The organism is Achromobacter mucicolens (genome assembly GCF_902859725.1).
GTDB lineage: Bacteria > Pseudomonadota > Gammaproteobacteria > Burkholderiales > Burkholderiaceae_B > Achromobacter > Achromobacter mucicolens.
Genome location: NZ_CADIJP010000031.1, coordinates 1 through 42,448, shown reverse-complemented (window position 1 = coordinate 42,448; position 42,448 = coordinate 1). Strand labels below are relative to the sequence as shown.

Sequence of the window (42,448 nt, the reverse complement as noted above, 5' to 3'; positions counted from 1 at the left end):
CTGGCTGCTGGCGCGGCGCGCCGGCCGGGGCGTGCCGCGCCGCACGCTCAAGCTGCCCACCCTGGCGCGGCGGCTCGATGCCCTGCCACTGTCGCTGCTGCCCCAGGCGCAAGGACGCCGCAACTGGCTGGACGACATTGGCTGCCACACGCTGGCGCACCTGCGCGCCCTGCCGCGCGCGGGCCTGCAGCGGCGCAGCGCGCCCGATCTGCTGCAAGCGCTGGACGCCGCCTACGGCCAGACGCCCGAACTCTACCGCTGGCTCGAACCTCCCAACCAGTTTTCGCGGCGGATCGAGCTCATGGACTATATGGAACACACCGACGCCGTGCTGGCGGTGGCGGGACGCCTGGCCGAGCAGTTGGGCGGCTGGCTGACCGCCCGGCAACTGGCCGTGCGGCGCGTGGTGCTCAGCATGGATCACGAACGCGGCCGCCACGCCCGCCCGCCGACCGAACTGGAGGTCGCGCTGGCCCAGCCCATCTGGCAGGCCTCGCAGCTCCTGCATCTGCTGCGCGAAAAACTGAACCACTTCACGCTGGAGGCCCCCGTCATCGCGGTGACGCTGCACGCGCCCGACACTGTCGAGCAGCCCGCCGCCAGCACCACCCTGTTCCCCGAGCCGGGCGGCACCGCCGCCGACCACGCGCGGCTCCTGGACCTGCTGGTGGCGCGGCTGGGCCGCGACCGGGTGCGTCATGCCCGGCCCACCCCCGATCACCGCCCCGAAGCCGCCAACGCATGGACCGACGCGCTGGCCGCGCCAGAGCGTCCCGCCCCCCTGCCGCCGCTGCTCGACCGGCCGTTCTGGCTGCTGGAAATCCCGCAGCCCCTGAAGCTGTCCGGCCATCGCCCCCACTACGGCGGCCAGGCGCTGCGGCTGATGCGCGGTCCCGAACGCATCGAAAGCGGGTGGTGGGACCCAGCCCTGACCGTGCGCGATTACTTCGTTGCCGAAGACGCGGCCGGCGCACGCTACTGGATCTACCGCGAGCGCGACGCCGAGGACGCGCGCTGGTTCCTGCACGGGCTGTACGCCTGACATGCGCATGGACGACGACGCCCCCGATCCGCTGGACCAGGCTGAGGCCCTGGCCCAGTTGCCCGGCTATGCCGAGCTGCAATGCCAGTCCAATTTTTCCTTCCTGCAAGGCGCCTCGCACCCCGAGGAACTGACCGCCCGCGCGGCCGAACTGGGCTATGCCGCGCTCGCCCTGACCGACGAATGCTCGCTGGCCGGCGTGGTGCGCGCCCATACCGAAGCCAAGACCCTCAAGCTGCCGCTCATCATCGGCGCCACGTTCCAGCTGCGCGCCGCGCCCGACGCCGCGCCGCTGGGCCTGACCCTGCTGGCGCAGACCCGCGAGGGCTACGGCAACCTGTCCGAATTCATCACGCTGGGCCGCACCCGGGCGCCCAAGGGCGAATACCGGCTGGCGCCGCAAGACATTTCCGATCCGCCCGCCGGGTACGCGCATCTGCGCAACCTGCCGGAATGCCTGGCCATCCTGACGCCCGCCTACGGCACCGACGCCGACCGCATGGCCGACCAGGCGCGCTGGCTGGCGCGCATCTTTCCGGGGCGGGCGTGGGTGGGGCTGACCTTGCTGCACCAGTCGCGCGACGACCTGCACCGCGCCGCCGTCGAGCACGCGGCCCAGGCCTCGCAACTGCCGATCGTGGCGGTCGGCCAGGTGCAGATGCATGTCCGTTCGCGCAAGCCGCTGCACGACACGCTGACCGGCATCCGCACCCGCCAGCAGGTGTCGCAATGCGGCTACGCGCTGTCCGGCAATGCCGAACAACACCTGCGCAGCCGCATGCGCCTGGCCAGTCTGTACCCGCCCGACGCGCTGGCGCAGACCCTGGCCGTGGCGCGCCGCTGCACGTTTTCATTGGACGAGCTGCATTACGAGTACCCCGACGAGATCGTGCCGCCCGGCCACACGCCGGCCAGCTACCTGCGCCAGGAAGCGCTGGCCGGCGCCGCCCGGCGTTTTCCGCGGGGCGTTCCCGACGGCATCACGGCGCAGATCGACAAGGAACTGGAACTCATCTCGGACCTGAACTACGAGGCCTATTTCCTGACCGTCTACGACATCGTGCAGTTCGCCCGCAACGCCGGCATCCTGTGCCAGGGCCGGGGCTCGGCCGCCAACTCCGCCGTGTGCTATTGCCTGGGCATCACCGCCGTGGACCCGCAGCGCGGCAACAACCTGTTCGAACGCTTCATCAGCAAGGAACGCAACGAACCACCCGACATCGACGTCGACTTCGAACACCAGCGCCGCGAAGAAGTCATCCAGTACATCTACGACAAATACGGTCGTGAACGCGCCGCCCTGACCGCGGTGGTCATCTCGTACCGGCCGCGCAGCGTGCTGCGCGACACGGGGCGTGCGCTGGGCGTGGACCCGGGCGTCATCGACGCCGTGGCCCGCGCCCACCAGTGGTGGGACGGCAAGAAGGAAATGCTGCGCACGCTGGGAGCCTGCGGCCTGGACCCCGAATCCCAGGTGGCGCGCCAGTGGGCGTCGCTGGCGCAGACCATGATGGGCTTTCCGCGCCATCTGTCGCAGCATCCCGGCGGTTTCGTAATTTCACGCGGCAAGCTCTCGCGCCTGGTTCCTATTGAAAACGCCGCCATGCAAGACCGCAGCGTCGTGCAATGGGACAAGGACGACCTGGATGCCCTGAAGCTGCTGAAGGTTGACGTGCTGGCGCTGGGCATGCTGTCGGCGTTGCGCCGCACACTCGAACTGGCCAGCCAGCGCCGCGACCAGCCGCTGGCCTTGCAGGACATCCCGGAAGGCGACGAGCCGACCTACGACATGATCTGCGATGCCGACACCATCGGCGTCTTCCAGATCGAATCGCGCGCGCAGATGACCATGCTGCCGCGCCTGCGGCCGCGCGAATACTACGACCTGGTGGTGCAGGTGGCCATCGTGCGCCCGGGCCCGATCCAGGGCGGCATGGTCCATCCCTACCTGCGGCGCCGCCAGGGCAAGGAAGACGAAACCTACCCCAGCGAAAAAGTGCGCGGTGTGCTCAGCCGCACCATGGGGGTGCCCATCTTCCAGGAACAGGTCATGCAGATCGCCGTCGTGGCCGCCGGTTTCTCGCCGGGCGAAGCCGACCAGTTGCGCCGGTCGATGGCGGCCTGGCGGCGCAAGGGCGGCGTGGACAAGTTCCGCGTCAAGCTGGTGGGCGGGCTGCTGGCGCACGGCTACACGCTGGACTTCGCCGAAGCCTTGTTCCGTCAGGTGGAAGGGTTTGGCGAATACGGTTTTCCGGAAAGCCATGCGGCCAGTTTCGCGCTGCTGGCATATGCCAGTTCCTGGCTCAAGCGTCACGAACCCGAGGCCTTCCTGGCCGCCCTGCTCAATTCCCAGCCCATGGGGTTCTATGCGCCCGCGCAGCTGGTGCAGGACGCGCGCCGCCACGGCGTGTGCGTGCTGCCGGCAGACGTCACCGTGAGCGGCTGGGATTCCGTGCTGGAAATGCTGCCCGGCGGCCATCCTGGCGCCCGGCGGCGCGCGCATCACCACGCGCCACCCGCCGCCGAGCCCCGACCCGCCGTGCGGCTGGGTCTCAGCCTGCTGCAGGGCATGCGCGAGGACACTGCCCGCCGCATCGAAGCGGCGCGGGCCGACGCCCCCTTTGCCACCACCGCCGACCTGGCCCGCCGCGCCGGGCTCAACCGCCACGACCTGAATGCGCTGGCCGCGGGCGACGCGCTGCGTACCCTGGCCGGTCACCGGCGCCAGGCCAGCTGGGAGGCCGCCGCCAGCGTGCAAAGCCGCGACCTGCTGCGCGACGCCGAGATCGTGGACGCGCAGGCCCCGCAACTGTCCGCCCCGTCGGAAAGCCAGACCGTGGCCGCCGACTACCGCAGCGTGGGCCTGACGCTGCACAGCCATCCCGTGTCGCTGCTGCGCCCGCAACTGGCCGCCCGCAATTTCCAGCCCGCCTCGGTGTTGAACGGCTATCCCAACAAACGCGTCGCCCGCGCCTGCGGCATCGTCACCGTGCGCCAGCGCCCCCAGACCTCCAAGGGCGTCATCTTCGTGACCCTCGAAGACGAGACCGGCCCGGTCAACGTGGTGGTCCGCCCCGACCTCATCGAACGCCAGCGCCGCGAACTGCTGGGCGCCACCCTGCTAGGGGTCTTTGGCGCCTGGCAAAGCGTGGACGGCGTGCGCCACCTGATCGCGCAGCGGCTGGTGGATATGTCCGACCTGCTTGGCGGACTGGCGGCGCAGAGCCGCGATTTCCATTGAAGCTTCGCCGCCAGCCGCCTCCAAAGGTGTCTGACACCCTTGAAACACCCGTCAAGCCTGAAGAACGTCCATACGGGTGTCAGACACCGCGTGCGCCGCCCGCCGCCTGCCGCTGTTGCCCGGTTGCACATGGGCCGCCGCGCCTTGAGCACAGCGCCTCGCCGCTGGTCTATCATGGCTTTTTGTCCGCTCGTTGTAAGGAGTCCTACATGATCCGCAAGCTGATCCCCTTCCTGCTGGTTGCCAGCCTGGCTGCGTGCGCCAATACTGGCGGTTCCCGCACATCCAGCGCGCCGGCATCCAGCTCCTCGAGCGCGTCCTCTTCCTCGAGCACCGGCGCTGGCGCTTCCTACGGTTCATCCTCGTCCATGCCTGGCAGCACCAGCGGCAAGAGCTGCGACGCGGGCGCGCTGCAATCGCTGATCGGCCAGAAAGCCACGCCCTCGGTCATGGAAGACATGCGCACGCGCAGCGGCAGCGCCACCGCGCGCATGCTGCGCCCGGGCCAGGTGGTCACCATGGAATACAACAACACCCGCCTGAACCTCATCGTGGACGACAAGGACGTGATGACGGCAATCCGCTGCGGTTGACGGCGCCAGCCGGCCCGCGTCCGGTCGCCTCAGCGGCAGGACCGGGCGCCGCACCAAGACAAGCGCAAGGCCAGCGGCTGCCCCGGTCGCTGGCCTTGTCAATCAATCCCCGGCCAGATCCCGATCGCGGCCAACCCGCCCTTTTTCACTCGCCCTTTTCACCCACCCCGAGCGGCCGCGCCGCCGGCGGCACATGCGGCAGGAACGCCCCCGCCACCTCGAAGGCGCATTCCTCGCGCGCAATGTCGATCACCCGGGACACGACCGGGTTGACGATGTTCTTTTTGTGCACCGCGTAGTAGTTGATGGTCGGCAAGTCCGGCTGCACATTCAGCTGGCACAGCGCCCCGCGCGCCACCAGCGGCGCAAAGTAGGCGCCCGGCAGATAGCTGATCCCCAATCCCAGCATCGTCAGCTGGGCCATCATGCCCAGGCTGTTGCACGTCAGCACCCGCTTGACCGGCATTCCCTGCTCGGCGAACCACGCGTCATACAGATGCGATAGCGCGGAATTGGTGGGCTGCGAAATGACGGGATACGGCGCCAGGTCCTGTGGCGTCAGCGCGGTGGCAACATCGATATCCAGCGCCGGGCTGGCCATCCACACATTGGTGACCGCGCCCAGGTGCGTGCAATCGTACTGGTAGCCCCAGAACGGACCTGGCATGATCGCCAGGTCCAGTTCGTCCTGCTCCAGCCGCTCGTAAAGCGTAATGCCGCCGTCGATCTCGGGCATCAGCTGCACGCGCGGGTAGCGCTGGCTGATCTGCTTGATCAGCCCGGCCAGCCAGGTCATGCCGACCAGTTCCGTTACGCCCAGCCGCACCACGCCTTCAAAGCTGGCCGGATCGGCCATGTTCTGGACGATCCGGCTGTTCAGCTCCAGCATCTGGCTCGCCAGCTCGAAGAGCTTGCGGCCCTGCGGGGTCATCAGGAGTTTCTTGGCACGCCGCTCGAACAGGGGCGCGCCCGCAAAGGCCTCGAGTTCGCCCACCCGTTTGGCCACGGCCGATTGGGTGGTGTGCAGCTTGCGCGACGACGCGCTGAAGCTGCCCAGTTCGGAACTCCAATAAAAGGCCTCCAGCTGTTTGAGGGTGTACATCGCCGCGGTCGAAGAAAAGCGCATGGAAACCCCCAACATTACCACCGTGGCCGCACGGCCCGGATCATCCCCGCGGATGCAGGATGTCTGCCAGGAAGCGCTGCGCGCGCGGATGCGCCGGCGCGCTGAAGAAGCGCTCGGGCGTGTCCATCTCCAGGATCTCGCCCGCGTCCATGAACACCACGCGGTCGCAGACGTCGCGCGCAAAGCCCATTTCATGCGTCACGCACACCATTGTCATGCCGTCCTTGGCCAGCCCCTTCATCACCTGCAGCACCTCGCCCACCATCTCCGGGTCGAGCGCGCTGGTCGGCTCATCGAACAGCATGACCGGCGGCTGCAGGGCCAGCGCGCGCGCAATCGCCACCCGCTGCTGCTGGCCGCCCGACAGCGATCCGGGATAGGCGTCGATCTTGTGCGCCAGCCCCACGCGGTCGAGCAGGCTGCGCGCCAGCTCCACGGCCTGCTTGCGCGGCTGCTTGCGGATGTTCACCGGCGCGAAGATCACGTTCTCCAGCACGCTCATGTGCGGAAACAGGTTGAACTGCTGGAACACGAAGCCGATCTTCTGGCGCAGGGCGTTCAGGTTCGCGCCCTTCTGGTAGATGTCCTGGCCATCGATCAGGATGCGGCCCTTCTCGATGGGTTCCAGCCGGTTGATCGTGCGGATCATGGTGGACTTGCCCGACCCGGACGGGCCGCAGACCACCAGCACTTCGCCGCGCGCCACCGACAGGTCCACGTCCTTGAGCACATGATGCTCGCCGTACCACTTGTTCACTTTTTCGAGATTGATCATGTTTTGTTCCTTTAAGCCATGGCCCGCGAGCGGCGGATGCGCAGGTCCAGCCAGCTCAAGCCGCGGCTCAGGCTGAAGCACACCAAGAAGTAGATGATGGCCAGAATGCCGAACACCTGCAGCGGCTGCGTCAGCACGAGGTTGTTGACCTGGTTGGCGGCAAAAGTCAGTTCATTGACGCTGATGACGTAGCCCAGCGACGTTTCCTTGATGGTGGACACGAACTGGCTGGTCATGCTGGGCAGCACGTTGAACAGCGCCTGCGGCAGCACCACCTTGCGCATCGTCGTCCAGTAGCCCACGCCCAGCGAGCGCGAGGCTTCGATCTGCCCGCGCGGCACCGCCTCGATGCCCGACCGGATCACCTCGGACAGGTAGGCGCTTTCATAGACCACCAGCGCAAAGATCAGCGTCCAGAAGCCGCTGACCACCTGCCCAGTGATCTTGGGCACGACGAAGTAAGCCCAGAAGATCAGCATGAGCAGCGGCATGCCGCGCACCACATTGACCAGGGCCTTGCTGGCCGTGCGCAGCCAGCCGTAGGGACTGACGCGCGCCAGCGCGATCAAGAGCGCCAGCGGCAGGGACATCGCCAAGCCCAGCGCGGCCAGGATCAGGGTGAGCGCCAGTCCACCCAGCGGACCGTTGGGGTATTGGCCCACGAGCAGCGTGGGCCAGTATTGCATCAGCAGATCAAGCACCGTGGCCTCCGCGGTTCAGACGATAACGGGCGTAGATGCGCGATCCGAAGGCCATGATCAAGAACGATCCCAGCAGGTACATGATCGTCGCCGCGCCGAAGGTGGCGAAGGTGCGGTAGGTCTCGTTTTCGATTTCCCGCGCCTGGTAGGTCAGCTCCATCACGCCGATCGCCATGGCCACGCTGGTGTTCTTGAACAGCAGCAGCGCGCGCCCGACCAGCGGTGGAATGGAGATGCGCAGCGCCTGCGGCACGATCACGAAGCGCATGCATTGCAGATAACTGGCGCCCAGCGCGCGGGCGGCCTCGAACTGGGTGCCCGGAATGGCGCGCAGGCCGCTGCGGATGTCTTCGGCGATATAGGCGGCCGACCCCAGCGCCAGCGCGATCGCCGCCAGCGACATTTCGGCGTTGTGCGCGTACAGCCACATGCGGAATCCTTCGGGCAGCAATTCGGGCATGCCGAAATACCAGAACAGCACCTGCACCAGCAGGGGCACGTTGCGGTGGTATTCCACATAGGCGTCGACCAGCCAGCGGCACGGCGCCAGATTGGTGGCGCGCACCACCACCAGCGTCACCGCGATGGTGAACGCCATGACCCATGCAACCAGGAACAGCTGTACGGTGACCGCCATGCCGCTGAGCAGCAGCTGGTATTGGGAAGCGTCTAGAAAGCTCATAAACCTGTCAATCTCCTGCGATCGGGCGCGCGGCGCCAAGCATCACGGCTTCGCGCGCGCCGCCTTGCGGGACGCGCCGAAGCCGTGACGGGAGTGGCGAGGCAAACGCCCGGGTCCGTGCCTCAGCCGGCGATCGGGCCGATCTTGAAGCTGCGTTCCAGCTTGTACGGCGTCTCGGGGCCAAACCACTTGTTGAACAGCTTGGCCGCCGCACCGGAAGCTTCCGCCTCGTCCAGCGCCTGGTTCACCGTTTCCAGGAAACGCGGCTCGGACTTGCGCACGCCCAGGCCCCAGGGCTCATCGAACACCGCCTTGGGGATGACGCTGACCGGGGCGGTCGGCGGGCTTTGCAGCACCAGGCGCACCAGGACCAGTTCGGAGGCGAACTGCGCGTCCACCTTCTTCTGCTGCAGGGCAAGGTAAGTGGCCGAGCTGTCGCCGTAGCCAATCACCTGCGACTTGTCCAGAATGCGCTTGATCTCGCGCTCGGAGCTGGACCCCTTGGTCGCACCGACGCGGCGGCCGTTCAGGGCCTCGATCGAATCCAGGCCCGAATCCTTGCGCACCATCAGCTTTTGCGGGCTGACGTAGTACGAGTGGCTGAAGGCGATCTGCTGGGCGCGGTCGGGCGAATAGCCCAGGTTGGCCGCCAGGATGTCCACGCGCCCTTCGTTCAGCTCGGGCACGCGCGCCGCCACCGACAGCAGCTTGTAGTTGACCTTGACGCCCAGCTTGTCGGCGACCAGCTTGCAAACGTCCACGTCATAGCCCACCAGCTGGCGCGTCGCGGCGTCCTGGAAGCTGAAGGGTTGCGACGTGCCCAACGTGCCGCAGACCAGCTCGCCGCGCGCCTTGATGTCGTCAAGCTGGTCTGCGTGGGCGATTCCGCCCGCGGCCAGCGTAGCCATGCCCAGGCAGGCGGCAAAGAAAGTGTGACGCTTCATGGTTCATTCCCCTTGATTGGTTGTTTGGTGAACAGACTGAATAGGACGTTGAATCGCTGTCTAAGGTATCGAGTGCCGGGCATCAGGCCAGCTTTGCGCACGCCTCGCGGATAGCCGAGCAACCCTGCCGGATATCGTCCAGCGAGGCCGCGAACGACAGCCGGAACGTGCCCGGCGCGCCGTAGGCGTGACCGTCGATGACCGCCACGCCCGCTTCGCGCAGCAGGTAGTGCGTCAGGTCGGTATCGCTGGCGATCACGTCGCCGGCCGGCGTCTTCTTGCCCAAGAGGCCCGAGCAGTCCGGAAAGACATAGAACGCGCCCTGCGGCACCACGATGTCCAGGCCCGGCGTGCCGGACAATTCGGCGATCGCCAGGTCGCGGCGCTCGCGAAATACCTTGGCAAACTCCACGACGCAGTCCTGCGGACCCGTCAACGCTTGCAGCGCGGCCGCCTGGCTGACCGACGAGGCGCCCGACGTGCTTTGCGATTGCAGGATCGCCATCGCCTTGATGAGCTCATCGGGACCGGCGCCGTAGCCGATGCGCCAGCCCGTCATGGCGTAGGCCTTGGACACGCCGTTGACCACGAGGGTGCGTTCGGCCAGTTCCGGCGCCACCTGCAGCGGATGCACCGTGGGCTCGCCGGTAAAGTTCAGGCGCGCGTAGATGTCGTCGGTCATCAGCCAGACGTGCGGATGACGCGCAAGGACCTCGGTCAGGCCGCGCAGTTCTTCCGCGGTGTAGACCGATCCGGTCGGGTTGCTGGGCGCGTTCATCATCAGCCACTTGGTGCGCGGTGTAATGGCGCGTTCCAGGGCGTCGGGCGTGACCTTGTAGTCGCTGGCGGGCGACGTTTCCACCGTCACCGGCACGCCGCCGTTGACCAGCACCATGTCCGGATAGGACACCCAGAACGGCGCGGGAATCAGCACTTCGTCGCCATCGTTCAGCGTGGCGGCCAGGCCGTTGAAGATCACCTGCTTGGCGCCGGTGCTGACGATGACACGCGAAGCCGGGTACGTCACGCCGGTCGCTTCCAGCAGGTGCGCGGCCGCGGCCTTGCGCAGGGCGAGCGTGCCCTGGGCCGGCGGATACTTGGTTTCGCCGCGGTTCATGGCGGCCGTCGCGGCCTGCCGGATGTGTTCGGGCGTCGAGAAATCGGGCTCACCGATGGTCAGGTCGATGATGCGGCGGCCCTGTTCGCGCAGTTCGGCGATGATGGCGCGCGCGGCGACGCTGGGCGAAAGCTTGATGCGCTTGATGCGGTCGGCGACGATGCTCATTTGGCCGCTCCCATCTTTTCGGCCAGGGTCTTTTCCAGCCACGGCTTGGTGTACGTGCCGGCGCGCAGCTTTTCCTTGGCCACGGCTTCGTCGGCTTCCTTCTTGAGCGCCAGCGCCAGCACGGCGCTGGCATGCTCGGCCGGAATCACCACCACGCCATCGGCGTCGCCCACGACCACGTCGCCGGGGTTGACCACCTGGCCGCCCACCGACACGGGCACGTTGATCTCGCCCGGGCCGTCCTTGTAAGGCCCCTTGTGCGACACTTCGCGAGCAAAGCAGCCGAATTCGCCCTGCGCGAACACGTCGGCATCGCGCACGGCGCCGTCGATCACGAATCCTTCGATCCCGCGCGACTGCGCGTCCATCATCATCAGTTCGCCCACCAGCGCGTTGCTGGTGTCGCCCGCGCCGTCCACGACGATCACGTCGCCCGCCCCGCCCAGCGAAATCGCCTTGTGGATCATCAGGTTGTCGCCCGGACGGGTCTTGACGGTCAGCGCCACGCCGACCGTGCGGCGCGCGCCGTTATGCAGCGGACGCAGGCCCGACACGCCGTACAGCCGGTTCATGCAGTCGCTGATCTGGGCCGAGCCGATGGTGGCAAAGCCGGCCAGCACGTCGGCGGCGACGGCCGGCGCGGTACGGGAAAGAATGCGATATCCGATGGGATTCATAAGGAAAGTCAGTGTGAATGCAAGGAGCGTTGAAGCGAACCTGCATTACAAAGCCGCGCAAGCCTTTCCTCAAAACGATATAAATTCCCAGCGATCCACGAATATTTTTCGTGGATTACGCCGTTTAAGGGTTATCCCTTATTCCTGCATCCGCGCTCAGTCGTCGCCGGCGCCCGACGCGCTGCGCGCCTCGGACAGCGCCACCGTCAGGTGCATGACCTTCTTCTTGAGCTGGTCGCGCTCGTCCGTCAGCTTGGCCAGCAACTGGCGCAGGCGAGCGATCTCGGCCGGCATGTCGGCGATGTTCTCGATGGGCTCCTCTGGAGGCGCCTCGCGGGGCGGCGGCGCCTTGGCCTGCCGCACTTCGCGGGCGGCCTGCTGCAATTCCTTGCGGCCGCCGGCAACCGCGGCAGCCTGCCGTTCGGCCGGCAGCGACGCCACGGCCGCCGCGGCATTGATGGAGATGGCGCCTTCCTTGACTGCGCGCACCAGTTCCGGCGCAGCGGACTTCTGGATCTTTTCGATCTGGCCCAGCGTATTGCTGCTGATGCGGGCGGCGCGCGCCAACGCCTGGCGGCTGGGCACGGCCGGTTTCCAGTCGGGATTGGCATGGCCGCGCATCGGCGCGGCAGAGGTCCCGGGCGCGTCTTCATCCCAAGGCGGGGAGTCGTCGGGCGGCGATCCTTCGGAAGGCGATCCCTCGGAGGCAGCGCCTTCAGTCGCCGCCCCGTCCTCAGGCCCGGTGCGCGCCAGCAGGATCTCCTTCTTGCGCAGCGCCAGCACCCCCCGCTGGAAGTCCGACACGCTGCGCCGGCCCAGATGGTTCTCGATCATCCACAGATGCACGTCCTCGATGGACTTGAAGTGCGGATGCTGGATGGTCTTGAAGGGAATGTCGTGCTTGACGCAGATGGCGTAGCGGTTGTGGCCGTCGACCAGCAGATCGCCCCACAGCACGAGGGCGTCGCGGCACCCTTCGGCCAGCAGGCTGCGTTCCAGCGCGGCGTGTTCGTCCTCGGTCAGCGGGTCTATATAGGCGCGCAGGCCTTCGTCTACTCTGATTTCCATGGTGTCCAAATAAAGTCGGGCCGCGCGCTACGCCAGCCCCTGTCCGCGCAGCACGTCCTGGATCGCCGCCAGCCGCGAGACCGGATCGGTCAGCGCCAGCAGGGTCGCCTTGTCGTCCGGCGGCAAGGGCAAGAGTTCGCACCAGCGGTTCGCCACCCAGCCGCAGTCGTCCAGCCGGAACGGCGGCGCAAGCGGCATTCGTTCGGCGGGCACGCCGTCCCGCTGCCACTGCGCCACCAGCCGGCCCAGCGCATCGGCGCTGGCCTGCATGGCTGCCGGCACGGGCGTGGGCGGATCGTCGGGGATGGGCTCGGCCTCGCCCATCCAAAGGCCGTATTTTGCCACCTCGCTGGACCGCAGCCGAAAGCGTTCCCCGCCGCGGCACCGGATTTCCAGCAGGGCCGGCATGGGCGCCTCCCAGCGTTCGACCCGGGCCATCGTGCCGACCGGCGACAGCGTCTCCTCGCCTTCCGGGGAACGGACCTCGCTACCGGCCAGCAGGCCCACGATGCCGAATTCGGTGTTCTCGGCGATGCTGCGGCGGATCATGTCCAGGTAGCGCACCTCGAAGATGCGCAGTTGCACCACGCCGTCGGGAAACAGCGCGTTGGACAATGGAAACAAGGGAATCAGCGACATGGCCGCCTCCTGTTCATGTCACGTGGAACGCTTCGTCCACCGGCACCTGCAGCGCCGTCGCCAGCGCGTTGGTCTGCGACGCCATCGCGATCACCCCCAGCAGTCCCGCATGCTGGCCGTCGGTCATGCCCTTGGCGCGGGCCGAGGCCGTGTGGGAATGGACACAATACGAGCACCCATTGGCCGTGGACACCGCGATGTAAATCAGCTCGCGCACCAGCGGCGAGAGCTCGCCCTCGGCCATCATTACCGTCTTGAGCTGCTCCCAGACGCTGCGCATCCGCGGCGGATCGTTGGCCAGCGCACGCCAGAAATTGTTGACGAAGTCCGATTTGCGCGTGGCGCGGATGTCTTCCAACACCGCCCAGGCCTCGGGACTTCTACGGATTTCGTCATCGCTCAGCAGCCTTACCGTGCTCATTGCACCGCTCCATAGTGAAAAAATCTTGACGCCACCGCCCTTTCGCGGCGGCCCTGTTTCGATCCGTCAGGGGCCGGGGCCGGCCAATCAGGTATTGCGGCCATCGTAGGGAATGCGGGTCAGCGCATTCAAATCCACATTTTCCAGGCAGCGCACGTTGACCGCCGCGGTCTCCTTGCCTTCGGCGCCCACGCCGAAACCGAACGGCGCGCAACCGCAATTGGCGCAGAAATGGTGCGAAATCACGTGTTTGTTGAAGGTGTACGTGGACAGCGTCTGCGTCGAGGACGTGATGCGCAGCGCGGCGCGCGGCACGAACCACAGCAGATAGCCCTTGCGGCTGCAGTGCGAGCAATTGCATTCCAGCACCTGGGACACATCGCCATCGACTTCATAGGCGATCTGTCCGCAGTGGCAGCTTCCTTGTTGCATGGATTGTCTCCCGGCCGTTATCGGATCAGACTCCCATCATAGGCCTGTGCTGCCCGCCTTGCCCATGCGGACCCGCCGCACTTCACCCCGCCCGGAGCCATCATGCCCCAGTTATCCGCCTACCTCAGTTTCGACGGCAATTGCGCCGAAGCCATGCGCTTTTACGAGCGCGTGCTGGGAGGCCGCCTTGACGCCCTGGTCCGTTATGCCGATGCCCCCGCCGATGCCGTCATGCCGATCCTGTCCGACGAAGACGCCGGGCGTGTCATGTACGCCCGCCTGACGCTGGATGAGCAGACCTTGCTGGGCAGCGACGCCACCGCCGGACACCCCTACCCCGGCAACCGGGGGGTGGCGCTGGCGCTGGTGTATCCCACCGTGTCGGACGCGCACCGGGTGTTCGACCTCCTGGCCGAAGGCGGCAGCGTCACGATGCCGCTGCAAAAGACGTTTTGGGCAGAAGCCTACGGCGCGCTGGTCGACCGGTATGGCACGCGCTGGATGGTGAGCGGGGGCCGCATGACCCACTGATGGCCCGGACGGCTGTGCCCGGCGCCGGGTTCAACCGCCCGGCCGGTGCGCCGCCAGCACGTCGTGCAGCGACTGCGCCGCGCGCTGCAGCACCGGCACGGCGCGCAGCAGATCGTCCAGCATCACGCGCGCCGTGGGCGCATGGCAGGCCACTGCCGCGACCACACGGTCTTCGCCGTCGCGCACCGGGACCGCCACCGCGCTCATGCCGCGCACGAATTCCTCGTTGTCGATGCCGATGCCGCGCACGGCCAGCCGCTCCAGCTCGGCCTCAAGCCGGGCCGGGTCGGTCAGCGTGCGCGGCGTGTTGCGCGTGAGCGGCAGGCGGGCCAGCACGCGGCTGCGCTCCAGACGGTTCATCGAGGCCAGGAACAGCTTGCCGCTCGCCGTGCAGTGCATGGGCACGTGGCTGCCCACCGCAAAAAAGAGCCGCAACGGCTCATTGGTCTCGACGCGCTCCATGTAGACGACCCGGTCGCCGTCGGGCGCGGTCAGGTTGCAGGTTTCGCCCAGCGTGCCCACCAGCTGGGTCAGCACGGCGCGGCACGCGCGGGTGAAGGCGCAGGCGCGCAGCGTGGCCAGCGCCAGCGAGGTGGCTTGCGGCCCCGGCACGAAACCGTTTTCGGTGGGCGTGGCGGCCACGAAGCCGGCGCGCTGCATGGCCGCCAAGAGGCGCATCAACGTGGTCTTGGGCATGTCGAGCCGCTGCGCAAGCTGCGCCAGCGTGGGCGGATGCTGCGCCCGCGCCAGATGATCCAGCACCAGCAGCGCCCGCAACGAACGGGCGGCCTCCTGCTGTCCGCCCGCGTCATCGGACCGGCCATCGGCCGGCTCCTGCGATGCTGCACTGCGATTTTGAAACCGAAGCCGCATGTTCTGTTCCATTTCTCCGCCCCAGCGCGTGTTGTGCTTTGTTCTGTGCGCGCGCTTCCTAGAATCGCCTCAGATGCCGGCCTGGTCCGCATTGCGGAGTCTGCACCGGCCGGTCATGCCGAACAAATATAAGGGAGACCGCGCGGAAATGTCCGATACCGTCGATTACATCGTGGTGGGCGCCGGCTCGGCCGGATGCGTGATGGCCAACCGGTTGAGCGCGGACGGCGCGCATTCGGTCTGCCTGCTGGAGGCTGGTCCGAAGGACACCTATCCCTGGATCCATATTCCCATCGGCTACGGCAAGACGATGTTCCACAAGGTGGTGAACTGGGGCTACTACACCGACCCGGATCCCAACATGCTGGACCGGCGCATCTACTGGCCGCGCGGCCGCACGCTGGGCGGCTCCAGTTCCATCAATGGCCTGATCTACATCCGCGGCCAGCGCGACGACTACGACGCCTGGGCCGAAGCCGGCAACCCGGGCTGGGGCTGGGACGACTGCCTGCCCTGGTTCCGCAAGCTGGAAAACAACGATCTGGGCCCAGGCCCCACCCGCGGCACCGATGGTCCGCTGAACGCCACCTCCATCAAGACGCCGCATCCGCTGGTGGAAGCGCTGATCGACGCCGCGGGCAAGCTGGGCGTGCCGCGCGTCCGTGACTTCAATTCGGGCGACCAGGAAGGCGTGGGCTACTACCAGCTCACCACCCGCAACGGGCGGCGCTGCTCCACGGCCGTGGCCTACCTGCGGCCCGCGCAGGACCGCCCCAACCTGCGCATCGAAACCGATGCGCACGCGATGGCCGTGCTGTTCGAAGGCAGCCGCGCCTGCGGCGTGCGTTACCGCCGCGATGGCCAGGTCCGAACGCTGCGCGCCCGGCGCGAAGTGGTGCTATGCGCCGGCGCGCTGCAATCGCCACAGTTGCTTCAGCTATCCGGAATCGGCCCTGCCAACCTGCTGCGCGAGTTCGGCATCGGCATCGTGCGAGACCTGCCCGGCGTGGGCGAAAACCTGCAGGACCATCTGCAGATCCGCCTGATCTACGAGACCACGCGCCCGATCACCACCAACGACCAGTTGCGCACGCTGCACGGCCGCCTGCGCATGGGACTGCAATGGCTGCTGCTGCGCAGCGGTCCGCTGGCCGTGGGCATCAACCAGGGAGGCCTGTTCTGCCGGGTCGATCCGGCCAGCCGCACGCCCGACACCCAGTTCCATTTCGCCACGCTGTCGGCCGACATGGCGGGCGGCAAGGTCCATCCGTTCTCGGGTTGCACCTATTCGGTGTGCCAACTGCGGCCAAGCTCGCGCGGCCGCGTTCGGCTGCGCAGCACGGACCCGTTCGAGGCGCCGTCCATGCTGCCGAACTACCTGTCGACGGAGCTGGACCGCCGCATGGCCGTGGCCGCCGTCCGGTACGCGCGCCGGGTCGCCGCGACCGAGCCGCTGGCCGGCCTGATGAAACGCGAATTCCGCCCCGGCCCGGACGTGCAGACGGACGACGAGATCCTGCACTTCTGCCGCGAGTACGGCGCCACCATCTTCCACCCTTCGGGCACCGCGAAGATGGGCCCGCGCAGCGACCCGCTGGCCGTGGTCGACGAGCGCCTGCGCGTGCACGGCGTGTCGGCGCTGCGCGTGGTGGATTGCTCGATCATGCCCACGCTGGTCTCGGGCAACACCAACGCGCCGGTCGTGATGCTGGCCGAGCGCGCGGCGGATTTCATGCTGCAGGACGTGCGGCAGGCGCGCGCGCAGACCGTTCGCACGCCCGCCCGGATGGAGATGACGGACCCCGGTTAGGAAACGCATATCGCAGACAGACCCGGCCGCGGCAACGCAGATTGTCCGGCCGACCCACCAAAGGAGACTGGACATGGCCAAGCAAAACGAAGCGGCGGTGCGCAAAGTCGTCACCGCCTCGCTGATCGGCGCCACCATCGAGTGGTACGACTTTTTCCTGTATGGCGTCGTCGCCGGCATCGTATTCAACAAGCTGTACTTTCCCACCGGCGATCCGCTGGTCTCGACCATGCTCGCCTACACGACGTTCGCCGTCGGCTTCGTGACCCGGCCGCTGGGCGGGCTGATCTTCGGTCACTTCGGCGATCGCATCGGCCGAAAGAGCATGCTGGTGATGACGCTGATGATCATGGGCATCGCCACCTTCCTGATCGGCCTGGTGCCCACGTACGAGATGATCGGCATCTGGGCGCCCATCCTGCTGCTGCTCTTGCGTGTGTTCCAGGGCATCGGGCTGGGCGGCGAATGGGGCGGCGCGGTGCTCATGGCCTATGAATATGCCCCGCCCGACAAGAAAGGCTTCTACGCGTCGCTGCCGCAGATCGGGCTGGCCATCGGGCTGTGCCTGGCCTCGGGCACGGTGGCGCTGCTGTCCGTGCTGCTGACCGACGAGCAGTTCATGGCGTGGGGCTGGCGCGTCGCCTTCCTGGCGTCCGCCGCGATGGTGGCCGTGGGCATGTACATCCGGCTCAACATCAAGGAGACGCCGGAGTTCACGGCGGTCAAGGCGCAAAACGCCGAAAGCCGCATCCCGTTCATGGACATGATGCGCCGCTATCCAGGCAACGTCGTCAAGGGGATGGGCGCGCGCTACATCGACGGTGTGTTCTTTAACGTCTTTGGCGTGTTCTCGATCTCGTTCCTGACGCAATCGGTGCAGATCACCCGGACCGAGGCGCTGATCGGGGTGATGGCGGCTGCGCTGGTGATGTGCTTCTTCATCCCGTTCTTCGGCCGGCTGTCCGACCGCATCGGCCGTACCCGCGTGTACTTCTGGGGTTCGCTCATCACCGCCGCGGCGTCGTTCCCCGGCTTCTGGATGATGATCAACAGCGGCGGCAACGTGATGCTGATCTGGCTGGCCATCATCATTCCGTTCGGGATCCTGTACGCCGCCGTGTACGGTCCGGAGGCCGCGCTGTTCTGCGAACTTTTCGATGCCAAGGTGCGCTACACCGGCATCTCGTTCGTCTACCAGTTCTCGGGCATCTTCGCGTCCGGCATCACGCCGATCATCGCCACCGCATTGCTCAAGACGGGCGGCGGGCAGCCGTGGCTGATCTGCCTGTACGTGATGTTTGCGGGCGTGGTGTCGGCCTTCTGCGCGTGGCTGATCGGGCGCGGCAGGCAGCCTGCGGAAGTGGACGACGCAAGCCAGCCGTCCATGCCGCGGGCTGGGCTGCGCAAGGCGTAGGCGGCAGGCGGGCCGTGCGCAGCGGATCCGCACGGGTCACAACCGAGGGTCCGTCCGGCGCCCCCCTGCGCCGTTCAGTCCAGTGCCGCCTGAGGCGGCTGCTGGGCCGGCCACCCGCCGCCCAGCGCCTTGAACAAGGTCGCCAGCGCCACCTGGCGCTGCGCGCTGACGTCGATGTAGGCGATCTGGTCCGTGTAAGCGCTGCGCTGCGCATCCAGATAGCGTAGATGGCTGTCCACGCCGCCGCGGTAGCGCGCCTCGGACAGCTGCAGGGCCACCTGGCTGGACTGCGCCAGCGCAAGCCGGGACGCCTCTTCACGCCGCAGTGTCTCGGTGGCCACCAGCGCGTCCGACACCTCGCGGAACGCCGTCTGGATCGTGCGTTCGTACTGGGCCACGGCGATGTCCTTGCGCACGGTGGCCAGATCCAGATTGGCCATGTTGCGCCCCCCGGCAAAGATCGGCAGCGTGATCTGCGGGGTGAATGACCAGGCGCGCTGGCCGGATTTGAACAGGCCCGACAGGTCCGCGCTGGAACTGCCGAACAGGCCGGTCAGCGAAATGCTGGGAAAGAACGCGGCCCGCGCCGCGCCGATGCTGGCGTTGCGCGCCTGCAGCGCGTGTTCGGCGGCCAGGATGTCCGGCCGGTTTTCCAGCAGCGCGGATGGCGCGCCCGCCGCGATCTCCTGCACCAGCATCGGGGCATCGGCCGTGCGCGCCGGCAGATACGGCGACAGGTCGCTGATGCCCACCAGCAGACCGAGCGCGTTGCCGGCCTGGCGGACCTCGCGATCCGTGCGCTCGAGTTCGGCGCGTGACTGCTCGGTCAGGCCCAGCGCTTCCTGATAGTCGAGCGCGGTGGCCGCGCCCGCCTGCCTGCGCTTGGCGGTCAGCTCCAGCGACGCCTCGCGGCTGGCCAACGTCTGGCGCGTCACATCCAGACGCCGCTGCGCGCTATCGCGCGCCACATACGCCTGGATCACCTCGGCCACCAGGCTGATCTGCGCGCTGCGCGCGGTCGCCTCGGTCGCCAAGTACTCCTGCAAGGCAGCATCCGACAGGCTGCGCACGCGGCCGAACAGGTCCAGTTCGAAGGCGGTCAAGCCCAGGCCGGCCTGATAGCTGCTTTGCACCGACGATGCGCCCGTGCTGCTCAAGTCCGCCGGCACACGCTGGCGCGTGCCCGTGCCCTGCGCGTCGATGCCGGGCAGCCGGTCCGCGCGGGTGATCTGGTACTGCGCCCGGGCCGCCTCGATGTCGAGCAGCGTCTGGCGCAGGTCGCGGTTGTTGGCCAGCGCCAGTTCCACCAGCTTGCGCAAGGCATCGTCGGTGATGAAGGACTGCCAGTTCAGCGTCGCCGCCGCCGACTCGCCGGGGCTGGACGTCGCCAGGCTCCAGTGGTCGCCCACGGGCGATGCCGGACGTTCATAGACGGGCGCGAGCGAACAACCCGCCAGCGCCGCGGTCAGCAGCAATGCGGACAGCCGCAAGGGAAACAAGGTCTGCCTCATGGCGTTACTCCTGCACGGTGCGCGGCGCGGCGTTGGCGGCGGGCGAGGACTTGCCCCGCTTGCGCTGCACCAGCGACAGCACCCACACAAAGAAGATGGGAACGAAGATCACGCCCAGCAGCGTGGCGGTCAGCATGCCGCCGATCACGCCCACGCCCAGCGCGCGCTGGCTGGCCGCGCCCGCGCCGGAGGCCAACGCCAGCGGCACCACGCCCAGGATGAACGCCAGCGACGTCATCACGATGGGACGGAAGCGCAGCTTGGCGGCCTGGATGGCGGCGTCGGCAAGGCTGTGGCCCTGTTCGCGCAGGCTCTTGGCAAACTCCACGATCAGGATGGCGTTCTTGGCCGCCAGGCCGATGATGGTGATGAGGCCGACCTTGAAGTACACGTCGTTCGGCATACCCAGCACCGTCACCGCCAGCACCGACCCCAGCGCGCCGATCGGCACGATCAGCATCACGGACGCCGGAATCGACCAGCTTTCATACAGCGCGACCATCAGCAGGAACACCACCAGGAAGGCCAGCGCGAACAGCATCGGCGCCTGCGAGCCGGCAAACTTCTCCTGATATGACAGGCCGGTCCACTCGTAGCCGATGCCCTCCGGCAAGCCGGCCACGATGCGCTCGATCTCGGCCATGGCCTGGCCGGTGCTGCTGCCGGGCATGGCGTCGCCCGCAATCTTGAACGCCGGATAGCCGTTGTAGCGGGAGATCTGCACAGGGCCGTTCTCCCAGTCCGTCTTCACGAACGCGCTGAGCGGAACCATGCCGCCGGTCTTGTTCGGCACGTTCAGCTTCAGGATGCTCTCGGGCGTCATGCGGTCGCGCACGTCGGCCTGCACCACCACGCGCTGCAGGCGGCCGGCGTTGGCAAAGTCGTTGACGGTGGCCGACCCATACGCCGAAGAAATCGCCGTGCTGATCACGTCAAAGCCCACGCCCAGCGCCTCGGCCTTTTCCCGGTCGATGTCCAGCCGCAGCTGCGGCGCGTCGGCCAGGCCTTCCATCATGGCGTAGGCGATCACGGGCGAACTGTTGGCCTGCGCCAGCAGCTGGTCGCGCGCTTCGGTCAGCGCCGCCCGGCCGACGCCGCCGCGGTCCTGCAGCCGCAGCGCGAAGCCGCCCGAGTTGCCCAATCCGTCGATGGGAGGCGGGTTGACGGCCATGACGGCGCCGTCGTCGATCACCGCGAAACGCGCGTTCACGCTGTCGGCCACGTCGGTCGCCGATTGGCCCTTGCCCCGCTCGGACCAGTCCTTAAGCGTCGGGAACGCGATGCCCGCGTTCTGGCCGGTGCCCGAGAAGCTGAACCCCATGACGGTGAAGGCATCGCCCATGGCGTCCAGCGACAGCAGGTGCTGCTCGACGTCGGCCACCACCTTATCGGTGCGCACATGCGTCGCGCCCGGCGGCAGTTGCACGTCGACGATGACGTAGCCCTGGTCTTCAGGCGGCACGAAGGATTCCGGCACGCGCATGTACAGCACGGCCAGCACGGCCACGATGGCCACGTAGATCACCATGTAGCGGCCGGTGCGGCGCACCAGGCGGGAATTGAGCGCCTCGAAGCGTCCCGTCAGGCGGTTGAATGCGCGGTTGAACCCGCCGAAAAAGCCCTTCTTTTCGTCGTGGTGGCCCTTCGGAATGGGCTTGAGGAACGTGGCGCACAGGGCCGGCGTGAAAGTCAGCGCCAAAAAGCCCGAGAACAGGATCGACACCGCCAGCGACAGCGAAAACTGCTGGTAGATGACGCCCACCGAACCGCTCATGAACGCCAGCGGCAGGAACACGGCGGACAGCACCAGCGTGATGCCGACGATGGCGCCGGACACCTGCTCCATCGCCTTCACGGTGGCCTCGCGCGGCGACAGGCCTTCCTCGGCCATGATGCGCTCGACGTTTTCAACCACCACGATGGCGTCATCCACCAGGATGCCGATGGCCAGCACCATGCCGAACATGGTCATCATGTTCACCGAGAAGCCCAGCACCGACATCACCGCGAATGTGCCCAGCAGGCACACCGGCACCACGATGGTCGGAATCAGCGTGTAGCGGAAGTTCTGCAGGAACAGGTACATCACCAGGAAAACCAGCACCATCGCTTCCAGCAGCGTGTGCACCACCTTGGTGATGGCCACGCTGACGAACTTGGACGTGTCGAAGGGCACCGAGTACGCAATGTCTTCCGGGAACGAGGCCGACAGTTCCTTAAGGCGGGCATTCACGGCCTTGACGGTGTCGATGGCGTTGGCGCCCGGCGCAAGCTGCACCGCCGCGCCGACCGCCTTCTTGCCGTTCAGGCGCGTTTCGAAGTCATAGCTCTGGCGGCCGACTTCCAGGCGCGCCACGTCGGCCAGGCGCACGGACGAACCATCCGGATTGGCGCGCAGGACGATGCGCCCGAATTCCTCGGGGTTGTCCAGCGTGCCCTTGACGGCCAGCGTCGCGGTCAGCTCCTGCTCGGGCGCGCCGGGACGGCTGCCGAAGCTGCCGGCCGGCACCTGCACGTTCTGCGCGGCAATGGCCGCGTTGACGTCCGCCACGGACAGGCCAAGACCCAGCAGCTTTTGCGGGTCGATCCAGACGCGCATCGCGGCTTCGGCGCCGAAGAACTGCACCTTGCCCACGCCATTGACGCGGCGGATCTCGTTGTTGATGTGGCGCGCGGCGTAGTCGGACAGCCCGACCACATCCTTGTGCGCATCGTCGCCCTTGTAGGTCAGGGCGTAGATCATCAGGAAGTTCGAACTGGCCTGCTCAACCTGCAGACCTTGTTGCGTCACAGCGGTGGGCAGGCGCGCTTCGGCCTTCTTGATCCGGTTCTGCACGTCGACCTGCGCCAGGTCGGGATCGGTGCCCGGCTGGAACGTGACGGTGATTTCCGCGCTGCCGCTGGAACTGCTGGACGACTCGTAGTACAGCATGTTCTTCGCGCCGTTCAGCTCTTCCTCGATGACGCTGGTCACGGAATCGACCAGCACCGTCGCGGAGGCGCCCGGATAGGTGGCGGCAATGGTCACCTGCGGCGGCGCGACCACCGGAAACTGCGACACCGGCAGCGACGGAATCGCCAGCAGCCCCGCGAGCGAGATGAAGATGGCCACCACCCAGGCGAAATTGGGGCGGCCAATGAAAAACTTGGACATGGTCTAACCTCGGATTTGCGCGCGATGCATGGGGGCCGCTTATTGCTTGGCGGCAGCCGCGGCATCGCCGGCGGCGGCCACCTTGGGCTCGTTCACGGGCGTCACGCTGACTTTCTGGCCAGGCACGGCGGCGCTGACGCCGCCCACGATCACCCGGTCGCCAGCGGCCAGGCCCTCGGTGATGTGCCAATCGCCGCCGCGCATGGTGCCGGTCTGCACGGCGCGGGTCTCGACAACGTCATCCGCCCCCACCACCAGCACCTGCGGCTTGCCATCGGTGCTGCGGGTGACGGCGCGTTGCGGGACCAGGATCGCATCCGGATCCACGCCCTGATGCGTGCGCACCCGCACGTACATGCCGGGCAACAGCAGCACGTCCGGATTGGCGAATTCACCACGCAGGGCCACCTGACCGGTGCTGCGGTCCACGGCGATGTCCGAGAACAAGAGGCGCCCTTCGCGCTGCTTGTCGGTGCCATCGATCGTGATGGAGATGCGGGCGCCCTCGCCTTCGCCCAGGCTGCCATCCTGCATGGCCGCGCGCATGCGCAGCATGTCGGCGACCGGCTGATTGAAGTCCACATAGACCGGATCGAGCTGCTGGATCGTCGCCATCACGGTGGCTTCGTTCTGGCCCACGAGCGCGCCTTCGGTCACCTGCGCACGCCCGATGCGGCCCGAGATGGGCGCCTTGACCGTGGCGTAGTCCAGGTTCAGTTGCGCGGTCTCGACGTCGGCCTGGGCCGACCGGCGGGCGGCCAGCGCGCTCTTGAGCGTAGTGTTGGCCGTGTCGAAATCCTGCTGGCTGACGGCTTCGATCTTGACCAGCGGCGTGTAGCGCTTGACGACGGCCTGGGCATCGGCCACGGCGGCCTGGGCCTTGGCCAGCTCGCCCTGCGCGCGCGACAAGGCGGCCTTGAACGGCGCGGGGTCGATGCGGAACAGCACGTCGCCCGCCTTGACGTCGGCGCCTTCGACGAAATCGCGGCTCAGCACGATGCCGGCCACGCGGGCGCGGACTTCGGCCACGCGCATGGGCTCGACGCGCCCGGGCAGTTCGCTTGTCAACGTGTAGCGCTGCGGCTGAACGGCGAGCACCTGCACGGGACGCGGCCCAGCCGCCTGCGGCTCACCGCCATCAGAGCCGCCGCAACCGGCCAAGAGGATTGCCGTCGACAACACCGCCAGGGGCAACTGCCATGCTTTATTCCACTTCATTCACTACCCCCGCGCAGCGCGTCTTGAATTCAAAGAGACGCCGATGCTACCTTAAAGACCGATTTGAATCAATATTGATTCATTTGCTGCTTTGTAGCTTGATATTGAGGCCAAACAAGTCCTTACTTGAAAAATTCGCCAAAGTTTGTACAAAGTGAATCGACCGTGATCCAATACCGGCCCAGGGATATCCAAAATGGGGAGGAGGCAATGTCTGAAGAGGCAGGCCACGAGCGGCTGCTTGTCGCATTGGCGCTTGCGATGGTGGACCAGCCGCGCGCCACGCTGCAGGAACTGGCCAAGGCGGTGGGCGTCAGCAAGGCGACCTTGTACCGGTTCTGTAAGACGCGAGACCAACTGGTGCTGCGCCTGATGACGCATTGCGCGCAGGTCATGAAGCAGGCGCTGGCGGACTCGCACCTGGACACCGCCCCGCCCCGCGCGGCGCTGCGCAACCTGATCGAACAGCACCTGGCGCACAAGGAACTGACGGCGTTTCTGATCTACAACTGGAAGCCGGACACCGAGCTTGAACCCGACATCATGAACAGCTGGTCGGGCTACCAGGAAACGCTGGACGCCTTCTTTCTGCGCGGACAGCGCGAAGGCGCCTTCCGCGTGGACATGACCGCCGCCGCGCTGAGCGAACTATTGATCGCGATCATCACCAGCATGGTGGATGCCGAGCGCCGCGGCCGGATTGCCCGCATGGGCATCGCGCAGGTGGCCGAGCAGATGATGCTGCACGGCATCTCGGCCGAGCCGGCCCCAGGCCGCTGAACGGGGCGTCCGGATCATTGCACCCGTGCGCGCACGGGTGCAATGGGCACGATCCCCCTTCCGCGCCCGCTCAGGCCGCCGTCACCGGGCGGCCGTAAAACGGATAGTTCGGATCGTTGTAGCCTTGCGCGGAGGCGTGACCGGGCACCACCCATTCATTCACGACCGTTTCGTCTTCAGGCGTGATCGTCACGTCCAGCGCCGCGTAGTAATCGTCCATTTGCGCCAGCGTGCGCGGACCGGCGATGACGGCGGTGATGACAGGATTGGCCAGCACCCACGCGGTCGCGAAGTGGCCCGGCTGAACCCCGCGCGCGGCGCTATGCTGCACAAGCTTCTGCGCGATCTGCAGCGATTCTTCGCGGAATTCCGTGGCCAGGATGCGGCGGTCGCCGCGTCCGGCGCGCGTATCCGGCGCCGGCGCCTGGCCCGGCAGGTACTTGCCGGTCAGCACGCCGCGCGCGATCGGGCTGTATGGCACGACGCCCAGGCCGTAATGCTTGCACGCCGGCAGGATCTCGACCTCTGGGCCGCGGTTCAGCATGTTGTAGTACGGCTGGCACACCACCGGTTGCGGCACGCCCAGCTTTTCGCACAGGCGCATCACCTCGGCGATGCGCCATCCGCGGAAATTCGACAGGCCGAAGCTGCGCAGCTTGCCCGCGCGGATCAGGTCGCCCAGCGCCCACAACGCCTCTTCCAGGTTTTCTTCGTGGTAGTCGCGGTGCAGGTACAGGATGTCCATGAAATCCGTATCCATGCGCGACAGGCTCTGCTCCACCCCGCGGATCAGCCACTGGCGAGAGTAATGCGCCAGGTTCGGTCCCTTGCCGACCGGATTGCCGATCTTGCTGGCCAGCACCCAGTCGTGGCGCTGGCCCTTGAGCAGCTTGCCCACCACTTCTTCCGACCGGCCCTCGTTGTAGACGTCCGCGGTGTCGATGAAATTGACGCCATGATCGCGCGCCGACGCAACGATGCGCGCGGCCTCGTCATCGGGCGTCTGCTCTCCGAACATCATGGTGCCCAGGCAGAGCGGCGATACCCGGAGATTGCTGGTTCCCAGTCGGCGGTAATTCATGGCGTGGTTCCTTGATCGGATGAAAAGATGCGGCGTGGCCGCGCGGCAACGCTCGGCCGAACGCGATATCTTGCCCGAAAAAACCTGGCATGCCGCAAAACCGCGGCTGGGATGAGGGTGTCAGGCACCCCGGCGGCGCCGTGCCAGCATGACGGTCAGCTCGCAGAGGCCGGTGTCTGACACCCAGGCCGCACCGTCCCGAACATACAACGGCCTGCACGGGTGTCAGACACCGGCCTCGTTTCGCAGATGTCAGTCGCCCGCATCCACCGCCGCCAATATCTTCCCGAACAGCGCGTCGGCATGGGCCGAATTCAGCCAGCGCACGATCACGACCATCTTGCGCTCTGGCTCCACCCATGTGAACGAGCTACCCGCGCCCACCCCGAAGAAGCTGGACGACGGCACGCTGGGAAAGACCTTGCCTTCGTGGTTCAGCCAGATCAAATACCCGTAGTACGGCGCGATGTCGCAGGGGGTGCGCATGGCCTGCAGCCATTCGCGCGACAGGATCTGGCGGCCGTTCGCCTGACCGTCGTTCAACAGCATCTGGCCGATCAGCGCCTGATCGTTGGCGCTGATGGACATGCCGCCGCCCCAGTGCGAACCGCCCGGCACCGACGGCATGCGCTGGCCGTCGATCTCGACCCAGGCGTTGTCGTAGCCGACCCACTGCCAGTTCTCGCTGCAGCCGATGGGCCGCGTGACGGCCTCGCGGAACACCTCCGGCAGCGGTTTGCGGAACAGATGCAGCAGCGCATAAGACAACTGATTGATGCGCACGTCGTTGTATTCCCAATACGTGCCGGGTTCCTGCAACGGACGCGCATCGCCCTTCTTGCCGTCCGGCGGCACGCCGAAGGTGACGGCGCGGTAGCGGTCCGCCTGATCCGACACGCCAAAGCGTTCGCCTTCCCATTCGCTGGTCTGCTGCAACAGGTGGCGCCAGGTGATGGACGCGTTGCGGCCTTCGTCAAAGCCGATGCCCGGCACGCGCTTGCCCACGGGCTCGTCCACATCCGGCAGCAGGCCGCGGTCATGCGCAACGCCCGCCAAAATGGCCAAGTACAGCTTGGCGACGCTGAACGTCAGGTCGGCCCGGTCAGGCTCGCCCCACGAGGCCACTGTCTTGCCGTCCACCACCACCACGCCGGACACCGGCCCGCGATCGTGGATGGGACCCAGCAGACGGTTCCACGGCGGCGGGTCGTTCAGGTGCACGCCAAAATTGCCTTTGACGCTGCGATCCCAGGTCGATTCGTGATCGTTGGCGAACTGGATCGCCTGCTGCATGAGCGTATTCATCGGTTCCCTCGTTGTTGTGTGTTTATCCCGCCACGCGTTCGGGCGCGCGGGTCAGATATTCCATGGCCGCCTGCAATCCGCCGGAGCGGTGCGGGACGCCGGCCGCGGCCAGCCCCATCTCCACGCCCGCCAGCGTGCCGCATAGCGTCAGATCATTGAAATGGCCCAGATGGCCGATGCGGAAGATACGGTCGGAAAGCTTGCCCAGCCCCTGCCCCAGCGACATATCGAAGCGGTCCAGAATGACCTTGCGCAGCGCGTCGGCGCTGTGGCCGTCGGGCATCAGCACCGCGGTCAACGCCGGGCTGTGCGCGGCCGGGTCCAGGCTCAGCAGCTCCAACCCCCAACCGGCCACCGCCAGCCGCGTGGCGCGGGCATGGCGTTCATGGCGCGCGAACACCTGCGGCAGGCCTTCGGCCGCCAGCATGGCCAGCGCTTCATGAAGGCCATACAGCAGATTGGTCGACGGGGTGTACGGGAAATAGCCCTTTGCATTGGGCCCCAGCATTTCGCGCCAATCCCAATAGGAACGCGGCAGGCGCGCGGTCTCGGCCGCAGCCAGCGCGCGCGGACCCACCGCGTTGAACGACAGGCCCGGCGGCAGCATCAGTCCCTTCTGCGATCCGGCCACCGTGACGTCCACGCCCCATCCGTCGTGGCGGTAGTCGATGGAGCCCAGCGAGGAAATCGTGTCGACCATCAGCAGCGCCGGGTGCCCGGCCTGATCGATGGCGGCGCGCACCGCGGCGATGTCGCTGGTGACGCCGGTTGAGGTCTCGTTGTGCACCACGCACACCGCCTTGATGCGGTGCTGGGCATCGTCGGCCAGCCGCGCGCCGATCACGCCGGCATCGACGGGGCGACGCCAGTCGCCTTCGATGCAATCAACATCCAGCCCCAACCGCCCGGCAAGCTTGCGCCACAGGCTGGCAAAGTGGCCGGTCTCGACCATCAGCACGCGGTCGCCCGGCGACAGCGTGTTGACCAGCGCCGCTTCCCAGGCCCCGGTGCCCGAAGCCGGAAAGATCACGACGGGCGACTCGGTCTGGAAGACCTGCTTGATGCCCGTCAGCAACGCTTTGCCAAGCTCGCCGAATTCCGGTCCCCGATGATCGATGGTGGCCTGGTCGATGGCGCGCAGGACGCGGTCGGGGACGTTGGTCGGTCCGGGAATCTGCAGGAAATGCCGGCCGGACGGGTGGGAGTTCAGCGTGAGCATGCGGGGCCCCAATATGGACGGTTTGTATACCAGTACGGCCTGCGCGCATCCTGATGCGACACGCGCCGGCCTGGCGGACTTGCGGCTTGCGCCACTCTATCCCATTGTTTTTACGTCGATAACCTAGGGTATACACCCATCAAAACCGCAGCAAAGACAGGTTTATAGTCTGCGAAAACAAGGGGAATTTTTGTATACCAATGAGCAGCGATCCTAGCTTCTTGCCGGATCACGCCGGGGCCGTGGCCTCGCCCGATCTTGCGCCCGCCCCGGTGCCCGCGGCCGTTCGCGCCGCCGGCGACGGGCGCACGCTGGCGGCATCGGCGGCCGGATCGCTGCGCGAACGCATCATCCAGGGCGAATTCCCGCCCGGCACCCGCTTGAACGAACGCGCGCTGTGCGACCTGCTGGGCGTGTCGCGCACCCCGCTGCGCGAGGCGTTCCGGCTGCTGGCCGCCGAAGGCCTGGTGCAGATCGAACCGAACCGCGGCGCCCAGGTGGTGGCGCTGTCCGAAGCGAATATCCGCGAAGCCTTCGAAGTGATCGGCGGGCTGGAAGCGATGTCGTGCCGGTTTGCCTGCGAGCGCGCGACCGACGTCGAGATCGCGGAAATCCGCGCGCTGACCTACGAAATGATGGCCAGCCATGCGCGGCATGACCTGCCGACGTACTTTCGCGTCAACCGCGAGATCCACGAACGCATCAGCCTGGCCGCGCACAACAGCCTGCTCAAGCAGCTTTACGACGCGCAGAACGCGCGGATCCAGAACCTGCGCTTCGTCTCGAACGAGAACCGGCAGAAATGGGATCTGGCGATGCGCGAACACATAGAAATGGCGGAGGCCCTTGCCGCGCGCGACGCGGACCGGCTGGCAGCCATCATGCGGCAGCACCTGCAGCGCAAATGCGAGGCGGCGCTCAAGAGCCGGAGCGAGACGATAGATACGCAACACATGTAGTGTCATCAAGAGGAGCCTTCACCATGGCTGATAGTCGCTTCACACCTTGCTGCATCACGCTTTCTCGCTTCACCCCCGCCGCGCCCGCGCTGTCCTTGCGCCGCGTCACGCCATTGAAGGCACTGGCCGCCGCGCTTCTTGCCTGCGCCGCGCTGGCATCCCAACCCGCGCTTGCCGGCAAGAAGGACGACACCTTGCGCATGGCCTACGACCAGGCCCCGGAAAGTGTCGACCCGTACTTCAACAACGTGCGCATCGGCGTCATCATCGCGGCCAACGTGTGGGACACCCTGCTCTACCGCGACCCGGTCACCAACGAGTACAAGGGCCAGCTCGCCAAGAGCTGGAAACAGATCGATGACAAGACCATGGAATTCGAGCTGCGCGAGGGCGTCAAATTCCACAACGGCGAGGAGTTCGACGCCGACTCGGTGGTCTACACGCTGAACTTCGTGGCCGACCCGAAGAACAAGGCGGTCACGCAGCAGAACGTGTCCTGGATCGACAAGGTTGAGAAGATCAACAAGTACAAGGTGCGCCTGACCACCAAGGAGCCCTTCCCCGGCGCCAAGGAATACCTGTCGACCACGGCCGCCATCCACCCCGCCAAGTACTACCAGGAGGTCGGCCCCAAGGGCATGAACGCCAAGCCCGTGGGCTCCGGCCCGTACAAGGTCGTGGACTATCAGCCCGGCAAGTCCATCACGCTGGAACGCAACGCCGACTACTTCAAGGATTCGCCCAAGGCGCAGCCCAAGATCGGCAAGGTGGTCATCCGCTTCATCCCCGACCGCCAGACGCAGATGGCCGAGGTCATCTCCGGCGGCGAAGACCTGATCATGAGCGTGCCCAAGGACCAGGCCGAGCAGCTGGGCGGCATGCCGAACCTGCAGATGGTCACGGGCAACACCATGCGCATCGTGTTCATGCAGATGAACATCCTGGAAGGCACGCCCGCGCCGCAACTGAAGGACGAGCGCGTGCGCCGCGCCATCATCCACGCAATCGACCGCGAGTCGATGCTCAAGAACATCGTGGGCGAAGGCGGCGGCCTCATCAACACCATCTGCACGCCGTCTCAGGTAGGCTGCACGCAGGAAGGCGCCCCGACCTACAAGTACGACCCCGCGCAGGCCAAGAAGCTGCTGGCCGAGGCGGGCTATCCCAACGGCTTTGACATCGACATCGTCGCGTATCGCGAACGCAACCAGACCGAAGCCATCATCAACTACCTGCAGGCCGTCGGCATCCGCGCCAAGCTGAACTTCCTGCAGTACGCCGCGATGCGCGACATGATCCGCGCCAACAAGGCTTCGCTCACGCACCAGACGTGGGGCTCGAACCTGGTGAACGACGTGTCGGCTTCCACGCCGGTGTACTTCGCCTTCGGCAGCGACGACATCACGCGCGACCCGAAGGTGCGCGACCTCTTGAAAAAGGGCGATACCACCATCGATAGCGAAGCGCGCAAAGCGGCCTACAAGGAGGCGCTGGACATCATCGCGGAAAAGGCCTATGCGGTGCCGCTCTGGACGCTGCCCGCCTACTACGTCGCCACCAAGGACGTGAACTTCAAGCCCTACTCGGACGAGCTGGTGCGCTTCTGGGACATGAGCTGGAAGTAAGGCGCGCCCCGCGCCGGGCCGGCCCCGCGGCCCGCCCGGCGCTGCTGAACAGAGAGGAAGTCCTATGCTTTATTTCACGCTGAGGCGCCTGGGCCTGGCGGCGCTGGTGGCGCTGACCGTGTCCATTCTGGCGTTCCTGCTGCTGCACCTGTCGGGCGACCCGGCGCTGGCGCTGGCCGGCGAAGGCGCGCGCCAGGCGGACATCGACATGATCCGCAAGACCTACGGGCTGGACCGCCCGATCATCGTCCAGTACGCCGACTGGCTCTGGCACATCCTGCAGGGCGACTTCGGCACCTCGGTGTACTTCAAGACCGAAGCCGGGCCGCTCATCCTGTCCAAGCTGGCGACCACGCTCAAGCTGGGCATGGCCGCGCTGGCCTTCGCGCTGTTCATCTCGATTCCGCTGGGCGTGCTGGCCGCCTTGTACAAGGGCAGCCTGATCGACCGCGTCTGTCTGGCGATTGCCGTGCTGGGACAGGCGCTGCCGAACTTCTTCTTCGCGCTGATCCTGATCATGCTGTTTTCGATATCCCTGCGCATCCTGCCGGTGTCGGGCAGCGGCACGTGGCAGCACTTCGTCATGCCCGCGATCGCGCTGGGGTATTACGTGGCGCCCGCGTTCATGCGGCTGATTCGCGCCGGCATGATCGAGGTGCTGGGCGCCGATTACATCCGCACCGCGCGCGCCAAGGGGCTGCCGGCCGGCAAGGTGATCTTCAAGCACGCGCTGCGCAACGCGATCGTGCCGGTGGTGGCGCTGGCCGCCGTGCAGCTGGGCTACCTGCTGGGCGGCTCGGTGGTCATCGAGACCATCTTCGCGCTGGACGGGCTGGGTTACCTGGCCTACCAAAGCATCACTTACAAGGACTATCCGGTCATGCAGCTGATCGTGCTGCTGCTGTCGGTGCTGTATGTGCTGCTGACGCTTGCCGCCGACGTGGCCAACGCGTGGCTCGATCCACGCATCCGGGTGTCCTGACATGAATACGCCTACGATCACCCCCGCCACGTCCGCGGCGCCTCCGCTGGAGCTGTCCGCGGCCACGCTGCGCTGGCGCCGACTGCGGCGCAACAAGGCGCTTTTGGCCGGCGGCGGCATTCTGCTCGTCATCGTGCTGATCGCGCTGCTGGCCCCGTGGATCTCGCCGCACGATCCCTATTTCCAGGATCTGGCCTACCGTACCGCGCCGCCCGTCTGGTACGAGAAAGGCACCTGGCTGCACCCGCTGGGCACCGACCAGCTGGGACGCGACTACATGTCGCGCCTGTTCTACGGGGCGCGCATTTCGCTCCTGATCGGCATCAGCGTCGCGCTCATCTCCGGCCTCATCGGCACGGCGATGGGCATGGCGGCCGGCTACTTCGGCGGCAAGGTCGACATGGCCGTGTCGTTTCTCATCACCACGCGGCTCTCCATGCCGGTCATCCTGGTCGCGCTGGCCACCGTGGCCATCGTCGGCGGCTCGCTGTGGGTGGTGATCCTGGTGCTGGGTTTGCTCAAGTGGGACCGCTACGCGGTCGTGATGCGCAGCGCCACGCAGCAGGTGCGCTCGCTGGAATACGTAGCCGCGGCGCAGGCGGCCGGCGCCAGCACCTGGCGCATCGTCTGGGGCGAGGTCCTGCCCAACGTCGTGCCGCAACTGATCGTGATCGCCACGCTGGAAGCCGCCAGCGCGATCCTGCTGGAAGCCTCGCTGTCGTTCCTGGGCCTGGGTGTGCAACCGCCGCTGCCGTCGTGGGGATTGATGATCTCCGAGGCCAAGGCCTACATGTTCTTCTCGTTCTGGCTGATCGCCATTCCCGGATCGGCGCTGGCGCTGCTGATCTTCGCGATCAACCTGGCCGGCGACGGACTGCATCAACTCCTGACGCCTGAAGAGAGGGCCTGAGCATGAATGGCACCGATATCGTCCTGGACGTGCAGGGCCTGACCGTCGACATCGCCACGCCACGCGGCCCGCTGCACGCGGTGCGCGACGTGTCCTTCCAGGTCCGGCGCGGTGAAACGCTGTGCCTGGTCGGGGAATCGGGCTGCGGCAAGTCGATGACCTCGCTGGCCATCATGGGTCTTTTACCCAAGGCCGCCCGGCGCAGCACGCGCCGGCTGGCCGTGCTGGGCGAGGACCTGTCCAAGGCGCGCGGCCGGCGCGTCAATGCGCTGCGCGGCAGCAAGATGGCGATGATCTTTCAAGAGCCCATGACGGCGCTCAACCCCGCCTACGCCATCGGCGAACAGCTCACCGAACACTACATCCACCACTGCAAGGCGAGCAGCCAGCAGGCGCGCGACCGCGCCGTGGAGTTGCTGGAGAAGGTCGGCATCGCGTCAGCCGGCCAGCGTCTGAGCCAATATCCGCACCAGTTGTCCGGCGGGCTGCGCCAACGGGTGATGATCGCGATGGCGCTCATGTGCGGTCCCGAACTGCTGATTGCCGACGAACCCAGCACCGCGCTGGACGTCACGATTCAGGCGCAGATCCTGCGGTTGCTGGCGGACCTGCAGGCCGAACTGGGCATTGCCATGGTGCTGATCACGCACGACCTGGGCGTGGTGGCGCGCATCGCCCGGCAAGTGGCAGTGATGTACGCCGGCCAGATCGTGGAAGAAGGCCCCGTGGCCGACATTTTCGCGACCCCGCACCATCCCTACACGCAAGGGTTGCTTGGCTGTATCCCCGTGCCCGGCCGCACGGCCCCGGGCGAGGCGCTGGGCACCATCCCGGGCGTCGTGCCGTCGCTGGTGGGCGAGCTGCGCGGCTGCGCCTTCGCCGATCGCTGCCGTTATGCGCAACCGCAATGCCGGCAGGCCGTTCCCATCCATGGCCAGGCCGCTGGCCAGCAATGGCGCTGCATTCTCAGCGCCGAAGGAGTCCCCGCATGAGCGCGCTGCTGCAAGCCGATGCCGTCAGCCGCCAATTCACGGTGCGCGCCGGCATGTTCCGCCCGCGGGCCACGCTGCACGCGGTCAATGGCGTGGACCTGGCCGTCGACCGGGGCGCGGTGCTGGGCATCGTTGGCGAGTCGGGCTGCGGCAAGTCCACGCTGGCGCGCATGCTGCTGGGCCTGACGCCGCCAACCGAGGGCAGCATCCGCCTTGAAGGCCAGGACATCCGCAAGATGGACCGGCGCGCCCTCGCCCGCCGCGTGCAACCCATCTTCCAGGATCCGTATTCGTCCTTGAACCCGCGCCGCTCCATCGCGTCCATCGTGTCGCTGCCGCTGGAGGTGCACGGCATCCCCAACCCGAAGATGCACAAGGCCATCGACATGCTGGAACGCGTCGGCCTGCCGCCACGGCTGGCCCACAACACGCCCGGGCAGCTGTCCGGCGGCCAGCGCCAGCGCGTGGCCATCGCGCGCGCGCTGGTGATGCAGCCCGAGATCGTGATCTGCGATGAGCCGACCTCCGCGCTGGACGTGTCGGTGCAGGCGCAGATCATGAACCTGCTGATGGACCTGCGGCGCGACTTCAACCTGACCTACGTCTTCATCAGCCACAACCTGGCGGTGGTCGAACACATCGCCACCCACGTGGCCGTGATGTACCTGGGCCGCGTGGTCGAATCGGCGCCCACCGCCCGCCTCTTTCACGACCCGCGCCATCCCTACACGCAGGCGCTGCTGGCGTCGGTGCTCACCCCCGAGCCGGGGCTGGGCATCCCCGACATGGGCCTGGGCCTGTCGTTTCCCGACCCGCTGCATCCGCCGTCCGGTTGCCCCTTCCATCCGCGTTGTCAGCACGCCATGCCGCAATGCAAGACCGAACGGCCCGCGCTGACGCTGCGCGATGGGGCGCTCGTCGCCTGCCACCTCTACCCGATCCATCCTTCGACTTCCACTGGAGCTACCCAGCCATGACCCGCGCACAAGCCATCGCCCAGGCCGAGCAGTGCTTTGATTCCGGCGCCTTCCGCACGCTTCTGGCGCGCCGGCTGGCGCTGCCCACGGAGAGCCAGAACCCGGATCGCGCCGCCGTGCTGGCGGACTACCTGGAATCGGAAATCCGGCCGGCGTTCGAAGCGTTGGGCTTTACCTGCCGCACCCTGACGCATCCGAAGGCCCTGGCCCCTTTCCTGTACGCCGAGCGCATCGAGGACCCAGACCTGCCCACCGTGCTGGGCTACGGCCACGGCGACGTGATCCGCGGATTGGAACGGGAATGGAAGGAGGGCCTGTCGCCCTGGGCGCTGACCGAGGCCGAAGGCCGCTGGTACGGCCGCGGCATCGCCGACAACAAGGGTCAGCACAGCATCAATATGGAGGCGCTGCGGCTGGTCCTGCAAACGCGCGGCAAGCTGGGCTTCAACGCCAAATACCTGATCGAGATGGGCGAGGAAACGGGTTCGATGGGCCTGCGCGAACTGTGCACCGAGCATCGCGACCTCATGGCGGCCGACCTGCTGATCGCCTCCGACGGCCCGCGCCTGAGCGCCAACCGCCCCACCATCTTCCTCGGTGCGCGCGGCAGCCTGAACTTCGACCTCACCATCGAGGCGCGCGCCGGCGGCCATCATTCCGGCAACTGGGGCGGACTGATCTCCAACCCCGGGCTGCAACTGGCGCATGCGATCGCCAGCATCGCCACGCCCAACGGCCAGATCCGCATTCCGGAATGGGTGCCCAAGGAACTGCCGCCGGCCGTGCGCCGCGCGCTGGCCGACTGCGAAGTCGACGGCGGCGCGGACGGGCCTGAGATCGAACCGGACTGGGGCGAGCCCGGCCTGTCGCCCGCCGAACGCGTCTTCGGCTGGTGTTCGTTCGAGGTGTTGGCCTACAAGACCGGCAACCCGGACACGCCCGTCAACGCCATCCCGCCGCGCGCGTGGGCGCGCTGCCAGCTGCGTTTCGTGGTTGGCGTGGACCCGGACGACCTCATCCCGGCCCTGCGCCGTCATCTGGACAGCCACGGCTTTTCGATGGTTCAAATTTCCCTGACCCGCGAAACCATGTTCCGCGCGACCCGCATCGACCCGGATGACGCCTGGGTGCGCTGGGCGGTTGCGTCGCTGGAACGCACCTCCGGCCAGAAGACCGCACTGCTGCCCAACCTGGGCGGCTCGCTGCCCAACGACATCTTCACCGACGTGCTGGGCCTGAAGACGATCTGGGTGCCCCACTCGTACCCCGGCTGCTCGCAGCACGCACCGAACGAACACCTGCCGCCCGAACTGCTGCGGCAGGGGCTCAGCCTGATGACGGGGCTGTACTGGGACCTGGGCGCGGGCGACACGCCCGAGATCAGAAATCCCAGATAACCGGCACCCAGGGCCACTTCCTTGCGATCCTCGAAGACCTGGATCTGGTCGCGGTACGTTTCACAGAAGCTGGTCGCGGTCGAGCGCAACACGGCGGGCACCGGCTTGGGCATGACCGTCTGCGTAAAGTCCGGTGACGTCCAGAACGCCACTTCGGTTGCGTTGACATGGATGCGCACCAATGCGGATGGCGCATTGGCCCGCCGCGCAAACCTGCTCAATTCAACTCGGCGCCAATCTCCGAGTCCCGATACGCCACGGAGGTCATCGCCGTCAGCACAAAGATCACGCCAACGCACCCCACCGCGGCCAGCACACCCTGCAGGGCCTGAACGCCCACGTAGTCGTACAGCATCGGACGCAAGTCGTTGCTGGCGTGCGCGCCCAGGACCAGCAACGTGAGGAATGCCAGCATCAATGGCCACCGCGGATAGCGCATCGCGCCACGCATCGCGCCAAACCCATACGTGCCCGTGACCGCAGCGCACGGCAGGCTCAGCCCGTACACGGCCAATCCGTACAGCACGGGCAGCCACACCAATGCCAGCAATGCCATCAGCATGCCGTAGAACAATTCATCGTTGCCGCCGCCGATCAGCATGTAGAGGACATACGGAAGATCGCCCGTGGCGCGCGCGATCGCCATGCCGCAAATGGACAGTCCGCCCAGCAACACGAAGTGCCGGGCTTCTGAGCTGCCGCCCCGCGCAGCCGCGGTGTGCGCGGTCTCGCCCAGCAATACCACCCGATGCCAGGCGTACGTCGTGCGCGCGAAGGCGATCAGGCAGACGAGCGCCGCCGCAAGGATCATCCAATCCTGAAGCCGATACAAGGAAGACACGATCAGCGCGAACGGCAGCGTCAGCACGAACACCACCAACGACCAGGGGGCCGCGGCCAGCATCGTGCGGCCCTGTTTCCGGATGACGCCGACGGTCGCCGCGACGAGGCGGCCTGCTCCGAGTTTTCTGGACACGAGACTCCCTTGCTCTGACATGGTGGGTCTCGTTTATACCGCACGCGGCGTGGTCAAACCGGGACAGGCGGCGCCTATCTCGGTTACCCTCGCGGACCATTCCTTTACGCCCTATCTTCATGAAGACGATTCCCTTTGCATTCGCCGCTGTCGCGGCCGCCCTGCTGCCCACGCTGGCCAGCGCCGCCTACACGCCGAGCGACATCGAACGCGCCGTACTGGAGTATGGCATTCGCGAAGAGCACGATGCGCTGCTCGCCGCCGATTGGCGTCTGCTGGGGCGGATGATGAACGTGACGAGTGTGGACGCCGCCCAAGTCTCGGACCTGTATACCAACGGTCCGACGGCCAAGCTGCCGGCCGTGATCGACGATTCCTTCGTGCTGAAGGCAACGATCGACGCCGCGGCGGTGAAAGCCGGCGTCGTCACGTTCACTGGCACACGCGGGGCCAAGGTCCGCGCCGCGCTGCCCGCTGGTGCCAAGCCCGCCGACGCCCTGCTTTTGAACTGCCGCAAGCTGGCCTGGGCCGATGGCGTCGTCACGTTCTCGCAATGCCAGGAATGGGCGCCCATCGCCGAGAAGACCGTCGCCACGTTTCGCGCCGACATCGCTGGATTCCTGCAAGGCAAGCCGGTCGAGAAATATGTGGAGAAATTCGTCGTCGACTATTTCGTCGTGGCGGGCGACATGCCGGACAAGGCCGGGTGCCCCGACGACCGCAAGGCCTGCGACCAGGCGATCCGAAAGACCGACATGACGAGCGCCGGCTACCAGGCCGTCACCGAGCGCTTGCAGGCCGCGGGCGTGCAGGTCGGGCGCTAGGCCCGACTGCACGACTGCGGCGCAGGCGCCATTCCTGTCGCCGCTAGCTGCGCGCGGGCTCCGTGCGCGCGGGATCGGCTTCGGCCTCTTCCCGGGCCTCAAGTTCGTTGCCCAGCACCTCTGCCGAATCGGCGTTGGCCGCTTCCGGCTTCAAGCGGCGGCGCGTATGGCCCGCGGCGCGCGCGTCCCCGCCCTCGTCGGGCCGCTCGGCCTGCAGGTGCACGTTGGCGGGCGGCGCAAAGCCGCGCTTGTCCTGCCCGAAGTACACCACCGTGTGCGGGTACGGCAGCTCGATGCCGGCGGCGTCGAAGTGCTTCTTGAGCAGCCGGTTGTAGCCGCGCTGCACTGCCCACTGCATGCCGGGAGTGGTCTTGATGAGGATACGGATGGTCACGCCCTTGTCGTTGACCGCCGTGACACCCGCCACGGTCATTTCTTCCAGGATCTCCGGTCCCAGCACCGAATCCGTCATCAGCTCGGCGAAGGCTGCGCGCAGATGCTCGATCGCGTCGTCCACGCTTTCGCGGTGCGCAATGGTGTATTCACCCAGGTGATACGAGAAGTCACGCATGTGGTTGGCCACCACGTCCACCGACGAGAACGGCACCAGATGGTAGCCGCCGTCCAGCGTGCGGATGCCGACCGAGCGGATGGTCATCTTCTCGACCGTGCCGAAAACGCCTGCCACCTGCACCACGTCGTTCTCGTTCATCCCGTTCTCAAGCTGGATGAAGACCCCGGTGATGATGTCCTGCACCAGCTTTTGCGCGCCAAAGCCGATGGCCAGGCCCACCACGCCAGCGCCCGCGATCAGCGGACCGACGTCGATGCCGATCTGCGAGAGCAGCACCATCAGCGTCATCGTCACGATGACGATCAGCGCGGCGTTGCGGAACAGCGCCAGCAGCGTGCGCTCGCGCGCGCTGGGCATGCCCCGCTCTTCGCTCTGGCTCAGGCGGTGCTCGATGATGCTGGCGATCACCGTCCAGGCCAGCATGGCGATCAGGAGGACGATGACGATGTTCAGCACCACCTTGATCGCGGCGGCGCCGGCGTCCGACGCCAGCCAGCGCGACAGGTCGAAGGCTCGCCACGCATCCAGGATCAGCAGCACGATGATGATGCGGATGATCCAGCCCACCACCTTCAGCGCGGCCGGCACGTAGGCGTTGACGCGCGCTTCCAGCAGCGGCAGCCGCCGGCGCAGGTCGTCCGACAGGCGGATCGGCTTGGACAGCACGGCATTGAGCAGCAGGATCAGCAGGCTGCCCACGCCGATGACCAGCAGCGTCTGCGCCGTGGCGCGGGCCATGAAGGGCAACGCGTCCGTCGGGTCGACCTGGCTGACCACCAGCAAGATGGTGAAGTAGGCGATGCCCAGCACGTGCCAGATGCGCGACAGCAGGCGCAGGCGCGATCCCATGAACGTGGCCGCGCCGGCCGCGCGACGGTCCAGGCGTTCGCGAACGGCCTGCCGGTTCTGCCAGATGACGCGCACCGCGTAGATGTACACCGCCAGCATGATCAGCATCGTCGTCAGCCGACCCAGCGCGGGCGACAGCGCGGCCGCCATCACGGGGCCGACCACCAGCGTGCCGTAACCGGCCACCGCCACGATGCGCACGAGCCACCCGTTCCAGTACTTGGCCAGTTCGTCCGACATCGGCAAGAGGCGCAGATGCGGATGGCGCACGGCGAACACCGTGCGGATCAGCACCTTGACGATCTCCACCGCAACGAACGCCTGCAGGAACAGCGAGGCCAGCCCGTCCAGCGTGCCGCGCCCCGGCGTGGTCCAAAGCGCCGCCGCCCCGCCCGCCATGGCGGCCAGCAGGACGACGGCCGCGTCGATGGCCAGCGCCCCGATGATCGCGCCCGCGCGGCGCGCCAGCACCTTCATGGACGCCGGCTTGCCGCGTGCGGGCGGCAAGCCGCTTTCGCAACCCTGCTCGGCAACCCAATGGTCGATCCGCGTATAGATGCGCATGGCGATCATGCGCAGCAGGATGAAGGCGATGATGGTGGCGATGACGGCCATCGCCAGCGGCAGCAAGGCGCTACGCGCCTCGCCGCTGTCCATGCGCAGGTTCTGGCCCGACGCCAGCGCGCGCAGGTCGTCGACACCCTGCCCCATGTCGGCCGCAATGCCGGTCAGGAAGCGCTGCACGCCGTCGGCCATGCGCTCTTGCAGGCTGGGTTCGGACGGCGTGGCGGGAACTGGCTTGGCGGGCGCCGCGCGCGATGGCGCATTGCCGGCCGGCGCCTGTTTGTCTCCTGCCGCCTGCGAACGAAGCTGGTCGATCAGGGCCTGGCGGGCTTCGGGATTGTCCAGCAGATCCGCCAACGCGGCAGGGGTCAACGTCGAGGGCGTGGCTGCCGGCTCCTGCGCCGACGCAGCCGGCAGCAGCGGGAACGCGGCCACCGCCGGGGCCTGCCACAGTAACGACAAGCAACTGAGCATCGCCGCCAGCAGCCAGGCCGCCAGCCATGGCCTTTCCCGTCTGCGCCGCCAGGAGACGGCGGCATGATGGCGGGTCGGAAGGGAGTGCGATGCTGTCGTTGCGGATCGAACCACTAATAAATCTCCTCTGCGATCAGGGAATGGATGCCAGGGCAAAAAAAAGCGCCGGCGACCGGAGTCGCGGCTTGGTCACTGGCACATGATAAAGCCCATGCGTCTGTCCCCTTTGGCGGCGGCCTTATCGCCGCAAGAAATAAACAAGCGGCGATTAATTCGTTGGTGCGGGCGGACCCATTGATTAGAGTCCAACGCCGTCCTACCCGCGCCGCAATCCGAGCGGTGCGCCCAACCAAGAGTCCGCTTCATGACCTCACGATTCCAAGCCGCACGCCGCAACACCCTGCTCGCCCTTGCCCTGGCCGCCGCCGGCATGGGCGCCGCGCACGCCGATCAACGCGTCATCCGCATCGTCGTGCCCTACGGCACCGGCGCAGTCCAGGACACGATCGCTCGCGCCATCGGCGATGAACTGGGCAAGGCCCTGGACGCCTCGATCGTGATTGAAAACCGCGCCGGCGCCGGCGGCACCGTGGGCACCGCCCAGGTCGCCCGCGCCAAGCCCGACGGCAACACCCTGGTCCTGGCCGCCGCCAGCCACAACATCGCCGGATATCTGTACAAGAACCTCAGCTACGACCCCAACAAGGACTTCACGGGCGTCGCCTACATCGGCAACACCGGCTACATCATCCTTGCGTCCGCGTCGCTCAACGCCAGGAACACGGCCGAATTCATCCAGGCCGTCAAGGCCAAGCCCGGCGCCTACGACTACGCGTCCGCTGGCAACGGCAGCGCCTCGCACCTGGGCATGGCGTCGTTCCTGACCGCCGCCGGCGCGCAGATGCAGCACATCCCCATGAAGTCCACGGGCGACGCCGTGACCGAACTGCTGGCCGGCCGCGTCCAGGCCGTCACCGCCGCCACCATCGGCGTCACCGCCTACCGCAACGACCCGCGCGTCACGTTCCTGGCCTACACCGGCAAAACCCGCTCACGCTTCGCCCCCGACCTGCCCACCGTCGCCGAAAGCGGCCTGCCCGGCTACGCCTTCGACTCCTGGCTCGGCTTGCTGGCCCCGGCCGGCATCTCCGCCGCCGACCGCGACCAGATCAACGCCGCAGTGAACAAGGTGCTGGCCGACCCCAAGGTGCAGGCCCGCCTGGCCTCGCTGGGCGTCGAAGCCGAAGCGAAATCGGCGGCGCAGTTTCAGGAATTGCTGAAGGCGGATTTTGAAGCAGCCGGGAAGGTGGTGGCGGCGTCGGGGGCTCGGGTGGAGTAAAAGCCGCTCACTCGCACGATTGGCATTGCAACCCTGGCCCGCCGCCGGGGTTGTCATACTGGCGCACTTGTGCGCCTGCGCACGCATATCAATCGAACCTTGCCCATGACACTTGGTTTGATAGCAGACTCGAGGCTTCTACAAATCAGACCCTCTCTTTCGCAGTTTCGAACTATTCAAATGTCCAAGGGGTTCTTACCGCCTTAGATTGAACGTCTTTTCGATCAATCAACGAGTGAGTCTCATGGCGGAAGCAGCGACTGACCGGATGCCTGGGGCGTCCAGATCGATGGAACCCCATAACGAGAGCTTCAAAAAGGCGCTGGGCTCCATTCGCCCGAATGAAAAGCGCCTGGGCAAAGCCATCTCTCCACCGCCCTGCGAACGCGGTGTGCCCCTGTATCCGCTGCGCTATGGCATTGCCGATTACGCGTGGGACAGGGAGGTGTTTCCCCGCCTGAACACCGAGGGCTATCCCGCACTC

The 42,448-nt window shown here is 66.8% G+C and carries 37 protein-coding genes and 1 pseudogene; 17 read left to right on the top strand and 21 right to left on the bottom strand.

Annotated elements, in window-relative coordinates; genetic code table 11:
* The 3 genes from HV786_RS26155 to HV786_RS26145 form a co-directional block, all read left to right on the top strand.
* Positions 1-1,042: DNA polymerase Y subunit UmuC family protein (locus HV786_RS26155; protein WP_254599522.1), on the top strand; the 1,042-nt coding region annotated here is incomplete at its 5' end.
* A 1-nt stretch (position 1,043) separates the two neighbouring features.
* Complete coding sequence (locus tag HV786_RS26150) at positions 1,044-4,283, top strand: error-prone DNA polymerase (RefSeq protein WP_175212034.1); 3,240 nt, start codon at positions 1,044-1,046, stop codon at positions 4,281-4,283.
* Positions 4,284-4,492: 209 nt separating this feature from the next.
* A complete protein-coding gene (locus tag HV786_RS26145; RefSeq protein ID WP_056317153.1) occupies positions 4,493-4,876 on the top strand; it encodes an I78 family peptidase inhibitor in 384 nt (127 codons plus the stop codon).
* 145 nt (positions 4,877-5,021) lie between these two features.
* Here HV786_RS26145 and HV786_RS26140 read toward each other — a convergent pair whose 3' ends face one another.
* The 11 genes from HV786_RS26140 to HV786_RS26090 all read right to left on the bottom strand — a co-directional run bounded on the left by HV786_RS26140 (position 5,022) and on the right by HV786_RS26090 (position 13,626).
* Entirely contained in the window at positions 5,022-6,017 is a 996-nt protein-coding gene (locus HV786_RS26140) for a LysR family transcriptional regulator (protein ID WP_128829471.1), read from the bottom strand.
* A 25-nt stretch (positions 6,018-6,042) separates the two neighbouring features.
* Positions 6,043-6,777 carry an amino acid ABC transporter ATP-binding protein gene (locus HV786_RS26135; RefSeq protein ID WP_062841528.1) on the bottom strand — a complete coding sequence of 245 codons (735 nt, stop codon included), beginning with the start codon at positions 6,775-6,777 and terminating at the stop codon, positions 6,043-6,045.
* An 11-nt stretch (positions 6,778-6,788) separates the two neighbouring features.
* Positions 6,789-7,478 carry an amino acid ABC transporter permease gene (locus tag HV786_RS26130; RefSeq protein ID WP_056317143.1) on the bottom strand — a complete coding sequence of 230 codons (690 nt, stop codon included), beginning with the start codon at positions 7,476-7,478 and terminating at the stop codon, positions 6,789-6,791.
* Complete coding sequence (locus HV786_RS26125; RefSeq protein ID WP_056317142.1) at positions 7,471-8,160, bottom strand: amino acid ABC transporter permease; 690 nt, start codon at positions 8,158-8,160, stop codon at positions 7,471-7,473. Before HV786_RS26125 ends, HV786_RS26130 begins: the two co-directional genes overlap by 8 nt.
* A gap of 122 nt (positions 8,161-8,282) precedes the next feature.
* Complete coding sequence (locus HV786_RS26120) at positions 8,283-9,104, bottom strand: ABC transporter substrate-binding protein (RefSeq protein ID WP_175212033.1); 822 nt, start codon at positions 9,102-9,104, stop codon at positions 8,283-8,285.
* Positions 9,105-9,186: 82 nt separating this feature from the next.
* Positions 9,187-10,389, bottom strand: a complete 1,203-nt coding sequence (locus HV786_RS26115) for an aminotransferase class I/II-fold pyridoxal phosphate-dependent enzyme (RefSeq protein WP_056317138.1) — start codon at positions 10,387-10,389, stop codon at positions 9,187-9,189.
* Entirely contained in the window at positions 10,386-11,066 is a 681-nt protein-coding gene (locus HV786_RS26110) for an RraA family protein (RefSeq protein ID WP_128829472.1), read from the bottom strand. Before HV786_RS26110 ends, HV786_RS26115 begins: the two co-directional genes overlap by 4 nt.
* 156 nt (positions 11,067-11,222) lie before the next feature.
* Positions 11,223-12,134, bottom strand: a complete 912-nt coding sequence (locus tag HV786_RS26105) for a ParB N-terminal domain-containing protein (RefSeq protein ID WP_175212032.1) — start codon at positions 12,132-12,134, stop codon at positions 11,223-11,225.
* Between the two features lie 27 nt (positions 12,135-12,161).
* The gene (locus tag HV786_RS26100) at positions 12,162-12,773 is read right to left on the bottom strand and encodes an LON peptidase substrate-binding domain-containing protein (protein ID WP_062841533.1); all 612 of its coding nucleotides are present in this window, start codon (positions 12,771-12,773) and stop codon (positions 12,162-12,164) included.
* A 13-nt stretch (positions 12,774-12,786) separates the two neighbouring features.
* The gene (locus HV786_RS26095; RefSeq protein WP_128830159.1) at positions 12,787-13,194 is read right to left on the bottom strand and encodes a carboxymuconolactone decarboxylase family protein; all 408 of its coding nucleotides are present in this window, start codon (positions 13,192-13,194) and stop codon (positions 12,787-12,789) included.
* Positions 13,195-13,281: 87 nt separating this feature from the next.
* Positions 13,282-13,626, bottom strand: a complete 345-nt coding sequence (locus HV786_RS26090) for a GFA family protein (protein ID WP_056317126.1) — start codon at positions 13,624-13,626, stop codon at positions 13,282-13,284.
* A gap of 102 nt (positions 13,627-13,728) precedes the next feature.
* Here HV786_RS26090 and HV786_RS26085 point away from each other — a divergent pair, with 102 nt between their 5' ends.
* Positions 13,729-14,157 carry a VOC family protein gene (locus HV786_RS26085; protein WP_056317125.1) on the top strand — a complete coding sequence of 143 codons (429 nt, stop codon included), beginning with the start codon at positions 13,729-13,731 and terminating at the stop codon, positions 14,155-14,157.
* Between the two features lie 30 nt (positions 14,158-14,187).
* Here HV786_RS26085 and HV786_RS26080 read toward each other — a convergent pair whose 3' ends face one another.
* Complete coding sequence (locus tag HV786_RS26080; RefSeq protein WP_062841535.1) at positions 14,188-15,042, bottom strand: IclR family transcriptional regulator; 855 nt, start codon at positions 15,040-15,042, stop codon at positions 14,188-14,190.
* A 136-nt stretch (positions 15,043-15,178) separates the two neighbouring features.
* On the opposite strand from HV786_RS26080, the gene HV786_RS26075 reads away from it, so the two are divergent.
* Complete coding sequence (locus HV786_RS26075) at positions 15,179-16,840, top strand: GMC family oxidoreductase (protein ID WP_175212031.1); 1,662 nt, start codon at positions 15,179-15,181, stop codon at positions 16,838-16,840.
* A 73-nt stretch (positions 16,841-16,913) separates the two neighbouring features.
* Positions 16,914-18,254, top strand: a complete 1,341-nt coding sequence (locus tag HV786_RS26070) for an MFS transporter (protein WP_128829475.1) — start codon at positions 16,914-16,916, stop codon at positions 18,252-18,254.
* 74 nt (positions 18,255-18,328) lie between these two features.
* Here the strand turns inward: HV786_RS26070 and HV786_RS26065 are convergent, their stop codons facing one another.
* Genes HV786_RS26065 through HV786_RS26055 form a run of 3 tightly spaced genes read right to left on the bottom strand, consistent with a single transcriptional unit; the run spans position 18,329 to position 24,137 of the window.
* Entirely contained in the window at positions 18,329-19,765 is a 1,437-nt protein-coding gene (locus HV786_RS26065; RefSeq protein ID WP_128829476.1) for an efflux transporter outer membrane subunit, read from the bottom strand.
* Positions 19,766-19,769: 4 nt separating this feature from the next.
* A complete protein-coding gene (locus HV786_RS26060) occupies positions 19,770-22,919 on the bottom strand; it encodes an efflux RND transporter permease subunit (RefSeq protein WP_175212030.1) in 3,150 nt (1,049 codons plus the stop codon).
* A 39-nt stretch (positions 22,920-22,958) separates the two neighbouring features.
* On the bottom strand, positions 22,959-24,137 hold the full coding sequence (locus tag HV786_RS26055) for an efflux RND transporter periplasmic adaptor subunit (protein WP_128827630.1): 1,179 nt from the start codon (positions 24,135-24,137) through the stop codon (positions 22,959-22,961).
* Positions 24,138-24,347: 210 nt separating this feature from the next.
* Between HV786_RS26055 and HV786_RS26050 the strand changes: the two genes are divergently transcribed.
* Positions 24,348-24,917, top strand: a complete 570-nt coding sequence (locus HV786_RS26050) for a TetR/AcrR family transcriptional regulator (protein ID WP_056317107.1) — start codon at positions 24,348-24,350, stop codon at positions 24,915-24,917.
* A 70-nt stretch (positions 24,918-24,987) separates the two neighbouring features.
* Here the strand turns inward: HV786_RS26050 and HV786_RS26045 are convergent, their stop codons facing one another.
* From HV786_RS26045 to HV786_RS26035, 3 genes are all read right to left on the bottom strand, one after another.
* Complete coding sequence (locus HV786_RS26045; protein ID WP_175212029.1) at positions 24,988-25,998, bottom strand: aldo/keto reductase; 1,011 nt, start codon at positions 25,996-25,998, stop codon at positions 24,988-24,990.
* Between the two features lie 252 nt (positions 25,999-26,250).
* Positions 26,251-27,303 (bottom strand): serine hydrolase domain-containing protein, encoded by a 1,053-nt coding sequence (locus tag HV786_RS26040; RefSeq protein ID WP_062841539.1) that lies wholly within the window; start codon positions 27,301-27,303, stop codon positions 26,251-26,253.
* A 22-nt stretch (positions 27,304-27,325) separates the two neighbouring features.
* Positions 27,326-28,522 (bottom strand): pyridoxal-phosphate-dependent aminotransferase family protein, encoded by a 1,197-nt coding sequence (locus tag HV786_RS26035; RefSeq protein WP_175212028.1) that lies wholly within the window; start codon positions 28,520-28,522, stop codon positions 27,326-27,328.
* A gap of 200 nt (positions 28,523-28,722) precedes the next feature.
* Here HV786_RS26035 and HV786_RS26030 point away from each other — a divergent pair, with 200 nt between their 5' ends.
* The 7 genes from HV786_RS26030 (at position 28,723) to HV786_RS26000 (ending at position 36,364) form a co-directional block, all read left to right on the top strand.
* Positions 28,723-29,481: a GntR family transcriptional regulator gene (locus HV786_RS26030; protein ID WP_254599521.1), complete on the top strand. Its 759-nt coding sequence runs from the start codon at positions 28,723-28,725 to the stop codon at positions 29,479-29,481.
* Positions 29,482-29,504: 23 nt separating this feature from the next.
* Complete coding sequence (locus HV786_RS26025) at positions 29,505-31,106, top strand: ABC transporter substrate-binding protein (RefSeq protein ID WP_252870338.1); 1,602 nt, start codon at positions 29,505-29,507, stop codon at positions 31,104-31,106.
* Positions 31,107-31,170: 64 nt separating this feature from the next.
* Positions 31,171-32,088 (top strand): ABC transporter permease, encoded by a 918-nt coding sequence (locus tag HV786_RS26020; protein ID WP_056317093.1) that lies wholly within the window; start codon positions 31,171-31,173, stop codon positions 32,086-32,088.
* Between the two features lies 1 nt (position 32,089).
* On the top strand, positions 32,090-32,998 hold the full coding sequence (locus tag HV786_RS26015) for an ABC transporter permease (protein ID WP_081101081.1): 909 nt from the start codon (positions 32,090-32,092) through the stop codon (positions 32,996-32,998).
* Positions 32,999-33,000: 2 nt separating this feature from the next.
* A complete protein-coding gene (locus tag HV786_RS26010) occupies positions 33,001-33,990 on the top strand; it encodes an ABC transporter ATP-binding protein (RefSeq protein WP_175212027.1) in 990 nt (329 codons plus the stop codon).
* Positions 33,987-34,967, top strand: coding sequence for an ABC transporter ATP-binding protein (locus tag HV786_RS26005; RefSeq protein WP_128829478.1), 981 nt, complete (start codon positions 33,987-33,989; stop codon positions 34,965-34,967). Before HV786_RS26010 ends, HV786_RS26005 begins: the two co-directional genes overlap by 4 nt.
* Complete coding sequence (locus HV786_RS26000; RefSeq protein ID WP_128829479.1) at positions 34,964-36,364, top strand: M20 family metallopeptidase; 1,401 nt, start codon at positions 34,964-34,966, stop codon at positions 36,362-36,364. The genes HV786_RS26005 and HV786_RS26000 overlap by 4 nt, the downstream gene beginning before the upstream one ends.
* A 5-nt stretch (positions 36,365-36,369) precedes the next feature.
* On the opposite strand, the pseudogene HV786_RS27410 reads toward HV786_RS26000, so the two are convergent.
* Positions 36,370-36,543, bottom strand: a pseudogene (locus HV786_RS27410) (MBL fold metallo-hydrolase); the annotation flags it as partial.
* 38 nt (positions 36,544-36,581) lie between these two features.
* Entirely contained in the window at positions 36,582-37,340 is a 759-nt protein-coding gene (locus HV786_RS25995; protein WP_254599520.1) for a hypothetical protein, read from the bottom strand.
* A gap of 119 nt (positions 37,341-37,459) precedes the next feature.
* Between HV786_RS25995 and HV786_RS25990 the strand changes: the two genes are divergently transcribed.
* Positions 37,460-38,164 (top strand): hypothetical protein, encoded by a 705-nt coding sequence (locus HV786_RS25990; protein ID WP_175212026.1) that lies wholly within the window; start codon positions 37,460-37,462, stop codon positions 38,162-38,164.
* 43 nt (positions 38,165-38,207) lie between these two features.
* Here HV786_RS25990 and HV786_RS25985 read toward each other — a convergent pair whose 3' ends face one another.
* On the bottom strand, positions 38,208-40,625 hold the full coding sequence (locus HV786_RS25985; RefSeq protein WP_175212025.1) for a mechanosensitive ion channel domain-containing protein: 2,418 nt from the start codon (positions 40,623-40,625) through the stop codon (positions 38,208-38,210).
* Between the two features lie 364 nt (positions 40,626-40,989).
* Between HV786_RS25985 and HV786_RS25980 the strand changes: the two genes are divergently transcribed.
* Both HV786_RS25980 and HV786_RS25975 read left to right on the top strand, forming a co-directional pair.
* Entirely contained in the window at positions 40,990-41,964 is a 975-nt protein-coding gene (locus HV786_RS25980) for a tripartite tricarboxylate transporter substrate-binding protein (RefSeq protein ID WP_175212024.1), read from the top strand.
* Positions 41,965-42,253: 289 nt separating this feature from the next.
* Positions 42,254-42,448, top strand: a 195-nt coding sequence (locus HV786_RS25975) for a hypothetical protein (protein WP_175212023.1), incomplete at its 3' end; no start/stop codon positions are given.

Coding starts and splice junctions, on each gene's coding strand:
- HV786_RS26030 (WP_254599521.1), top strand. CDS start 28,723: ATGAGCAGCGATCCTAGCTTCTTGCCGGATCACGCCGGGGCCGTGGCC.
- HV786_RS26110 (WP_128829472.1), bottom strand. CDS start 11,066: ATGAATCCCATCGGATATCGCATTCTTTCCCGTACCGCGCCGGCCGTC.
- HV786_RS26065 (WP_128829476.1), bottom strand. CDS start 19,765: ATGAGGCAGACCTTGTTTCCCTTGCGGCTGTCCGCATTGCTGCTGACC.
- HV786_RS26120 (WP_175212033.1), bottom strand. CDS start 9,104: ATGAAGCGTCACACTTTCTTTGCCGCCTGCCTGGGCATGGCTACGCTG.
- HV786_RS26070 (WP_128829475.1), top strand. CDS start 16,914: ATGGCCAAGCAAAACGAAGCGGCGGTGCGCAAAGTCGTCACCGCCTCG.
- HV786_RS25985 (WP_175212025.1), bottom strand. CDS start 40,625: ATGCTCAGTTGCTTGTCGTTACTGTGGCAGGCCCCGGCGGTGGCCGCG.
- HV786_RS26095 (WP_128830159.1), bottom strand. CDS start 13,194: ATGAGCACGGTAAGGCTGCTGAGCGATGACGAAATCCGTAGAAGTCCC.
- HV786_RS26125 (WP_056317142.1), bottom strand. CDS start 8,160: ATGAGCTTTCTAGACGCTTCCCAATACCAGCTGCTGCTCAGCGGCATG.
- HV786_RS26015 (WP_081101081.1), top strand. CDS start 32,090: ATGAATACGCCTACGATCACCCCCGCCACGTCCGCGGCGCCTCCGCTG.
- HV786_RS26045 (WP_175212029.1), bottom strand. CDS start 25,998: ATGAATTACCGCCGACTGGGAACCAGCAATCTCCGGGTATCGCCGCTC.
- HV786_RS26020 (WP_056317093.1), top strand. CDS start 31,171: ATGCTTTATTTCACGCTGAGGCGCCTGGGCCTGGCGGCGCTGGTGGCG.
- HV786_RS26080 (WP_062841535.1), bottom strand. CDS start 15,042: ATGGAACAGAACATGCGGCTTCGGTTTCAAAATCGCAGTGCAGCATCG.
- HV786_RS26135 (WP_062841528.1), bottom strand. CDS start 6,777: ATGATCAATCTCGAAAAAGTGAACAAGTGGTACGGCGAGCATCATGTG.
- HV786_RS26050 (WP_056317107.1), top strand. CDS start 24,348: ATGTCTGAAGAGGCAGGCCACGAGCGGCTGCTTGTCGCATTGGCGCTT.
- HV786_RS26105 (WP_175212032.1), bottom strand. CDS start 12,134: ATGGAAATCAGAGTAGACGAAGGCCTGCGCGCCTATATAGACCCGCTG.
- HV786_RS26140 (WP_128829471.1), bottom strand. CDS start 6,017: ATGTTGGGGGTTTCCATGCGCTTTTCTTCGACCGCGGCGATGTACACC.
- HV786_RS26085 (WP_056317125.1), top strand. CDS start 13,729: ATGCCCCAGTTATCCGCCTACCTCAGTTTCGACGGCAATTGCGCCGAA.
- HV786_RS26090 (WP_056317126.1), bottom strand. CDS start 13,626: ATGCAACAAGGAAGCTGCCACTGCGGACAGATCGCCTATGAAGTCGAT.
- HV786_RS26025 (WP_252870338.1), top strand. CDS start 29,505: ATGGCTGATAGTCGCTTCACACCTTGCTGCATCACGCTTTCTCGCTTC.
- HV786_RS25980 (WP_175212024.1), top strand. CDS start 40,990: ATGACCTCACGATTCCAAGCCGCACGCCGCAACACCCTGCTCGCCCTT.
- HV786_RS25990 (WP_175212026.1), top strand. CDS start 37,460: ATGAAGACGATTCCCTTTGCATTCGCCGCTGTCGCGGCCGCCCTGCTG.
- HV786_RS26000 (WP_128829479.1), top strand. CDS start 34,964: ATGACCCGCGCACAAGCCATCGCCCAGGCCGAGCAGTGCTTTGATTCC.
- HV786_RS26115 (WP_056317138.1), bottom strand. CDS start 10,389: ATGAGCATCGTCGCCGACCGCATCAAGCGCATCAAGCTTTCGCCCAGC.
- HV786_RS26055 (WP_128827630.1), bottom strand. CDS start 24,137: ATGAAGTGGAATAAAGCATGGCAGTTGCCCCTGGCGGTGTTGTCGACG.
- HV786_RS26150 (WP_175212034.1), top strand. CDS start 1,044: ATGCGCATGGACGACGACGCCCCCGATCCGCTGGACCAGGCTGAGGCC.
- HV786_RS26010 (WP_175212027.1), top strand. CDS start 33,001: ATGAATGGCACCGATATCGTCCTGGACGTGCAGGGCCTGACCGTCGAC.
- HV786_RS26075 (WP_175212031.1), top strand. CDS start 15,179: ATGTCCGATACCGTCGATTACATCGTGGTGGGCGCCGGCTCGGCCGGA.
- HV786_RS26005 (WP_128829478.1), top strand. CDS start 33,987: ATGAGCGCGCTGCTGCAAGCCGATGCCGTCAGCCGCCAATTCACGGTG.
- HV786_RS26145 (WP_056317153.1), top strand. CDS start 4,493: ATGATCCGCAAGCTGATCCCCTTCCTGCTGGTTGCCAGCCTGGCTGCG.
- HV786_RS26035 (WP_175212028.1), bottom strand. CDS start 28,522: ATGCTCACGCTGAACTCCCACCCGTCCGGCCGGCATTTCCTGCAGATT.
- HV786_RS26040 (WP_062841539.1), bottom strand. CDS start 27,303: ATGAATACGCTCATGCAGCAGGCGATCCAGTTCGCCAACGATCACGAA.
- HV786_RS26100 (WP_062841533.1), bottom strand. CDS start 12,773: ATGTCGCTGATTCCCTTGTTTCCATTGTCCAACGCGCTGTTTCCCGAC.
- HV786_RS26060 (WP_175212030.1), bottom strand. CDS start 22,919: ATGTCCAAGTTTTTCATTGGCCGCCCCAATTTCGCCTGGGTGGTGGCC.